Raw genomic sequence first — 40,604 nt, forward strand, 5'->3', positions numbered from 1 at the left:
GCAGATGTTCGCGGTGATGGCTATCCCGATAACCGGACATTCGTTGTCCATGAGGCGGGGAACGACTAAATGCGTGCTTCCTTTCTGTCACCCGCGCTTGCGCTCGTACCGGCCGTCGCTTTGACGCTCACCGCGTGCGCGATTCGCGACATTCGCAACGAGCAGCAAGTTGCGACCGACCAGACTCGCGCGCAGATTGCGCAAGCTCCGACGAGTCGCCCCGTCGTCAAGATGCATAAAGGGGCGTGGCTGATGGGCGAACAGATCGTCGCCGGAAAGCCGCAGCCGGCGATCTACGACAAGCCGGTGTCCTATACGTATCCGGCTGGGTCGCTGACGGAGGTTGCTCAGTGGATCACGCGCATGACGGGCGTGCGCACTGAAATCGATTCGTCCGTCACGAGCTCGACGCCGATGCAGGCGTCGTTCTCGGCACCTGCAGGCGGGGCGATGTCGTCGCCTCTGCCGCCCGGCGTGCCGGGCATCCCGCTCGGCCAGCCGACTATTCCGGCCGCGGCCGGATCGACGAACCTCGATTCGGCGCGCGTACTCACCTACAAGGGCACGTTCAAGGGATTTCTCGATCAGCAACAAGCACGCTTTGGCGTTTGGCATCGCTATCGCGACGGCGTGATCACGTTCTTCAAGCGCGAAACACGTGTGTTCCCGTTGCCGGCGCTCTCTGAAACGTCCGGCATGGAAAGTTCGATCACGACCAGCTCGAACTCGGCGAACGGCGCAAGCGGATCAAGCGGTGGCGGCAGTTCGAGCGGCACATCGGGCGGAAATTCCCAACTCTCGACGCTGAAGGTCACGATCGCGCCGTGGAAGCAATTGCAGACGACCGCCTCGGCGATCGCTGGCAACGGTGCTACGGTCACGGCCGATCCTGACCTCGGGGTGTTGGTTGTGACGGGTACGCCCGCACAATGCGACGCCGTCGATGGCTGGATGAAATCGCTGACCGCGATGTACAGCAAGACGATCGCGGTGGACATCCACCTGTATTCGGTACAGACGGACCACGACGAGAATTATGGCCTGGATCTCGCGCTCGGCTACAAGAGCGCGACCGGCCATACGTCGGTCGGAATCACGGGCGCGCCGGTACCGTCGATCAGCGGAGGTGGTTCCGGCATGAGTTTCGGTGCGAGCATCCTGACCGGGCCGTTTTCGGGTACCAAGGGCGCGGTCAAGGCGCTGTCGAGCCTCGGCAACGTCACCACGCTGCTGTCGAACGCGGGCGTCACGCAAAACGGGAAGAAGGTCACCCTGCAGGATGGCGAACAGATCCCGTATCTGCCGCAGACACAGAGCACGTTGGCAGCTAACGTCGGGTCATCGTCGTCGGCAACTGGACAATTTCAGCCGGTCGGCTTCACCGGCCAGTTCTTGCCCAAGCTCGTCAACGGCACGATCGTGATGGATTTTTCGCTCACGTTAAGTCGCCTGATCGAGATGGTGTCGCTGCCTGCGGGTTGCAACTCGAACAGCACGCAGTCGTGCCTGCAGATGCCGCATCTTAAGAATTACGACCTGCAGCAGATCGTGCCGCTGAAACCCGGCGAATCGCTTGTGCTGGTCGGCATGCAACGGTCGGACAACAGCACGCAGGACAACGGCGTGGGTTCCCCTTTCAATCCCATCCTGGGCGGCGGTGTCGACGCGCGCCAGCAGCGCACGCTGCTCGCGATCGTGATCACTGCACGACTGCTGTGAGGCCGCGCATGAACATCCGACCGCGTTTCTATCCGTCATCCGTTCGCGTTTCTGCGATGACTGGCGCGCTGCTCGCATTCGCACTGCTGTTCGCCGTGCATCCCCGCGCGAACGGCGCACCGACATTGCCGGTGCCTGCTGGTGCCACACCGGCACCGCAAGCCAGTGCGACGATCGCCGCCCCTGCCTCAGCGCCGGCCTTCGCCCTTACCACGTCCGAAAGCGATGAACTCGCCGCGCTCCAGGCACGCATTCCCGTGCTGCGCGCGAAGAAGGAAATCGCCGAGCTCGAGGCCGCGATCGATAAGGCGAAACATCCGGTGTCGGCCGGCATGCCGCCGGCCTTGAGTGGCCCGCTGCCGGGTTTGGGTTCGCCTGTTCCTGGTGCGCTGTCGACCGGCATTCGTATGCCATCGGTCAGCGACATTAGCTTGTCCGGTACGGGTTCGTACGATGGTCGAACGATGGCGACGCTGGTGGTCAGTGGCGTTGAGCGCGACGTGACGATTGGCGACACGCTCGACGACGGCTGGAAGGTCGCTCGTATTGAAGGCAACCGCGTCCAGTTGGCGCGTGGTGGCCGGGTGCGGTGGGTGAGGTTCTGACCATGCTCACGATCGTGACGCTTCCCGATTCGAGCGTGCGCTACGCGCTCGGCCTCACATGGGAGCACGAGCCCGTCAAACCGAAGCCCGCGGCGCTGCGTGAGCGCGCCCGGCGGCTCGGTCGCTTTGGCATCGTGCGTCACACGGCGACAGGCGTCTACCAGGCGGGCTATGGTGAACTGCCGCCTGGCACGAAGGGGGCAGGACGCATCCGCGCGCTCGCGAGCCTCGCGGCCGAGCAGTATCCGTCGCCGTGGATGGGCGTGTTCAAGCTGACCGACGACGCGTATTGGCTGATCGCGGTTCGCGACGGCGAAATCGTACCGGGCGGGGACCATTTTGGTAGCCGCGACGACGTCATTGCTGCCCGAGATGCGTTGCGTGCGCAGGAAAGCTGGCACGAGCACGATGGGACGGTCGCAAACCTCGCGGAAATTGTTGGGCTCGCGGTGCCAGAGCGTGGCTTGCGCGACCTGCAGGCATCGGTCCCGCGGGTCGTATGGGCCGGAGCGATTGTGGTGGGTGTCAGTGTTGGGACCGCTGCTGGTGTCGTGTTGTGGGCGCAGCAGCAGGAGGCGAAGATCCTTGCTGAACAGCAGAGACTCGCGGATGCACGGCGTGCGCAGCGCGAGGCAGAAGCGGCGATTCCGCCGTGGACGAAGCTGCCGGCACCTTCGGCGTTACTGAGTGCTTGCTCGCAGGCTTGGCACGATCAGCGGCTGGCACGAAAGGGGTGGACACTTGCGAGTTGGCGTTGCGAACAGCAAGGCGCGCTGCTCGCGCTGACGATGAACTGGACGCGCCAAGGCGGCACGGCACTCGATGCGCCCGGCGCGCTGAGCGATCCCGATCATTCGCAGGAGTCCCGGACGCAAGACGCGACGTTGCAGCCGTCATCGGCGCCGGCTGCACTCGCCGACATCGCGCGGCGCACGATCCTGACCTTTTCGCAAACGCGCTCGGTGCCGCTCACGCTGGATCCGCCGCCGAAGCCGGATACAAGCGGCAAGACTCGCGATGCCGACGAGCTGCCGTGGCAAGCACGCGGGGCGGCTTTCACGTTCGATGTGCCGCCATGGATGCGGTATAGCGCGGATTTCGATGCGACGCCGGGCTTGCGGCTCGCGTCGATCGCTTACGACGCAGCCAAGGGGGAGTGGACCGCACAGGGCACGTTGTACGCGTGGACGAAACTGCCGGATGCCCCGGCCAACACGCGGCCGTTGCCGGTGCCGGCAGGAGCGAAATCATGAAGTCGCCACGGACACTGATCGCATCGGATGCGATGGCGCTGGTCGCGCCTGACGCGGCTGCGGTGTCGCCAGTGAGCCTGGTGCCGGCGATCGGCACTCGCCCCGATCGGGTTGACGTGCCGGAGCATCTGCAGTCGAGCGTCGTTGTTGCGATGTCGGCTAACGCCGGTGATGCAGACGTCAAGGTGATGATCTACATCGACCATCGCGTCAAAGGCTCGGCGGCCGTGCGGACGTGGCTGAAGCGCCTAGACGAACTGAAGATCGGTTACGCCGTCGACTCGGTCACGGTCGACTCGCTTGAGCGTCTGCGTGGTCAGCATGCGATCGCTCGGCGTGATGATCCGATGCAGGCTACGCAAGCACGGGCGCTATCGCTTCTGTCGCTGGCGGCTGCAGCTGGCGCCAGCGACGTGCATATTTTGGTGCGTCGTAAGCATACGGATGTGCAGGTGCGGATCCACGGCGATCTGCACACATCGGATGCGTTCTCGATGCACGCTGACGAAGGTCGGCGGCTGATCGGCGCGATTTATCAGGGGCTCGCGACGAACAAGCCGCCCGAGCTGAAGCCGCTGGACTTCCAGGACGCTCAGATCGACGGTGAAACGCTCGTGGGGACCGCGCTGTCGACGGTGCGGATTATTCGAGGGCCGTCCGTACCAATTACGCACGGAGGCGGATTCCTTGTGGCCCGGCTGCAACGTCGTCCGGACGCGGTGCCGACCAAGTCGCGTCGGGATGCGATTCGGGAGTTGCGACTCAGGGCCCCGACTCGTCCTGAACAACCGGAGAACGATCCCGCGTGGAAGGGGTTCGCGCCTGCGCAAGTCGAGCGGATGCGGCGGATTGCGCACCGTCCTAACGGACTGGTGGGATTGACGGGGCCTGTGGGTAGCGGCAAGACGCAGGCGATCTTCCATATGGAACGCTATATCGCTCAGCGCTTTCCGGAACGTCGTCAGATCGCAATGGAAGATCCGCCCGAGTTTGAGAAGGACTGGGACGTTCAGTTGGTCGTTGGGGTGCACACCTTTATGGATCTGCTGCGCGAGACATTGCGCATGGATCCGAACATGCTGTTGGTCAGCGAGCTGCGTGCGCCAGAGGAGGCACATACGGCGCTTGAGGCAGCGCTGACCGGTCGCCTTGTGCTGACTACGCTGCACGTTATCGATCCGTACTACTTCTTCGAGCGCCTCGAGGACATGGATCCGGTACGGCTCTCGCGCCGCAATACATGCAACTCGGAAAAAGTAATTGCTGTGATTGGCATGCGACTACTGCCGCGGCTGTGCGAACACTGCCGCGTGCCGCTTGTGGACGCCGCGGCCGATGCGGTGCCAGACGAAGTGCTGCGCGCACTCAACACGTGGGGCGACACGCTGAACGTCCACGTGCGCGGGCCCGGCTGCGAGCACTGTGACGGGCTGGGGACAGTCGGGCGGGTGGTTGCAGCTGAAATCATCGAAACAGATGTCGCGTTGATGTCGGACCTGCGGACGTTGCCGCTCGATGAGGTGAAGCGTCAGCACCGAGCTCGACCGGACGCTGATTACTCGATGCTGGCGTATGCCGTCGCGAACGTGCTGGCCGGGCGTGTAGATCCGAACGCGGCGCAGTCTCAACTGAGCGTAGAGGTCCGGAACGGCGAACGACTGCCGACATTCGAGGAGCTTGCACCGTGAACGGATTCTCTTTCCCGCTGGTCGGCTCGCTGTTTAGCCGTCGTCGACCGCGCGATAGGGCGCTGTCGTGGGGGCTGCGCCTGCGCATCTACGAGGATGCGATCCAGTTGCTTCCGCAGGGTCAATCGCCCACGCACGTGCTGATGCTGCTGCGCCAGAGTCTATTGCGTCGCAAGAAGCGGGCAGCGGCCCAGCAGATCCACCGCGTGTACCTCGCGCTTGAGGATGGCGCGTCATTTGCGCAGGCGCTTGGTCCGGGCTTGCCGGACATGGAGCGCAGCGTGTTGGAGATTGGCGAGCGCTCGAGTGAAGGTGGATTGCCCAAGGCAATGCAGCAAATCATCGACACGCGCGCACGCATTCTCCGGATTCAGTCCGTCGCGTGGTCGAGCATCATCGACCCGATCGTCTACGTGATCTGTATGTACGGATTTTTCTATGTCGTCGGCCAGCAGGTAATGCCGTCGATCGAACTGATGTTGCCGCGTGAAAAATGGACAGGATGGACGGCGCTGCTCGGTTGGTTTGGTGATCTCGGGCAAGGCTATGCACCGGCGATCGCGGCGGTGCTGGCCGCTGCGTTCGTCGCGGCAACCGTGAATGCGTTGCCGCGCTGGATTGCACGGGTGCGGGTTTGGGTCGAGGAAGCGTACTTCGTTTTTACGGTGTACCGCGAGTTCGAGGGTACGCGCTGGTTGCTGAATCTGGTCACGCAGGTCAAGGGTGGCGTGCCGCAGGCCGATGCGATCGCGCAACAGATTCGCCGCGCGTCGCCCTGGCTCGCATCACGGTTGCGACCAGTGTACCGGGCGCTGGTTGAAGGTCATCCGTTGGGCGATTCGCTTCGGCGTTCGGGCCTCGGGTTTCCGTCGCCGGATCTGATTGAACGGATCGCGACGCTGGACGGTGCGGAGGGTGGCGCGGACGCACTCGAGAAGCTTGCACACACGCATGCCGATGATCTGGAAAAGCGTATGCGCCGGATATCAAAGACGGTCGGTGGTATCTGCCTGTTCGTGATTTTTATGGTGATCGGCCTTGTGCAGCTCGCCAGTAACGGTTTGATCGGGAACATGGCCGGCTCGATCGGGATGTAGGCATGGCGGTCATCAATTTTGGGTAATGCAAGCGCAGCGCAGGAGATAGGACATGGGTGACTTACTGGCAACCTGGTACGGCAAGCTGTTGGTGCTGTTGGGCATAGCGGCCGCAGCAGGCGTGATCTATGCCGCGTCGGGCGGCAACAAGGTTTCGTCGCAGGTGAGCGATATCACGATGCTGCAAGGCAGTGCACGGCAGCAGCTGGGCGATACGCCCAACGGTTACATGAACTTCACGACGGGCAACACGGCCAACCTGATTACGGCGGGCATCGTGCCGCCGGGAATGGTCCGCAACGGCAATCTGACCAGCAAATGGGGTAGCGGTATCACGCTCGCGCCCACGAACAATAACGCGCAAGGCGTGATCACGTTGCAGGTGATCAACAATCCGAAAGACTGCTCGCAACTCGTGACGACCTTGCGCGACTACGACACGCTTGTGGTCGGGGGGACGACTTTCACACGAAATGCCTTGCCGGATGGCAATACGGCGGCAGCGGTGTGTGCCGGTAACAACGTGACGCTTCAGATCACGTTCAGCTAATCGAAGTAAGAGGGGCCTTGCACTGCGCGAGCGGTGCGAGGCCAGTCGGATAGACGTCATTGGAGAAGCAACGATGCTGTCGAATCAAGAAGCGTTCGGGAAAACTGAGCAGCACGAGTTCCTTGTCGAGTCGGGAGACGGTTCGCTCGTGGCGCTGAGTTTCTCCGATTTGTACCTCGAGGCCGGCGATACGGCATGGTTCAAGACCTATGCGAACGACCCGATTCGACATGAAGTTGGGTTCGACCAACGCGATGCGATCGCGGTGCTGAAGCAGTATCTCGAGTCGATGGTCACGAAAGACGACTTTCGTTTGAAGTGGGATGGGGTGTCGATGCGCGGCGCTCGCTTCGAGACGATGGCTGGTCCCCTCTATGTTCTGCGTCGTCATGCACCGGCCGCGCTGCCGTTCGATGCTCTTGGCTATGGCGAGCGGATCGAACGCGCGTTGCTGTCACCCGCGATGCGCGGTCGCGTGATCCTGCTAACGGGAGGTACGTCGAGTGGCAAAACGGTCGGTGCGACGTCGCTGACTGTCGAGTGGATGAAGCGCTACGGCGGGGTGGGCTACACGATCGAGAACCCGATCGAGGTCGAGATCGAAGGTGTGTACCGCGGCGAACACGCGACCGGCACGCTGTATCAGAAGGAAGTGGATGAAGACTCGGAGTTCGGTTTGGAAATCCGACGCCGTCAACGCGGTGCTCCGAATTTGATCCTGGTGGGCGAACTGCGCACGGCCGATGCCGTTGTGCAGGCACTGCTTGCGGCAGCGTCTGGTGTGCTGGTGATTGCCACGTACCACGCTGCCGATCAGATTACCGGGCTGCAGCGTCTCGCGAGTATGGTGCGCGACGCGGGCGCCGATTCAGGGTTGTTCGCGCACGGCATTGGCGCGGTGATTCACCAGGAGTTGCAGCTGACCGAGCGTGATGACGATATCCATCGTCAACTGCGCGTCACGCCGTTGATCGTGGCGGGCTCTCGCAACGAGAAGGGTATTCGGTCGCAGCTGCACGGGACAGATTTCCGGCAGATGGTGTCGGATATCGATCGTCAGAAGCGCGTGATGTCCAGCGCGTCGCTGGACGTGGAGTTCTGAATGGGCCGGCTCTTTCCGTTCGTGGTGCTGATGGTGGCATTGGGGCTGATTGCCGGGGCCCAGCGCGAGGTAAGCCGCGTCGCGGGCCCGGACGCGCGAGCCGATAGCGTCGCGCAAGTGCGTGCGCTACAGGCCGAGGTGTTTGCGGCCGCTTGCGTGGAAAGCGCCCAAGCACAGCCGGGGTTGGTCAGCAACGCTTTGGCCGTGACGTGGCCGACCGGGCTGATCGCGCTGGGAGGTTCGATATGCGCGACGAGCCGGGACGGTACGGGACGGCTGGTGTACGCGGGCGTGCCGACGATGCCGGGGGCAGCTGGTGTACTGATGGAGCGGCTCGACAATCCTGCGTTTTGGTATGCGGTGCCGGTAAGCGGTACAGCGAAGGCGCTGGTGAACGGGCAGTCGATCAACGTGCCGACGACGTTCGTGGCCGGCACGCTGCTGTTTCAGGGAAGGGTGACGCCGTGACTAGGAACCGGGAGATCGAGTCGGTTGAGTTGGTGCCGACGCGGCGAGAAAGGATCCTCATGGAGTTCGCCAGGCTGGTGCTTGGCCTGGCCACGATGATCTTTGTCTATCAGTGGGCGTTCGAGCCGGAGATTGCGGAGATTTTGAAGATGCCGCCCGATGCAATTGGGTCGCGCATCGTCTCGGTGCTAGGCATGGCAATGGTGGCGGTATTTTGTGCGATCCAGCTTTTCGATGTGATCGGATGGCTGATCTACGGTGTGTTCGAGTGCTTTGCCGCGCTTCGCGCGCGCGACAGGCGATAGGAGCGAGTGATGGGCGAAATGCTCGGCAGTCTGGCCGGTACGTTGATGTGGCTCGTGATGGCCTCAGGGCTGTTCGTGTGGCTGCAGCATTCGGCCGATGCGATCCAGATCGCCGGCGCTGCGACCCAGGCGCAGGTCATGGGTGCAGCGCTCGGTCGCTACGTGAAGGATCACGGCGCCGAGCTGGCCGCCGTCGCGACCCCGAATCAACCTGCGAACGTGACGGTTTCCGACCTGCAAGCGGGCGGATATCTGCCGTCCGGGATGAGCACTGCGAACGTGTTTCGCCAGCAATGGGCAGCACAGGTGCTGCAGCCGCAACCGGGCAAGCTGCAAACGATGTTGTTCACGACGGGCGGCACGGCTATTCCGCCGAGCAAGCTGGTGCCGCTGGCATCGCAGTCGAGCGGCCGCGGGAACCTCGGTGGCTTCGTGCCGTATCCGAACCAGGCTGGAGACGCGACGTTGCAGCCGTCGGTTGCGGTCGGGGCGGCATTCCGCCAGTCGCTCGCCGGCTACACGAATCCGGGCAGCGGTCATCTGGCGATGATGGTGGGGGTGGGCGACGCACCGAGCGACAACGGATATCTGTATCGGGTTGACATGAAGCCGGGCCGGCCGGATCTGAACGCGATGCAGACGGACCTGAGCATGATGGGTACGGACGGCGCGCAACACAACATCACCGGCGCAGATACGGTTAACGCGAACACGTTCCGACTCGCGAACGGCGCCGGTATGAATGGCGATCAAGGCGGATCGCTGGAACTGGGGGACATGACCGGCACGCATCCTGGACAGGTTCCGTATGTCGATTTTCACTACGGCGGCAAGGGCGTGCAGGACTTCAACATGCGCGTGATGAACGACGGCGACAACCATTTGATGATTAGTGGCGCAAACGGCCGGGGCTCACTTGGGGTGCAAGGCACGCTGCAGGCGGGAAATATCGCGACGGCATCAACAGCGTGCTCGCCGAACGGCACGATGGCGGCAAACAGCGACGGGTCCGGCCAAATTCTGTCATGCCAGTACGGCATCTGGTTGCCGATCGGAGGACACAAGCTTTGGTACGGGTTCGTGAACGTCAGCAATGGAAGCTACGTGCCGAAGCCGACGTGCCCGTCCGGTGGTACGCCACTCGTTATGACGGTACCAAATAGTTTCAATGTCGATTCCACGGCGGTCGTCAATTACCAGTCCTGGGCAAACGGCGCTGGATGGATCGTCGCGATCCAAGACGGCAACAACGCGCCGATCAGTGGAAATGGCGTCGCCGCGACGTACTGTTCTTATCAATGAGGACCACGAGATGAATCGCAGTAATTTTCTGATTCTGGCCTGCGCACTCGGGATGTCATCGGTCGCATTCGCTAGCCCCGTTGTGTGCTCGTCGGGAAACCAAGACTCGACGTGCTTGCCGCCGATCCACGGGGATCCGATTCCCGCGCCTCAATGTTCGCAGGGGCCGGGATGGGTCACAACGGGTAGCGCGGTTTGGCAGGGTTCGCATTGGAGCCAGCCGCAGTGTAGCTATCAGCCGCCGCCGAGCTGTCCGGCAGGCATGTTGCAGACGGCCGGGCCGACCTGGACGGGTTCTCAATGGACGCAACCCAGTTGCCAGTCCGTTCCGCCGCCTGCTGTCGATCCGGTTGCTCAGTGCGCGCAAGCCATCGCACAGCGTCAAAGTGCGTACGGAATCTCGGATGCAAATGCCGCGACGGATGCACCCGTGCTCGAGGCAAACAACACCCTTCGCTGGCATTACTGGACAGCCAATAACTACAGCGACTGGAAGATCACCTGGAACGGCGTGTATGCACCACCAAAGCAAATCGGGAATTTGTTTTCGTTTACGACGAATGGCCATTTCGTCGTCGTTAAAGGAGCGCGGCTCGATTCCGGCGTCGATCCGGGCTCCGGCATGGAAATCCAGAATTTCGTTGCGGCTGTCTGCGAAGCTGACCCGAATACGGGCGCCGTCATTGGTGTTAGTGAAGCGATCGGCTTTGCACGGTGCGGCGGAAAAGCACCGGAAGGTTCGTCCGGACCGTGTGGGCGTTGAGCGGTGGTATTGGCGATGAGGTTGTAGTGATTTGAGCGTGGCAAACCATTTTTAACTTTAAGTAAAACATTTGTCCGAGGGGCTTTCATGAATACCGAAAAGAACGTCATCAAGCTGGCCGTGGTTTCTGTTGCTGCAGCCCTTGCATTGTCCGCATGCGGGGGCGGGGGGGGCGATGGTGGAAGTAATGGCACGCCCGCGGGAGGCACGCAACCAACGACGCCGACATCGCCGTCAAACCCTGGGGGCTCGACGTCCGTGCCGCCGCAAACCAGCGTGCCTGCCCCGACGTATCCGAGCGATTCGCCGAGCTCGGTGATGTTCTCGACGTTGAACGCGTATCGCCAGGCGATGGGTGTCGGGTTGATGAAGCAGGACACTGCTTTGGATAAGGCGGCGACCGCGCACGCGAACTACGGTTTGCAAAATGTTCCGAGTCGTGCGATTTCGGCGCTGGGTCACGATGAAAGCGCGTCGCTGCCTGGCTATACCGGTGCGTCGCCGGTTCAGCGTGCGCAGGCTGCCGGCGCTCCTTCGACAGAATGGGTCGGCGAAGTGGCCTTCGGCGGTTATGGGCCGGTTGTACAAACGACGGGCGCTGACTGCGCGAATACCTGGCTGAACAGTGTCTATCACCTGCAGGGCGTGACTGCCAATTCCGAAAGCATGGGCGTTGGTGTCGCCACGACGGTGACGACACCGCCGGCGGGACAACAGCCCGCAATGTGGGCGTTCTGTGTTGTCGATATGGGGACGATCACGGGTGTGCCGGGTGCCCCCAATCTCGGCTCGCCGACGCAAAGTAATTCGATTCCGTCAAGCGGCGGACAGCAGTTCGCAACAAACCTGGTCGTTCACGCACCGTACAGTGACGAGACTGGTGTGTCGACGTCACTTACGCTTGGCGAAGTGCCGAATCCGGCACCGGATCTGAATGCGCCTGGGCGACCCATCATGGTCCGCGTGAACGCGGCCGCCGGCAATACGTTGACGGTTTCGAATTTTCAGCTTGTCGACAACACGGGTGCGGTTGTGTCGACTCGAATCCTCGTGCCGCAAAGTGCAGTGTCGGGTTCGACCGCGTCCGTAACGGCAGATCCGAACAACGGCCTTTCTCCGGGCGTGGCGTTTCTCCTGCCGCTTGCGCGGCTGAAGGCGAATACCAAGTACACGGTGACGTTCTCCGGTGCCCGCGACGGTTCGCCGATGTCGACGTCCTGGTCGTTCACTACAGGCGCGCAATAAGGAGCGATGTGATGGCACGTCCTTCTCGATCCGTTCAGGTACGAGCTCCGGCTCCCGCCAAAGAAGCATCGGCCGATACACCGATCACGCTGCTGCAGGTCGAAGCAGCAATCAATCGGTTGCGTCGACGTCCGCTGGAGGTCAGCACGGCCGGTCACGCCTTCGATCTGCATGAGCATCAGCGCAAGCTGCTCGAAGGGCTTTATCGGGACATGATCTCGTCTCGTCGTTATGTGGTGCCGCTGTTGACAGTGCCGGCATCGGCGAGAAGCCTGTTCCATGCCTGGCCGAGCGTGTCCGCTTCGGGAGCGAAGACATGGTGACCTCTCGACTGAAGCGCCTGGCCTTGTCCATCGGTATCGCGATCGCGGCGCTGGTTCCTGCCCGTGCTGCGCTCGCCGATGGGTGGGGCTGCGAAGTGTTGCTCTGTTTGTCGGATCCAAGCGGCCCCGAGTCGAAAAGTCAATGTGTGCCGCCGATCGAGAAGCTTTGGGACGCATTGCGTCATGGCAACCCGTTTCCGACCTGCGACCTGCTGGCGTCGCTTGCCAGCCTGCCGGCCGAGCTGCTCAATGAATTTCCGCCAGGCAGCCTGGATAACTATGGCAAGGGGTCGTCGGCGTCAAACACATGGGCGAGCGGTGGCTATTGCCGCAAGGATCTGGTGGGCTGGGGCGGGCACGAGCAAAGCGAGCTCGTGTGCAACGCGTCTGGTGCGATCAACGTAATGGTCAACGGGCAGCTGAATACGCGTGTCTGGTGGGGCGTGAACGGCGGCGGACTGATCGGGAACATTCCGAACGGCCAGCATTCAATCTCGGAAACCTATACGGGCCCATCGCCGTATCCGGCTTATGACCCGACCAAGGCCGGTGCCGAGTTCCTGAAGGAATACCAGCAACGTACGGATCAGGGATTCTTTGGCGGCGGTGGGAGGCACTGACGATGATGCCGATTGATCTTCCCATGTTGGCGACCACGTGCGCGCCTGCTGTTCATCCGGTGACACTCACGGCCGTCGTGCGCAATGAATCCGGCGCGAATCCGTTCGCGATCGGCGTGGTAGGCGGGCGCCTCGTGCGGCAGCCGCGCACGCAGGCCGAAGCCGAATCGACGGTCGCTGCGCTCGAGCGAGCGGGATGGAACTACAGCGTGGGCTTGGCGCAGGTGAACCGCTCGAACTTTGTCCGTTATGGCTTGGCTGGCGGCGGTGCTTTCGATCCGTGCGCGAACCTGCGCGCGGGTAGCGAGATTCTTGCCGATTGCTACCGGCAAGCGTCGATCACCTCGGGTCCAGGACAACGCGCGTTGCGCCAAGCACTGTCCTGCTATTACAGCGGCAACACCAGTCGCGGATTCAAGGTCGAGAAGAGCGGCACGAGCTACGTGCAGCGCGTGGTCGCCCAGGCGCAGCCTGCGACGCAACAGGAGGGTACAGCGAAATTGACGACAGCGCCGGCCGCCGGCAGGTCGGCAGCGCCGGTCGACACGTCGGCCGCCACGGTGCCGCCAATCGAGGTTGTGCGCGACGCGTCTACCGTTCGACGCGTGAAGCGTACGACCACGGGGGAGGCCCCCGCGGTGGCGCCGGCGAAGGGCTCTGGATGGGACGTATTTGGGGATTTCGGGGCGACTAAGGAGAACCGGGAGTGAACGATCTGACCGATTCGAAGGGCTTGTACAGCTTCCACGTTACCAAGAGCGACGAGAACAACACCGGCGAGAAGATCTCCGGCAACACGATGGTGATCGGCGATACCGGGGAAGGTAAGACCACGCTGCTGCAGGAGATGCTGGTGGGCTTTCTGGAACGGTGCAACACGAAGAATCGAGGTGGTGCGTGACGCGTCAGCTGGTCGGTGCGTGAGGTGCGACCACGGTGAGGGGCCTGCGGGGGCGCTGGCAAACGGTTCCGGATGGAACGTGTTTTGGAAATTTTGGAACGACGAAGGAGAACAGGGAATGAAATACGTGACGAAATTGTTTGGACCGCTCGACCGGCGGTGTATGCGTGACACGCTGCTGGCGCTTGTTTTGAGTGGCGTCGCTGTCGCGGCCCAGGCGGGCGGCCTGGATGCAGGAAAGCAGGGGCTGTCGACCCTCCAGATCTGGCTGTATGCGTGCGCGGCGATCATTGCGACGTGCTACTTGATTTATTCGGGGGTGCAGTGTTTTGAGGGGGGAGGCAACTGGGTGAAGGAATTCGGCACATCGTGCGTCAAAGTGTTTTTCTGCGGCGCGGCCGTGGTGCTGGCCGGTTACCTGTTCACGGCCGGCGGCAGCTGATCGACGATGAGCACCGAGAAGACTTTGTACCCGTCCTATGCGGGGCTGAACCGAACCGCGATGCAGTGGGGTATCCCGTTGCTGCCTGGACTGGTCGTGTTCGTCGTGAGCATTTTCACGTCGCTCATCGGTGCGGCATTCATGGGGCCTGGCGGTTTTGTCCTCGGGCTGCCGGGCGTGCCGATCCTCATGTATTTCAAGCGCGTCTGCGCGACCGATGACCAGGCCCTGCGGATCACGTGGTTCGAGCTCATCTGCGTGTTGCGTCGCAAGAACGCATCGTTGTTCGGCAAGACGTACACGCTTGCACCGATGCGTTACGGGCGCTCGTACCGTCAAATCCGCGAGCAGCTCGCGCGACCGCTGTCGTTGGAGTTGCAAGAGCGATTCATTGCGCGCTTCAAGGCCGAGCTTGAGCATGAACGATTGGCGATGGAAGCTGAGACGGGGAGCTATTAATGACGCATGCGATGGGGAAACTCTGCGGTGAGCGAGCGCACATCATGGCCGACCAACTTATGGGAAAAAGCCACGCGTCTCCATTGGCCGATGGTCCGTGCACCCGGGCGATGCTTGATGTGTGGGCGGCCGATTTCGATCGCGCCTGTATCCGCGAGCGTCGCTTCGAAAGGGGCGGCCTCGTGGGGGCCGCATGTGTATTCGGCGCGATCGCCGTGGTTTTGGCGATGTTCGCCGATCCGTTCGGAGGATGGCGTGGGCTCTGGGTCTGCGGTTCCCGAGAGGTATTCATTGTCGACTGCGTGGTCGTGGGGAGGGCGTTCTGGCTTTGGGCGTTGGCAGTCATGTTGATGATCGGTACGTGTCTGATGCTGGCTGTTCCCGATCACGAGTCGCCGCCGCGGAATCCGTATGCGCCGTTGGATGATCAAGACAGCATGCATGCGATGGCGATGCTGGCGGGGCTTCTGCATGAACCGCTGTTGATTGCGTATCTCGACGGCGTGTTGCACCAGGAGCGCGATCTGACGTTGCATGACCTGCGCCTGTTGCGTGACGCGTCGACATCCGCTTTGCACTCGAAATGGCAAACCATGGCGCGTGACCTGAGAGTGCTCGAGGAGGATGTGCTGTGATGAACCGCGCGACGAAATTGGGCAGCTTGGGCGTAAGGCAAGGGGGAAATCGTGCTGACGAGTGAACAGCTGAGAAATCAGCCCGCTATCGAAGATCTGATGCCGAAAATCGGTCGACCGATCTCGGAGATCGTCACGAGCTACGACGACGATCGCGCGGCGATCGTCGTGCGCGTGCCGGGTATGCCGTTCGAATCGGTGCCGACCGCAGAAATCGAATCGCATTTCGAGGCGCTGAATCGGTTTCTTGCGGGGCTCGTGATGGACAAGGGCAACCGGCTGGGAATCTGGTGCACGTTCACGCGCCGGCGCGTGACGTTCGACGACGAATACGCGTTCTCGTCGCGCTTCATGCAGCGGCTGTCCGACAAGTATCTCAAGCGGTTTAAGAACGGGAATTATTTCGAGAACGCGTTCTACATCACGTTTCTCCTGAAGGGCGACGATCTGCACGAGCTGATCCCGGAACTCCACGAGATGGCCGAGACGATCGATAAGGCGCTGGCGATCTACGATCCGACCTTCCTGCGGGTGGTGGAGCGGCACGGTGTGATGTTCAGCGAACCGCTCGCATTTTTTGCCGAGCTGATGAACGGTGTAGACGAGCCGATTCCGGTAACGGCGTCGACTGGGCGAGAAATCATTCCGTCGGCCGTGCATCACTTCCATTACGACGTGCTGGAGATCCGGGCCGCGCACAAGACGCGCTATTGCATGTGCTACGACCTGAAAGATCTGCCGCCGATGGGATGGGGTCATCTGAACCCGATGCTGACGCTGCCGGTCGAGTTCACGTTGACGATCTCTTTCATTGGGATGGGAAACTACGAGGCACTGTCTAAAATCGCCGATCAGGAAAACAAACTCAGTTCGGTAGAGGACAAGGCGGTGCATCAGCGCGAGGAGCTGAAGGAAGCGCAGGCGCTGATAGCGGGGCGTGATCTGGCGTTTGGCGAATACCATGCAGCGCTCGTCGTGTATGGAGATACGGCGAAGAAGGCGATCGACAACGGTGCGTTTGCCTCGAGCAAGTCACTGAATGAGTGTGGTCTGCGGTGGATCAAGGCGACGCTATCGGCGCCGATTACGTTCATGAGCCAACTGCCGGGCGCGAAGCACAAGCCGAGGCCGATGCCGAAATCGACCCGCAACCTCGCGTCGACGTTCAGCCTGCACAACTATTCGACAGGCAAGGCGCGCGGCAACCCGATCGGCGACGGGACGGCCGTGATCCCGCTGCAGACCGAGTCGAAGGGGTTGTACAGCTTTAACTTCCACGTCACGAAGAACGACGAGAACAATACCGGCGAGAAGATCGCTGGCCACACGGTTGCGATCGGGGATACCGGGGAAGGCAAGACCACGCTGCAGGAGATGCTGGTTGGCTTTCTGGAACGGTTCAACACGAAGATGTTCGCGCTCGATATGGATCGCAGTATGCAGATCTTTATCGAGGAGCTCGGGGGTGTCTATTTTCCGCTACGTGCGGGCGAGCGCACGGGCCTGGCACCGTTTGCGTTGCCGAAGACGGCACGCAATCTTGAATTCCTGTACGAGCTGATCGGTTCGTGCGGGCGCGATGAGCACGGACGGCTGAGTGTTGAAGATACGCGCGCGATCAAGCTGGGTGTCGACGCGGTGTATTCGCTCACGAACGTGCGTGACCGGCGTTTCTCTCGTCTGCTCGAAAGCATTCCGGATACGGGTGAGGGTTGTCTGCGCCGGCGTCTCGGCATCTGGTGCGAATCCGAGGGCGGGCGTTTTGCATGGGCGCTCGACAACGCGTCGGATACCGAGATCGATATGACGCAGTTCCACCGAATCGGGTTCGACGTCACGGACTTTTTGAAGAAAGACTATGCCCCGACCGAGCCTGTGCTGGCGTTCCTGCTGTATCTGAAGAGCCTGATGCAAGTGCGCGGTGGCCTGCTCGCGACGATTATCGAAGAATTCTGGCTGCCGCTGGCGTACCCGACGACGCAGAAGATGATCGAGCGCAGCCTGCGCGTCGGCCGGCGCGCGGACGAGTTCGTGATTCTCGTATCGCAGACACCTGACGAAGTACTCAAGAGCCCGATCTGCGGCGCCATCATGCAGCTCACGGCAACCAAGATCTTCCTGCCGAACCCGAGCGCTACGCGCGCGAGCTACGGTGAATTGATGACAGATCGCGAGTTCGTTGAATTCAAGCGTATCTGCACGAAGGGCTCGCATACGTTCCTGATCAAGCAGGGCAACCAGTCGGCATTCGCGACGCTCGATCTGCGCGGCTTTTCGGACGAACTGTCGGTGCTGTCAGCGAACCTCGAGAACGTGGCGATTTGGGAGGAGGTAGGCATCGAGGCCGACGGTGACCCGGAGTTGCGCATGGAACTGTTCCAGGCACGCCGAAAGGGTAAGCGCGATCGTAAGCCAATGTCGGCGGATGTCGGTCGTACTTCGTCGATGGGAGCGCACGCGTGAATCACTATCGCCTTCGCTTTTTTTCGACAGTCGGGTGGGTATTGCCGATCATCGGTGCATGTTGGATAGGTACGTGTCACGCACGTGCGATTGATTCGACGGCACAGGCGTCGACCATTCCAGTAGCTGAACAGCAGGGCAGTGGACGAGCGTCCGTGCGGACGTTGGCGGATATCTATGAGCAGCTGGTGGTCATCGACAGCCATTTGCTTGTACTGATTTCGCTGGAGCAGGGGCGCGTTGGTGCGGATCGCGGGGTGAAATCACCCGCTGCTGGCGTTGCGGCTTTGCCAGCGAGTATTGGGCAGCATCCGTGTGATCAGGTATCTGATCCGTTGCGTAAGCCGGAATGCGAGGCTCAACTTATGCGAATTCAACGACTGCTGCAGGAGATCGATCGACTGGCGATGCCGATTTACTGATCCGATGTGATAGGCCGATACGGGATCGGCGAGGAGAGCGAACATGAAGCGTTTTATGAAGAAAGCGTGTGTAGCCGCGATGGCAGTGGCATTGATTAGCACGGCACCCACTGTCGCGCACGCGCAAACGGGGCCGGGCATTCCGACGTTCGACCTCGCCGCGGTTGCGCAGGCGATCGCCACGGTCAGGCAGTTGAAGGCGCAGTACGACCAGGTCGTCACGCAGATCGACATGATCAAGGGGAACCGTGGGCTTGGCATGATTTTCAACAACCCGGCGTTGCGCAGCTATTTGCCGGATAACTGGAAGTCGGTATACGACCTCGCGAACGCCGGGCGGCTTAACGGCATCTCGGGTGTAGCCGACGAGATCATGCGGCAAGAAGGGATGACGGTTAACGCGTCGATGGCGCCGGGCGTCTCGCGCTACATCACGACGCTCGCGACTAACAAGGCGATCACGCAAAAGGCCTACGACGCAGTGATCCAGCGTCTGCAGAACATCCAGTCGTTGATGCAACAGTCGGATACGACCCAGGATCCGGCCGCGAAAGCCGATCTTGCGAACCGATTTGCAGCCGAGAACGCGCAGATTCAGTCCGAGCAGACGCGCTTGAATCTGGTTCAGCAGCTGCAGGCGGTTGAAGAGAAGCTCGCTTCGCGCCAAGCGAATCAGGCGGTCATGAACAAGATGACTGCGGACGAGTGAGCAACCGCTAACGCATAACAGGTGGCGATCATGGCAATCGACGTTTTTACAACGATGGAGCAGGGATTCGACGATTCGATCCTGCAGACCATCAACAGCGGCTCGTCGCAGATCATTTCGATGATCTCGCCGCTCGTCTCGGCTGGTTTCGGCATCTATGTGCTGCTCGTAATGGTGTCGTATATGCGGGGGCGGGAGGAGTTGCCGATCGTCGATTTTCTATTGAAAGCGTGCGGATGGCTGGTCGTGCTCGTGTGCGGGATGAATATCCAGTACTACAGCCAGTACGTGGTGCCGTTTTTCAATGGTTTTGGCGACGATATTGCCAAAGCGATTACGCACGGAAATTCGGGCATGTCGGCGCTCGACAATCTGTTGAATCTGTATGTGACTGCGATTCAGAACGGGTTCAAGCAGATGAATCCCGGCATTTTCGAGGTTGGGGTGTGGATCGAACTGATCTCGCTTTCGTTTGCCCTGTTGTTCGTCGGAACGATTTTCCTGGGTATCGCGTGTGCCTTCATCATTCTCGCGAAGTTTGCACTGGGCCTACTTCTCGCCCTTGGGCCGATGTTTATCGCCTGCGCGCTGTTCCCACCGACTCGCCGATTCTTTGATGCATGGGTCGGGCAGTGTGTGAACTACGGCATCTTGGTCGCTTTGTTTGCAGCGGCCGGTGCGGTCGAAGTCAACTACGCGACAAGCCATCTGCCGACGAGTTTCACAGCGAGCGACTACATGCTGACCTGGGTAACGATCGCAAAGATCTGGGCGAGCGGAATCGTGTTCATCATCGTGTCGCTGAATCTGCCGTCGCTTGCCTCGCAGCTGGCCGGTGGCGTTGGCATCTCGTCGATGGTGGGGAACATGAGCAGGGCTGCTGGAGGTTTGGCGGCCGCGGCAAAGAGTTTGGCCGGTATGGGTGGCGGAGGCCGCTCGGGTGGCTCGATCGGGGTAAAGGCATGAAACAACGGGAGATTCAGATGAAAAAGCACGTTTTCAGTATTGTCGCGACGCTGGCCGCGGTTGCGTTGGTGGCCGGCTGTCAGCCGCGCAAGGGCGAAGAATTCGTGGGCCGCTGGAAGCAACTGCATCCGGATGAGCGATTCGGCGCAGATCTCGTGATCGAGCGAGGCGATGACGGGTTCATCGTCACCAGCTGCCGGTTCGACGCAAAAAATCAGTGCGACCGGACCGCGGCGTCGAGTCGCGTGCCGGCGACGCTCGTGAGCGGCATGTTGCAAATCAATATGGGAATTGGCGCAATCAGTATCGGCTATGACCCGAAGACGCAGCATGTGCAATTCCGGCGCGACGAGAACGTGCGGGTCGCGGACAAGTGAGACGGAGCTGAACATGCGTCATTGGATAGCCCGTCTGTTGATTGTCGTATCGGCTGGAGTACTGGGCGGCTGTGCGTCGTCGCATGATCTGCCGTCGCCGAAGGGTGCGTGGGAGCCCGTGAACTGCGTGCCGGCCATGCAAGGAGATAGTTAATGTTTGGACTCAAACGACGATCGGCCGGTGCCGGTGCGGCAACCGGTGGCATCGCGCGAATCGTTGGCGGCGGTGCACGAAATAAGTCGCCGGCGAAACAGACGGCCCCGGCTGCCGGCGCGCCGGCGCGTACTGCCGAAGAGGAGGCCAAGCAGGCGAAATCCCGCCTGTCGGCCGAAGCTCATTGGTATCTGGACCGGGCACTGGAATTCGAGCAATCGAAGCAGGAAGAACGCGCGAAGCTCACGCATTTCGCGATTCGTGTGGCGATCGGTGGCGGTGTGCTCGGTCTTGCAGGATTTTTAGGCGGTGCAGCCTTAGTACAACTAAAGAGACCGAATCCACCTGCGTTGATCCGGACGAACGATACGAGCGGAACGACGACTGTGATCGGCGTCGTGCGCGACGGCGAGATGCCGTTCGGGCAAGTCCAGGATCGCGCGGATCTTCGCCGGTACGTAACGATGCGTGAGGGCTACGACTGGGAAACGCTTCAGGACATGTACAACACGGTCAAGCTGATGTCGGCGGACAAGGAAAAGGAGATCTACGTCGCCTTCTACGACCGTCCTGATTCGCCCCAGAAGGTGCTCAAGAACCAGTTTCGGATCGTGGCGAAAGTAGGTGCGATCACCTTCGTCGGGTCGACTGCGCAGGTTTTCTTCTCGAAAACGCTGATACCACTCGCTACCGTGCAGAACCCGGACAACGCGCTGAATAAACCGAAAACGGAGTATTGGGTGGCGACGATCTCATATCGCCACGACAACCTGCCGGAGTCGGGGGAGGAGCTAGAGCGTGACCCGACCGGGTTTCGCGTCACGAGCTATACGGTCGATCGCGATTGGACACGCACGGATTCGGCGCCGTCAATTCCGCCGCTGCCGGGACAGAAGGGAGGTGCCTGATGAACGGACATAGCCATAGCATGAAACATGCCGCCGTTCGGCCCGCCCGCAGGGCGTGGCGGGTCGCGACGGCGCTTGTCGCTGTCGTCGTGAGCTCGTCGGCCTGGTCCGCCGTCACGCCGGGCCCGTGTGCGTCCGACGAACACGTACGATGCGCCGAATACGATTCGACGATCGCATACCGCGTTCCGTATCGGGTTGGCGAGGCCGTCGTTATTCAGTTCGAGCCGGGGGAGGTGGTCGACGGCCCGAAGAGCGGTCTAGGCACCGGCGAAGCGAAAGGTTGGTCCGTTGGCGGTACGGCTAACTGGTTCATGTTCAAGCCGATCGCGAAAAAGCCGAACACGAACGTGCTGATCGTGACCGACAAGCGACGCTACGTGTTCCAGTTCGACGCGGCCGAGCGCAATGAGGCGGCGACCTGGTCGCTGTCGTTCGACTATCCGGACACGCGCGCCAAAGCCGAGCAGGCCGCGAAAGCGAAGGCTGACAAGGCGCAGGCGATCGAGCAGGCGGGCGCGGACACGTCCGAGCGGCGCAACGACGACTACGACATGAAAGGCGATCCGGCGATTGCGCCGACCGCGGTGTGGGACGACGGCCGCTTTACGTATTTCCAGTACGACACTTCGCGCAGGGCGCCGGAGATCTACGAGATTCAGGCAGACGGTACGGAAGCCGCGCCCAAGCGGCACGTCGACGGCGACACGATCGTGATCGAAGGCATGGCGACGGGGTTCGTGCTGCGCCTGGGCAAGACAGTACTGGCCATCCGTAACAACGCGTACTCACCTGACGGTTCGTTCAACCGGACAGGTACGACGGTGCCGGGTTGGGTGCGCATCATGAAGGATGGCAATCATGGTTGATGCGCACGACGAGTCGGGTGTTGATCCGGACGTGAACGCGATGGGCGGGTCGGCACCACCGGAGGCGGCAAGCTCTCGGAATAAGCCGGAGGTGGAGGCCATACCGCCGACCGGGATGGACCCACGCGGCATTCCGGGACTGCAGCGCGGCAAGCGCAATACGAGCGTGCGAGGTGTCGGGATCATCTTCGTCATAGTGGTCATCGTCATCGTGATCGCGGTGAGCGTCGCGGTCTTTGCCAAGCGTTTTGGTGATGCGTACCTCGAGCACAAGCGCGCGAAGCGTGACGCCCCGGTGCAGACGGCTGTTGTTGATCCTGATTTCCAGGGCAACAAGGATCACGTCGAGGCGGTGCAAGCGGCCAGCGCAGCAGAAGCGGCATCGGCCGCGTCGGCCGGATTACCTGAGCCGTCCGGTGCACGTGGGTCACAGCCCGCTGGCAACGGCGTGGCAGCAGCCGGTACGGCAACGACGACTGGTACGTCAGCCGGCGCACCGGTGCCGGCACCCGCACCCGGCGATCCCCGCCTAGCGGGTGACGTGCTCGTGAAGTTCGGCAAATCAGATGATGGTTTGCCGACGCTTGCTCAGGCATCGAACGGTGGTCAGAACCAGCCGACGCGCCAGTATGCGCGCGACGGGTTGGACGACAGCCTTACGCCCTCGCGTCTTGCACCGGTCAAGGCGAGCTTCCTGCCGAACCTGAGCTTGCTGCTCAAGCGTGGCGCAATGCTCCCCTGCGGGCAATTCACGGACATCGTGTCCACGCACCCTGGCATGGCGACCTGCCATCTGTCCGAGGACGTGTATTCGGCCGATGGCAAGACGCTGCTGCTCGAGCGCGGCAGCGAAGCGACTGGCGAGCAGCGCAAAGCGGTGCTGGAAGGGCAGGCAAGCATCTTCGTGGTGTGGACACGCATCGATACCCCGTCTGGTGTAACGGTCGATCTCGATTCGCCGGCGACGAACGCTTTGGGTGCGACCGGCATTGATGCGGACGTCGATACGCATTTCTGGTTGCGGTTCAGAGGCGCGCTGATGCTGTCGGTGATCAGCGACGCCGGCCAGGCACTGGCGAACCTGGCCCAGAGCGGTAACGGCAATCGGATCCAGTTCTCGAACACGACGTCGCAGAGCCAGCAGCTGGCGGCCGACACGTTGAAAAGCACCATCAACATTCCGCCGACCGCGACGTCGCGACACGGCTCCACGGTCAATATTTTTGTCGCACGCGACGTCGATTTTGGGAGCGTCTATGAACTTGTCAAACGCTGAACCGTACGACAGCAGCGTCACGGTTCGCAATCTGATGGAGTCGGCCGGCATTGCGGAGCTGCGCGCGCTGACGGGCAATACCGAGATCGCGATCAACCGGCCAGGTGAAGGCTGGACCGAGACGCGCAATGGTTGGGTGCGGCATGAATTGCCAGGCGCATCGCTTACGGCGCTGACGCAGCTTGCCAATGCGCTCGCGATCTACAACAAGGTGACGCCGCCGCTGTCGGTCGAGGATCCGGAAAAGCCGGTGCGGCTGCCGAATGGCGAGCGCGGGCAGATCGTGATTCCGCCTGCATGCGAGCCCAATACGGTGTCGATGACGATCCGAATTCCGAGTGCCACGCGTTTGTCGGTGGGCGATCTGACGCGCGGCAATTTCCTGAACGACTTTCGAATCGTTGGCACGCAGGATGCCACTGTTTTGTCGGCGAATTCGAGCACGCCATCGTTCGGTGATTTGAGCATGAACAGTTCGGCTGACGTGGTCGACTCGAGACGTCAGCTTGCGGCGCCGGCGGCCGTCACGCTGCAGCAGTTCGAGCTGGACATGCTCGATGCGCTGGCGCAGCGCGACATGGGGCAGTTTTTGACGCTCGCCATGCTGCACCGGATGAACGTTGTGCTGGTCGGCGGCGTTGGCTCGGGCAAGACGACGTTGATGAAAGCGCTGGCCGACGTGGTGCCGGCCACGACGCGGGTCGCGACGATCGAGGACACGCATGAAGTACCGCTTCCCAATCAGCCGAATCACGTGCACTTGTTCTTCAGCGAATCGTTGCCGGCGCGTCGGATCGTGAAGGCGACGCTGCGCATGAAATTCGACCGCGTCTATCTGGCAGAGCTGCGCGGCGACGAAACGTGGGACTACCTCGTGCTGCTCAACACCGGGCACCAGGGCGGCATTACGACGGTGCACGCGAATGATGCGATTTCGGCGCTCGCGCGAATCGCAACACTGGTGAAGCAAAGCCCGGTTGGCCAGACGCTCACGTGGGAATTTATCCTGCGTGAAGTCAAGAGCACGATCGACGTGGTGCTGTTCATGGAGAACAAGTGCTTGAAGGAGGTGTATTTCGATCCGGTCGGCAAGTGGAAATTACTGCGAGGTCTGGCATGAGCGAACCGAAAATCAAGTGGGTAAATCTCCATCCGGTCTTGTGTGCGCCGCCGACGCAGGCAGAGCTCGATGCGCAGAGGCGTCGCGCGATCAGGAGGTGGTTTTGTGCATTGGGTGCAGCCGCGGCGATCGCATTTTGCTTGTTGATTCGTATCGTCTGGGGACTGTCGTTAGGTTTAGCGGGAAATTTGGTCAGTATTTTCGCGGCCTTGTTTGCAGCCGCGCTTTTGATCGACCGCATGCCGTGGTCTGCCAACAGTGACTGGTCGCCGATGACGGGAGAGGATTTGCCTCGTCTGAGGGAGGTATTTGCTCCCGACGTGCTGGATGCCGATGCGGTCGAGCAATACAGGAAGGATGTGGCGGCGCTTCACCGGCCCCTGGTGTGGCGCGACTTGCGGATCATCGCAGAGCATCGGCAGGCGGTGCGCACATGGATCGCGCAGGAAGCGAGTGCTCGGGAACTTGCAATGTTCAACGAAGCGGGCGAACGAAACCGGAATCGGGAGGTATGAGATGCCGATGAGCCCTTCAAGCCTTTCACGTCTGCGGCGGATGGAAGAGGAGGCGTTGGCCGATGTGATCTCGGTGCAGCGTCGTCTGGCGCATCGGGCCCCAGGCGTGGACTTCGATACGTTACGACGCTGCAAGGCGCACCTCGATGCGATTCAGGAGGATCTGCTGTTCGAGGGCGAATTGCCAGGATTGTTTCTGCGACGGTACTTCTACCTGATCGATCGAGCAACGGTCGAGCGATCGCCGGCCGGGGTATGCGTTGTGTTCCCGGTCATTCCGGCGGTCGCGGATTTTCGGGATGGACCGCTCGATGATCGGTTCTTGTTCGACGTCGAGCGCTCGCTCGATGCTGTATGTGCAATAAGCGGTGGCGAGCGGATGAAGACCATGCAGGTGATGGAACCGGCGGAGGATCGTTCATGAAGCGCGCGATATGGGCCAGTGCGGCCGCCTTGCTATTGCTGAACGGGACGTCGGCGTCTGCGCGCATTTTCAGCCCCGATTCAGTGGGCTGGTGGGGTGCGCTGTCGCATTCGATCTCGAATATGTTCCAGTCGGCCACCGCGAGCAGCTCGGTACCAGCGGGTAGCTGTTCGCCGGAGGTTGGATTCTCCCCGGAGGGAACCGGTGTCGCGCTGGTGCTGAAAACGATCGCGAGCGCGAAGCGAACGATTCGCGTGTCGGCTTACGCGTTCACGTCGCGTGAGATTGCGCGGGCGCTTGCGGAAGCGAAGGTGCGCAGCGTGGATGTAGAGGTTGCGGTCGACGCACATCAGAACCTGTTTGGTTCGGGGCGCGGCGCGAGTGCCGCAGCGTTAAATATTCTGCTGCGCGCCGGCATTCCCGTGCGCACGATCGAAGCTTACGCGATTCACCACGACAAGACGGTCACGGTCGACTCCGAAACGGTTCAGACCGGGAGTTTCAATTTTTCGGCCGCCGCCGCTCGAAGAAACAGCGAGGACGTGCTGGTCCTGTGGAATTGCCCAGCGGTCGCACAAGCCTATACCGCGCACTGGCAGAACCGGTGGGCGCAGGGTACGCCGTATCGGATGCGAGGGGACGCGTCATGACCGGATTGCTGAATAGGCACGAGGCTCGGCAGTGGGCCGATCGTTTGCGCAGCGCGATGGCCGATGGCCCTCTGTCGGATCAGCTGGTCGATCTGCTCGCATTTCTCGATGGTATTGAAAACGACCATCCCGTAGCTCGAAAGGGCGTTCAGTTGCGGATCGCTGGTTGTGTCGGTGCGCGTCGCCAGAGCTTGGCTGGGAGTTTTGTATGAAGACCCTTGCCACCTGGTTGCTGGTTGTGTTCCTCGGACTCGTCGCCTTCATTGGCCTTATCGGCGCCGGACAATACGCGGGTGCGAAGCTGTTCACGCAGTTGCAGGATTTGCCGGCGTCGGTGGTCGGCGTGTGGACGCTCTTCGACTACTGGCAGGCCTACGGGAACGTCGGGAAGGTACGGTTTGCGCTCGTACCTGCGTCGTTTGTGGCGGCGCTTGTGCCATTGCTGCCGCTCGTCGTCACCGTACTGGCGTTCGCGGTCAAACGGCCCAAGCGTGAACTGCACGGTAGTGCGCGCTTTGCCAAGCGCCACGAGATCCGCAAGACCGGGCTGCTGGACGAAGCCGAGGGGCGGGTTAAGAAGGGGCGGCGGCATTACCCGTCGATCATCGTCGGCCGTTTGCCTGGCGGCAAGCCGGGCAGCCCAAACTACAGCCCCCGCTATCTGACGTTCATTGGCCAACAGTTTGTGATGCTGGCCGCCCCGACGCGTAGTGGCAAGGGGGTCGCCGTCGTGATCCCGAATTTACTCACCTATCCGGACTCAGTCGTAGTGCTCGACATCAAGGGCGAGAACTTCGACATCACGTCGCAGTATCGGAAGAACTGTGGGCAGGCAGTGTATCGCTGGGCGCCGTTCGATGAAGGCGGGTTCACTCACGCGTGGAACCCGCTTATCAAGATCGGGAAGCTTCCGCCGCACATTCGGATCGGCCGCCTGCAGATGATTGCTGCGCGCCTGTATCACTCGCCGGACGCACGCAACAAATTCTTCTATGACAGTGCGGCGGACCTGTTTCTCGGTGTCGCACTGTACCTGATGGAAACCCGTAAGGAAGATGCCTGGACGTTCGGAGAGATCCTGCGCGCCGGAGTGCCCATCCGCCCGGACGTGACGCTGCGTGCTCACGTGATGGACATGATGGAACGCGATCGTGAAGGCGAGCCGCTGTCGGGTGACTGTCTAGGCGCGCTCGCACGTCTGTTGTCGGCGCCCGACGAGACGATGGGCAACATCTCCAAGACCTTCATGGCCGGCCTGACGCTGTTCGCGAATCCGATCGTGGATGCGGCGACCAGTCGATGCGATTTTGACGTCGCCAAGGTGCGCCGCGAACCGATTTCGATCTATCTGGTGCTGCCGGCCGGAAAGCTGTCTATCGCAGGGCTACTCGCCAACCTATTTTTCACGCAGTGGATCGAGGACAACCTTGACGAACTGCCGGAAGCAAACCCGGATCTCCAGTATCAGTGCCTCGGCTTTCTTGATGAAGCGACCGCGGTTGGCAAGATCGAGATCCTGGACAAAGCAAGCGCCTTCATCGCGGGCTACAACATCCGGTTGTTGACGATCCTCCAGTCGAAGTCTCAAGGCGAAGACCCGAACGCGTACGGTGTCCACGGGATGCGCACGCTGGTGACCAACCATGCACTGAAGGTCGTCTATCCACCGCGCGACACGCACGATTCCAAGGAAATGTCCGAGACGCTCGGCTACTTCACCGAAAAAGCCAAGTCGACGAGCCGCACGCGCGGGCGTAGCTCGTCGTCCGGTGAGAACACCTCTGACCAGAAGCGCAACCTGATGTATGCGCAGGAGCTTGAAATCATGCCGCAGTCCGAGGAAATCATTCTCGGCATGGGGCTGCCGATCCACTGCGAGAAGGCGTTCTATTACGAGGATCGCATGTTCATCGATCGGCTGCGATCGGTCTGTTCGTTGCTGGGTGAAGTGGGCGACAAGCGGCTGCCGACCGAGGTCGAGTTGACCGAGGCTCGAGTATCCGGACAGCTGCGCTACCAAGGCATCGAAATCATCAAGATCGCCGAGATCCACGCAGAGCGCTCGGCGCGGATCGCAGCTGCCGTTCGGGCGTCGCGCCAGGCGGGCGCAAAACCCATCTCCGCGAAAGAGCGGCTCGCTCTCGAGCAAGCGATTCCATCGGGCTTTTCATTGCAGAAGGTGCGCGAACAAATGCTGGAAAGCTTGTTCGCGATCGGCGAGCCGATCGATGACGATCTGCGGCGGATGTTCGCAGATGCGATCGCGGGGAACGCCGGCATCGCACTTGGCGCGGGGTTGATCGATCCGGATCCGGTAGCGAATGAAGCGCATGCGGGTCAAGCAACTGATTCGGGACAGCAGGGCAACGTAACGGAACACGCGCCGGCGGGCGCGCCGATGACGACGGAGGCATACCACCATGAGTAACGAACAGCAGGGCAACAAGCGCGATGCGGCCGTGCGCGAATTCGAAGCGGCCGCGCGCGAGCACGGTCTAATTCTGAATGGTCCGCCCGAGGCGGACGGCGAATTCCACCGTGTGCCTGTCAAGGGAGACAAGCCCGGCAAGGAAAGTGGCTCGTACCGGCTTTCGCTTGACGGCGCACCGCGAGGATTTATCCAGAATTACCGTGAAGGGGGCGGGCTGAACTGGCGGCCGAGCGACGTGGCGAATTTCACGTTGACGTCCGAAGAGCGTTCGGCCGACGCACAACGCCAGCGCGATCGCGCGGCGGAACGGGCGGCGAAGCACGACGAACGTGCTGCATGGGTGTCGGAAGAGTGGCGCAGGTTGCCGGTCGCGTCCGACGACCATGCGTATCTGGCTCGCAAGGGCGTCGTCAATCACGGGCTGAAGCTCGACCGGCACGGCAATCTGGTCATGCCGCTGGTCGACATCGACGGCAAGCTCTGGAGCGTGCAGCGCATCAGTGCCGAGGGCAACAAGCTTTTTACCAAGGATGGCCGCACGCTCGCGTGCTTTAGTCCCGTGGGCGTGGACGATCCGCAAAAGCCGATCGTGATCGCGGAAGGGTACGCAACGTCGGCGAGTCTGTACGAAATTACTGGTCTGCCGGTGGTCTGTGCGCTGAACGCTGGAAACTTGCGACCGGTGGCCGAGGCGTTTCGGCAGAAATACCCGGAGCGTCCGATCCTAATCGCGGGCGACAACGACCATGTGAAAGAAGCGTCGGGCAAGCCGAACGTCGGCAAAGACGCGTCGTTTGCGACGGCCGAGGCGGTTGGCGGCCACGTGCTGCTGCCGGCGTTCGAGCCGGACGACGGCGGTACCGACTGGAACGATCTGGCGGCCTCGCGTGGAAGTGAAGCCGTGCGCGAACAGGTCGAGACGCTGCTGACGACGATTTCGATCGCGAACCTGCTTGCTGCGCCGGATCTGTCCGCGCGGCCCGCGCCATTCGAGCCGTCCGGCGCTGCGGCATCGCGCGTGGCGGATGGTCGCACGTACCTGGTCGTCCCGTACAAGGAACGTGAGGATGCGAATGCATTGGGGGCCAAGTGGGATCGGGAACGCAAGCAGTGGTATGTGCCACGCGATGTTGACCTTGCTGCGTTCGATCGGTGGCCGCGCGCCGATGCAGCCGAACCTAGTGGTGCTGCGAGCCCGGCACCCGTAACGCCGGGCGCCGCGGTGCCGGCGACGCCAGCCGTCGAGGCGACACCGCCAGCGCCGGCACAACGTGCACAGCCGAATCAGCCGCTGCCGCCGCGCGACGAACAGCTGGGCCGGGCGTTCCGGAGTGTGCTGCAGTCGATCGCTGCGTCGACGACCGTGCGCGGCGACGAAGTCACGCGCACGATTGCGCTGGATGCGAAGGTCGAAGCGGTGTACCACGATGCGTGGCGGCGCACGGGTGCGGCCGGTGCGGGCGATCGCGCGGTGGGCGAGATGATTCGCAGGGAGCAGGGCTTTGCGGCAGAGTCGATGCCGGCGCAGGCGGCCGCCGCGCTCGAAAAGATCCGCGCGGAGTTCGGGTTGACGTCGGCGCCGACGAACGCGGTTACGGACGAACCTATAGTCGGTGCCGACCCGGTACCGGCCACGTCGACAAATGCCGAAACGCTGGCGAAGATCCGGGCGCAATCAGGGCTGACTGCTGAGCCGGCTACGACGGAGCTGGACGCGCAGGGCGCAGTCAGTGCGGTCCAACCGCCGCTGACCACGGACATTACCGAGGGCAACCTGCAGGGTGAATCCGCGGCAGCGGATCGTCGCGGTGTGGTTGAACGCGCCGATGCGGAATTTGCGCGCGATGTACAGGCGGCTCTCGAAAGTGAGCTGGAGGATCATGGACGGACGGACTGGATGGACAGTCAAATGCAGTTCTGGCGCCAGGTCGCGGACCGAAGGGGCCTGACCGAGCGAATTGAGGCGGAGTTCGCGACTGGCAAGACGGTGGCCCAAGTGGACGCCGCTCTGGGGCGGGATCTGGATTTCCTGGAGCCTGGTGATCGCTCGACTTTCCTGCCGCTGGTGCGTGCGTCGCTCGGCATCCCGTCGCGCATGACGGCCGACGGGCAGGAGGAATTTACCGAGTGGAAACAGGCATACGACGCCCGACAAGCTGAACGCCTGGGTGCCGCGGACAATGGCAATCCGGATGGCGCTCCATCGGCCGGTGACGTCCCGGAACGAGACGCGACGATGTGGGATGTCGCCGACGATACTGCTGCTGACGGAAGGTTGAGCGGCGATGTGCGCTCGGCCCCCGAACTGCAAGCCGAGCCGGGTGTGCTTGCTGGGCCGGCGATCGGTCAGTCGATCGGGCAAACGCGGCTGGATCACGTGCGGCGCGAACAGGCGGCCGCCGAGAATGATCTGCCGCTGTCGACGGACGAGCCATCGGCGTCTATTCGTAGCGATGTGCCGGTGGGCACCACCGAACTGTTCGAACGGCTCGGCATTCGACACGATCCGCGTGCGCCGCTCGCGATGGCGATGGCGGACGCCCAGTGGCGAATCCGTAGTGCGCTGACAGGGCGCGATGCGCCGCTCGACGCCGAAACGCACGCGCAGGCGGTCAGCTGGGTCAAGTGGCTGGCCGAGAATCGCGATCCGCGTGTGCGCGATAGTGCGTTGAGTGTAGCGCTCGCGCTCGGCCGCCATGACGACGTCTTTGGCGAAACGGGGCTGCCCAATCCGTTTGAACGCACGGCGCTCGCGAGCGCGTACCACCTCGGGCGTGAGCGGGAAGTGCTCGGTGCGGACCGAGCGACACCTGATCGTGCCGAGAATCGCCAGCGCTTCGAGCCGATGTTCGAAGCGCTGAGCGTGAACGGCGAGCCGGGCCGCCCGATGATCGACGTGCTCGATCAGCTACAGCGACGGGTGGAAGTCGGCGCAGAGCGTTGGCCGCTTGACGAGGCCGCCCGGGAGCAACTTGCCGCCTGGCTCACGTGGGTGAACCGCTCGGCCGAGGATCCCGCGGTGCGCGAGGCGACGCTGTCGGTTGCCCGTACGATGGGACAGTACGACAACGCGAAGTTCGTGAACGACGTGCCGTTTCGCGACGCGGCGCTGCTGGACGAGTATCGGGAAGGCTGGAACAGCGTGAAATGGTCGGCGTCCGGATGGACGACGAATCCGGAGCGAGGCGGCGATCAACGGCCGATGCCTGGCCTGCGCGAGCGGCCGGAGCCGCGCGAGAGCCGGTCGATCGGAACCGTCGCCCCGTCCGCACGCGTGGTGCCGGCGGCCGCGGAAGCGAATCGCGCACCGGTTCAGACTGTTGGCGACACGCCGGTCGCCGGCGACACGGTGTCGCCGAAGCCACCGGCGAACGAACCGAGTGCAAAGAATCCGGCCAATGAGTCGATCAAACCGGTCGGCGAGCGCGTTGCACCCGCTGATCTCGAGCGCGTGCGCCAGGTACGTAGCGCCGACGGGGACGCTGTGCGCGCGACACTGGACGACGCACGTGCGCAACAGCAGTCGGTTGCGGATGAGGCTGCCCGCAAGACGGAGGATCTGACGAGCCGACTGAAAGCAAAACCGTTCGGCACACCGTCACGATCGGCTGATACCCCGCAATCCCGACCGGCGCGGAACCGCGAACCGAACGAAATCGAGATTGGTGAAACGGTTGATCGTAAGCCGATTCTGACGCCGACCGGCTACGACTTGCCGCCCTCGATCGCGGAACGTTACGTCGTAAAAGACGGCAAGTTCTGGAAACCGAACCTGAAGGATCCTGGGGAACCGGGCAACGACGTACCGCACTTCGAGGACAAGGGGGTCCGGCTTACCTCGCACGCCAACGATCGCGGCACGCTGGCCGACATGATCGCGGTCGTGCAGGCGAAGAATTTTACGGAGATCACGCTGAAGGGTGACCCCGAGTTTCGCCGTAATGGCTGGCTCGAGGCGAAGCTGGCTGGCATGGAAGCGCATGGCTACAAGCCTACCGATAGCGATCACGCGTTGCTCGAGGCCGCTCGACGTGAACAGGCACGGCAGCGTGACGCGCTGACGATCCGCAAGGGCGAGCCCCCTGCGCCGGCAGGCACGAAGCCGGCACCGAGCGATTCCACTGTGGCCACCGGCGTACCCGCCCCGGCAAGTCACAAGCCGGATTCGGTCACCACCGCGGCAAACGCGGCACCGACGCCCCAGGCCAAGCCGGTCGACACGATGTCGGGCGAGTTGCTTGAGCATGGGAGCGCGCGGTATCAGCACAAGCCGGATGCGTCGCATTCGTACTTCGTGCGGTATCGGGACGACGCGGGCGACGAGCGGACCGTCTGGGGTGTCGATCTCAGACGAGCGATCGACGCATCTGGTGCCAAAGTCGGCGACACCGTGTCGCTGAAAAACCTGGGCGAGACGCCTGTTTCGGTCCAGGAGCCTGTGCGTGACGCGGATGGCAAGGTGATTCGGCTGGAATGGAAAGAGGCGATCCGCAACGCGTGGGAAGTCACGCGTTCGGATGGCGCTGAACCCGAACGTGCCCCAGCGGCCGCGCATGCTCCCACGCCACAGACGGTTGGGCAGTTGCGTGAGCAGTTCGAGAAGTCGCTGGCCGGATATCCGTCGCGCACCCGCGAGGAGATGCTGAATCGTTTCGACGCGAGCGTGAAGGTGGCGCTGGATGTTGAGCGCAAGGTGGCGAACGGCGAGCTGAAGGCGGGCGAAGCAGGGGGGGCGATAGAGGCGGGCTTTACGAGCTTGAAAAAGCAATGGAGCGCGCCGGCGCCGAAACAAGCGCCCGAAAAATCCCCTGGCATCAAGCAAGCGCCGAAGGTGGGGATTTGAGCACAATGCGCCGCCGTCATTTTCCCCACTTGCCGCATAACGCGGCGTTCTTCGCACGTGCGCGTGTGACCGTGCCGGGTTGGTTGCGCCAACACACGTCGCGTCGCGCGCGCTGGGTCGACGTGTGCCAGTTGGCCGACGCGATGACCGATCCGTTTGTGGCGGCGCTTGCGTCGCGGCTACCTCACCTCGCAACGGACATCGAGGCACGTGTGTCGATTTCGCTCGGCGCGACGTTCACGAGGTTTCGTGGCGAGGCGCATGCGCTCGATACGAGTCTGCGGGTGCTCGATCAACCAGTCTGGCGACTGTCGACGACGGGTGCGTTTGTGTGCGAGGCCGCCAAGGGCGAACCGGTACTGCTGGTATATACGCCGCCCATTCGGCGCGGTGACCTGGACGAGAGAGGGTAAACATGGGAATCAGTATTGCTTTGGTGAACTGCTCCGGCAATGTCGGCAAGACGATGATCACGCGCGAAGTGTTCGCACCGCGTCTGCCGGACCTGCGCGTGATGCAGGTGGAGTCGATCAACGCGGACGAAGCTGCGGTTGGCGCCGGTGGCCGGGATGCAGTGCGCCCGGAGACGCTGATCGCGGCGCAGTTCGACATGCTGCACGAGGCGCTGATGCTGGGGCAGGCACTGATCGTGGACATCGGCGCATCCAACGTCGAGGAATACCTGAATCGACTGGACGAGGCCGCCGGCGCGCACGAGGACTACGGGTTCTTTGTGGTGCCGGTCGTACCGGCGCGCAAGCAGCTGCAGGACACGATAAAGACCATCGAGTTGCTGGCTGATTTGGGCGTCGAACCCGATCGGATCCGTGTCGTGTTCAACCAGGTCGAGGCGCTGCGCAACGAAACCGACGAGGTGGCGATCGGCCGGGCGTTCGGGCCGTTGATCGAGTTCTTTCGTCGGGTGGGCGGCTTCCGGTTGGACATGGCCGCGTCGATCCCGAAGAGCGATGCGTTTCCGGCCGCGGCCGCGTTGGGCACAACCGTGTATGCGATTAACGCGGACGAAACGGACTACAAGGCCGGCCTCGCCGAGATATCCGATCGGAACGAAGCGGTCTTGCGCACGAAGCTGATCGGGCTCAAGCGCCGTGCTACGTCCCTCAACCCGAAGCTCGACGCCGCGTTCGCTGCGGTGATGCGGGAGAAAACCGTATGAATGCACCCATTCCAGGCGGCCTGGCTGCCGTCAAGGCGGCCGCGCAGACGAGCTCAGGTAAAGGGGAGTCTGGCGATCGGGACGGCGTGGTGTCGATCGACGGTGTGAAGCAAGCGTTGCTGTCGCTGTCGTCGAGCCCGGAGTTGCGCGAAGCCGTGGTGGCCGAGTTGGTGACGGACCTTGCCAAAGCTGCTGAGGCCGTCCACGACATCGAGAGGCTGCTGCGGGTGACCGACGAGCAGTTGACGGGCCGCCTGGAGGAAATGCGCCAGGCCTCCGAAGAGTTCGTAGCGGTGGCCGTTCGCCATGAGGCAGCGTTTAAGGGTGAACTCGCGGTGCGTGCCGCTCAATTGGCGCGTCGCGAGGCACTCGACGCGCTGTCGTCCGAGCTCGTCAAGCTCCAGCAGCTGATCTCTCTACAGAATCGCCCGCGCACGTCGTGGCGCACGATCGGCATGACGGTCGTGCTGACGGCCGCCGTCACGATCATGCTGGTCGGCACCGCGATCACCAGTTTTCGTCACGTGATAGGAGGTGCTTGATGCACGCCTACCGTTTCGGTACCGCACTCATTTCGGCCGACGCCGATGATCTGCAGCGTCATCTCGCGGCCGCATACAAAGGCAAGCAGCGGCCGCTCTGCGCGTGCCTGCCAGACGGCGTGCCGATGTACATCGCCAAGCTGGACGCCCACTATGTCATCAAGCGCATGCCGGACAGCGGCGCAAAGCACGCGCCGGAGTGCCCGTCCTACGAACCGCCGGCGGAACTGTCGGGGCGCGCGGCGGTGCTCGGCCAAGCCGTCCAGGACGATGGCGAGGCGACGAACCTGCGTCTGGATTTCAGCCTGACGAAATCGAGCGGCAAAAGCGCGCCGGAGTCGTCGGGGCGCGAGAGCGACTCGGTGCGTACGGATGGGGCGAAGCTGACGCTGCGCGGCCTGCTGCATTACCTGTGGGATGAGGCGGGATTGAATCGCTGGTCGCCGGCGATGGAAAACAAGCGTAGCTGGGCCCTCGTGCGGCGCGAGCTGCTGTCGGCGGTGCTCGGCAAGACCGCGAAGAAGGCGCCGCTCGGCGAGCAGCTGTTCATTCCGGAGACGTGGTCGCTCGATCGCGATGCGGAGTTGACCGCACGACGCATCACGGCGATGGCGCCGCTCGCGAAGGTCGGCAAGACGCGGCCGATGATGATCGCGATCGGCGAGGTGAAAGAAATCTTGCCGACGCGCTCCGGAGCGAAGCTGGTTGCGAAGCACCTGGCGAATTTCCCGTTCATGCTCGACGAGGATCTGCACCGGCGCTTCATGAAACGGTTCGCGAATGCGATCGCGCTGTGGGACGGCGTCGAAGGTGCTCACCTGATCTTCATTGCGACGTTCGGGCTTGAATCGACGGGCCTCGCGACGGTATCCACGTTGTCGGCGATGGTCGTGACGGATCGCTGGATCCCGTTCGAGGACATGTACGACAAAGTGCTGATCGACGCGATGACGAGCGACCGCCGGCGTTTTGTGAAGGGCCTGCGCTACAACCTGGCCGAGAACCAGACGCTCGCATGCGCGGTGCTAACCGACACCGATGTCCCCACGGCGCTGTATGTGCTCACGCCTGGCTCGCCCCCAGAAGCTGGCGAGGCGCTCGAGGCGGTGATAGCTGAGAGCGCGGTGCCCGCGTGGGTATGGGACGCGGACGAACCGATGCAGCTGCTTCCGTCAGCGAAGGGGGCGATCCGGTCGCTGCCGGCACCGGGGCCCGAGAGCATCGCGAACAGCACGGGGGCGACCGCATGAAGCCGACGTTTGATTCATCAATGCCGCCTGCGGTGACGCCCCCGTGGTTCGATGCGTCGCCGGTCTGGACGGTAAACCTGCCGCTCATCGTGAACTGCGCGATCGCCGAGGTTGTTCTGTTGCTGCTGGTTGCTGGTGCGGCCGCAGTGACGAATCTGTGGTGGTTGCTGGCGGTTGTGTTGTTTGTGCCGATCGGAACCGTGCTGCAGGCGGTTGCGCAAACACGCGCGACACGCTTTGTGATCGACGAGGCACGGGTGACCGTGACGCGGGGGATCGTGATGAGAGAAACGATCAGCGTCGAGCTCGCGCGCGTGCAGAACATTCAGGCACTCGCGCTGTGGTGGCAGGAGCGCATGGGCTTCGGCAGCCTGCGTTTCGAGACGAGTGACGTGTATCACCCGGTGTGGGAGCTGCACGGCATACCGGATGCAATCGTATGGCGCGACTACCTGACGCGTTACACGGTGGCGCTACGCGAAGCGCGCGGGATACGCGACGTGAACATCGGGCGACTTTAAGCGGGCGGAAAGCCGCTCATGCTGCGAGACATTGCGAAATCAAACAACGCTGCCCTGCATCCGGGTCAGCTTTTCTGAGGGCCTACCATGACTACCGATAAGAACCGCGATGTTGTACTTACCGACCTTGATCCGAGCAAGACGAGCGCCGAGCAGGGTTTGTATCGCAAGTTCGACGTGCGCCGCATCGACGGGAGCGACCAGCCCGGCGGCAAGCACCAGGACAGCGAGTATTTCGTACTCGACCTCACGCATGACCTGCACGCGCGCGGGGTGCTCCGTGCCTATGCGATCGCGTGCGCCAAAACGCACCCCCATCTTTCCGCCGACCTGATCGCGCGCTACGGGCTCGACTTTTTCGAGCAGGATCCGGCAGCGCCGGCCGACACTTTCAACGCCGATACGAACAGCCTGATCCGTTCGATCTTGTGGCTGCTTCAAATGGACGCTGCCGGTTTTCTTGTGCCCACCGTATTCGTCGAACACGGCCGCAAACTGCTGGATGCATCGGTTGGCAGACTTGCCGCCCTGCCAGCTCACAATCCGGGGCCGCAGCAGCCGAGGCAATTCGTTGCGCAGTCGGCCGCGCGAGCGGACGAGCCGCGCGCCCCGCTGACGGCGCAAGACGCACTCGCGGCGATCGAAACTTTCGAGATCGTCGGCGACAACAATCTGTCGCGCGAACCGAACAGCGAAGATCGCTTCCTCTTGTCCGAGTTCATCGCTCACCTGTTCGACGGCTACGCTGTCCAGCAGCCGGCGAGCGACGACAGTCGCCGCACGCCGTCTGACGGTCGTGACCGGATTGCACCGAACTGATTACGACGGACAGCGATGAGCAACGACGATCTGAAGGCGGTGACGGAGGCGCGACCGAAACGAGGTCGGCGCCCCGCAAAGGATGCGTTGGGTTCGCCAATCAGTACGCGCCTCACTGACGCGGAGCGGCAGCTGTTCGTCGAGAAGGTGATCGCGTCTGGCCTCAGCCAATCCGAATTTCTGCGCGAGTGCGTGCTGACGAATCGCACGCAGATCGTGTCGCGGCCTCCCGCGAGCGTTGATCGGAAGCGGATCGTGTTTGTGGTCAACAAGACGGGTAACAACCTGAATCAGCTTGCGCACGTCGTCAATCATGCGCGGCTCGCCGGGACGCTGCGTGACGATCTATTCGTCGCGTTGATGGACGAGCTGCAGCTGATCACGCAGCTGTTGAAGGCTCACCTGCAGCGGGTGGACTGACGATGCTGATCCGTATTTCGGGCCATCACGACGGCGTCAAACAATACCTCGAGGACGGGCGCAAGGTTGGCCGCGAGTTCAGTCGAGACGAAATGGATGAGCGCGTCGTGCTGGATGGCGACCTGGACCTCACCGAGTCGATCTATCGGATGATCGACGCGGCGCCGAACGTCGATCGCTATCTGACGATCACGCTGAGTTTCAAAGAAGACCATATCGATCGCGAGACGCTGGACGCGATCACGCGGGAATTCAAAGCGTTCGTTTTTGCGGCGTACCGGCCGGACGAGCTGAACTTCTATGCGGAGGCGCACCTGCCACGCGTGAAAAGCTACGTCGACGAGAAGACCGGCACGCTCGTCGAGCGCAAGCCGCATATTCACGTCGTGATTCCGAAATTCAACCTGATCTCGGGGCATAGCGCGCGCCCATTCGGTTTTGACAAGCTGAATCTCGACTACATCGATGCGATACAGGAGCACCTGAACGCGAAGTACGGCCTGGCCAGCCCGAAGGACAATCGCCGCACGGAATTCAGCGATGCGTCCGAGATGCTGAGTCGGTACCGGGGTGACCTGTTCCGTGCGGATAGCCGGCAGCTGAAGGAACGGATCCTCGATGCGATGCTCGACCGGCGTGTCGAGCGCGTCGACGACTTCATGGCGCTGCTCGCCGAGTACGGGGCCGTGCGCGTGCGCAACGCCGGGCGCGAGGATGCGTATCCCAACGTGAAGCCCGCGGACGCGGCAAAGGGCGTGAACCTGAAGGATTACGTGTTCTCGCGCGAATTCATCGAACTGTCGACCGACGAGAAGCTGCTGCAGCTTGCGGCCGATGCGGCTGAACATTACATCGAGCGCCAACCGGCACGCGCGACATCCGAAGACATTCAGGCGCGCCTGGACGAATGGATGACCGAGCGTGCACGGGAAGTCAAATATCTCAATAGTGGCAACACGCTTCAATGGCAGCGCTATCAGCAGTCGTCGTCGGGCGATCGCCGCTTGATGCTCGACACGCTCGAGCGCGGTTTCTATGCACAGCACCTGAAGGAGTTTCATGATGACACCAGCGGATTCGGGCGACTCGAGCCCGACGACTTCGAGCGACCATTCGACACCCCATTCAACGGCGATGACGAGTGGGGCAATGCCGACTTCGGCCCGACCCTCGATGGGCCAGGCGGACCCGGATTCGATCCCGGACCGTCCGGTGCCGATCGAACCGCCGCCCTTGATCCCGACGAGTTTGGCATTGGGCCAGGTGAACCGGAATTTGTGGCCGAACCCTTCGACACTGTGCGAGCGCTGTCCGGCGGCGATCTGGTCGGCGTCGCCGAAGGACGTCCAGTGCTTCTGCCAGATTCTGCGCACGAACACGTGGACGACGCTGGCGCCGTATCCGCGTATCGCTTGCGACGGGTTCGCGATGGCGATCGAGAAATTGCGCCAGAAAGAAGCAGCACAGGCCGGGTAGCAGACAGCGCGATCGCGCAGGCGTCACGCGACGCGCGTGAGACGAGGCGGCAGCAGGCGGGTAAGGGCGAGTTCGCCGAGATCCGGCAGCAGCTGAACGCGGAGCGGCTGCTGGCCGAGCTGTCGCATTCGCACGGCGTGTTGCCGCAGAAATACGTGGTCACGGTCGGGCGCGATGGCGGCACCCGGATCCGGGCCGGCCGCCGCAATCTGAACGTGTCCGACTTTCTCACGAAAGAGTTGAACCTGTCGTGGGGAGAGGCCGCGCCGCTGCTGCGCGAAAGCTACGCCCGTCAGCTGTCGGGTGAGCCGATTCCGCGTGCGCGCGAGCTGCCGCGTACGGTGCTTTGGCGCGAGTTCGCGGCGGAGCGCGACGCGCATGGCCGGGCACGGCGTGCCGCGTGGGAGACGCAGAAGGATCACGAGCACGCACGACGTGCGGCGATCGCCGGCGATCTCGCTGCGCGCCGCACGCAGATTCGCCACGAGCCGCAGATGCGGCAACCGGAGCGACGCCAGGCACTCGCGGCCGCGCGGCTGAATCGCGCCGCGGCCGATACGACGCTCGGCGCGCAGATCCGCCTCGAGCGGGCTGAGTTGAAGGCGCGGTACGGCGATACGGCGGGCCTGACGTTCTCTGGCTGGTTGCAGCAGCGCGCGCAGGGCGGCGACGAGCGTGCGCTCGCCGAGCTGCGCCGCACGGGCAATCCGAGCCGTGCGGACGAAAAGCCGGTCAATACGATTCGGCCGGGCATGCCAGGCGTGCACGAGGACAACGCGATCCTGTTTCATGGGC

General features: G+C 62.4%; 43 protein-coding genes (1 of these 43 only partly in view). All 43 read left to right on the top strand.

Annotated features, from left to right (window positions below):
* Window positions 1-69, top strand: the final stretch of a protein-coding gene (locus CFB45_RS39245) for a TcpQ domain-containing protein (RefSeq protein ID WP_179255160.1). 534 nt of this gene lie to the left of the window's left edge; 69 of the gene's 603 nt are visible here — the last part of the coding sequence; its start codon lies off the left edge, out of view; the stop codon is at window positions 67-69.
* A gap of 345 nt (window positions 70-414) precedes the next feature.
* The gene (locus tag CFB45_RS37785; RefSeq protein ID WP_179255161.1) at window positions 415-1,719 is read left to right on the top strand and encodes a type II secretion system protein GspD; all 1,305 of its coding nucleotides are present in this window, start codon (window positions 415-417) and stop codon (window positions 1,717-1,719) included.
* Between the two features lie 8 nt (window positions 1,720-1,727).
* Window positions 1,728-2,324 (top strand): type IV pilus biogenesis protein PilP, encoded by a 597-nt coding sequence (pilP, locus tag CFB45_RS37790; RefSeq protein ID WP_089430235.1) that lies wholly within the window; start codon window positions 1,728-1,730, stop codon window positions 2,322-2,324.
* 2 nt (window positions 2,325-2,326) lie between these two features.
* Complete coding sequence (gene pilO2 / locus CFB45_RS37795) at window positions 2,327-3,577, top strand: type 4b pilus protein PilO2 (RefSeq protein ID WP_089430236.1); 1,251 nt, start codon at window positions 2,327-2,329, stop codon at window positions 3,575-3,577.
* Window positions 3,574-5,265 (top strand): ATPase, T2SS/T4P/T4SS family, encoded by a 1,692-nt coding sequence (locus tag CFB45_RS37800; protein ID WP_089430237.1) that lies wholly within the window; start codon window positions 3,574-3,576, stop codon window positions 5,263-5,265. The genes pilO2 and CFB45_RS37800 overlap by 4 nt, the downstream gene beginning before the upstream one ends.
* Complete coding sequence (locus tag CFB45_RS37805) at window positions 5,262-6,362, top strand: type II secretion system F family protein (protein ID WP_089430238.1); 1,101 nt, start codon at window positions 5,262-5,264, stop codon at window positions 6,360-6,362. Before CFB45_RS37800 ends, CFB45_RS37805 begins: the two co-directional genes overlap by 4 nt.
* Window positions 6,363-6,414: 52 nt before the next feature.
* Entirely contained in the window at window positions 6,415-6,912 is a 498-nt protein-coding gene (locus CFB45_RS37810; protein WP_089430239.1) for a type 4 pilus major pilin, read from the top strand.
* A 73-nt stretch (window positions 6,913-6,985) separates the two neighbouring features.
* Complete coding sequence (locus tag CFB45_RS37815; protein ID WP_089430240.1) at window positions 6,986-8,014, top strand: ATPase, T2SS/T4P/T4SS family; 1,029 nt, start codon at window positions 6,986-6,988, stop codon at window positions 8,012-8,014.
* On the top strand, window positions 8,015-8,482 hold the full coding sequence (locus CFB45_RS37820) for a hypothetical protein (RefSeq protein WP_089430241.1): 468 nt from the start codon (window positions 8,015-8,017) through the stop codon (window positions 8,480-8,482).
* A gap of 59 nt (window positions 8,483-8,541) precedes the next feature.
* The gene (locus tag CFB45_RS37825) at window positions 8,542-8,787 is read left to right on the top strand and encodes a hypothetical protein (RefSeq protein WP_144025292.1); all 246 of its coding nucleotides are present in this window, start codon (window positions 8,542-8,544) and stop codon (window positions 8,785-8,787) included.
* 9 nt (window positions 8,788-8,796) lie between these two features.
* A complete protein-coding gene (gene pilV, locus CFB45_RS37830; protein ID WP_089430243.1) occupies window positions 8,797-10,089 on the top strand; it encodes a shufflon system plasmid conjugative transfer pilus tip adhesin PilV in 1,293 nt (430 codons plus the stop codon).
* 262 nt (window positions 10,090-10,351) lie between these two features.
* Window positions 10,352-10,852, top strand: a complete 501-nt coding sequence (locus CFB45_RS38870) for a hypothetical protein (RefSeq protein WP_144025293.1) — start codon at window positions 10,352-10,354, stop codon at window positions 10,850-10,852.
* 87 nt (window positions 10,853-10,939) lie between these two features.
* The gene (locus CFB45_RS37835; protein WP_089430244.1) at window positions 10,940-12,097 is read left to right on the top strand and encodes a CAP domain-containing protein; all 1,158 of its coding nucleotides are present in this window, start codon (window positions 10,940-10,942) and stop codon (window positions 12,095-12,097) included.
* 11 nt (window positions 12,098-12,108) lie between these two features.
* On the top strand, window positions 12,109-12,420 hold the full coding sequence (locus CFB45_RS38875; RefSeq protein WP_144025294.1) for a DUF3717 domain-containing protein: 312 nt from the start codon (window positions 12,109-12,111) through the stop codon (window positions 12,418-12,420).
* Complete coding sequence (locus CFB45_RS37840; protein ID WP_089430245.1) at window positions 12,414-13,040, top strand: hypothetical protein; 627 nt, start codon at window positions 12,414-12,416, stop codon at window positions 13,038-13,040. The genes CFB45_RS38875 and CFB45_RS37840 overlap by 7 nt, the downstream gene beginning before the upstream one ends.
* Before the next feature lie 2 nt (window positions 13,041-13,042).
* On the top strand, window positions 13,043-13,750 hold the full coding sequence (locus tag CFB45_RS37845; RefSeq protein ID WP_089430246.1) for a lytic transglycosylase domain-containing protein: 708 nt from the start codon (window positions 13,043-13,045) through the stop codon (window positions 13,748-13,750).
* Window positions 13,747-13,941 carry a hypothetical protein gene (locus CFB45_RS37850; protein WP_089430247.1) on the top strand — a complete coding sequence of 65 codons (195 nt, stop codon included), beginning with the start codon at window positions 13,747-13,749 and terminating at the stop codon, window positions 13,939-13,941. The genes CFB45_RS37845 and CFB45_RS37850 overlap by 4 nt, the downstream gene beginning before the upstream one ends.
* A gap of 118 nt (window positions 13,942-14,059) precedes the next feature.
* Window positions 14,060-14,383 carry a hypothetical protein gene (locus CFB45_RS37855; RefSeq protein WP_144025295.1) on the top strand — a complete coding sequence of 108 codons (324 nt, stop codon included), beginning with the start codon at window positions 14,060-14,062 and terminating at the stop codon, window positions 14,381-14,383.
* 6 nt (window positions 14,384-14,389) lie between these two features.
* Window positions 14,390-14,842: a VirB3 family type IV secretion system protein gene (locus CFB45_RS37860; RefSeq protein WP_089430249.1), complete on the top strand. Its 453-nt coding sequence runs from the start codon at window positions 14,390-14,392 to the stop codon at window positions 14,840-14,842.
* A 44-nt stretch (window positions 14,843-14,886) separates the two neighbouring features.
* Entirely contained in the window at window positions 14,887-15,477 is a 591-nt protein-coding gene (locus CFB45_RS37865) for a hypothetical protein (protein WP_144025296.1), read from the top strand.
* A gap of 51 nt (window positions 15,478-15,528) precedes the next feature.
* Complete coding sequence (locus CFB45_RS37870; RefSeq protein WP_256978550.1) at window positions 15,529-17,940, top strand: transporter; 2,412 nt, start codon at window positions 15,529-15,531, stop codon at window positions 17,938-17,940.
* Window positions 17,937-18,362, top strand: a complete 426-nt coding sequence (locus CFB45_RS38880) for a hypothetical protein (RefSeq protein ID WP_144025297.1) — start codon at window positions 17,937-17,939, stop codon at window positions 18,360-18,362. The genes CFB45_RS37870 and CFB45_RS38880 overlap by 4 nt, the downstream gene beginning before the upstream one ends.
* A 43-nt stretch (window positions 18,363-18,405) precedes the next feature.
* A complete protein-coding gene (gene virB5 / locus CFB45_RS37875) occupies window positions 18,406-19,071 on the top strand; it encodes a P-type DNA transfer protein VirB5 (RefSeq protein ID WP_256978551.1) in 666 nt (221 codons plus the stop codon).
* A 30-nt stretch (window positions 19,072-19,101) separates the two neighbouring features.
* On the top strand, window positions 19,102-20,037 hold the full coding sequence (locus CFB45_RS37880; RefSeq protein ID WP_089430271.1) for a type IV secretion system protein: 936 nt from the start codon (window positions 19,102-19,104) through the stop codon (window positions 20,035-20,037).
* A 17-nt stretch (window positions 20,038-20,054) separates the two neighbouring features.
* Entirely contained in the window at window positions 20,055-20,414 is a 360-nt protein-coding gene (locus tag CFB45_RS37885) for a hypothetical protein (protein WP_089430253.1), read from the top strand.
* 153 nt (window positions 20,415-20,567) lie between these two features.
* Window positions 20,568-21,476 carry a virB8 family protein gene (locus CFB45_RS37890; RefSeq protein WP_089430254.1) on the top strand — a complete coding sequence of 303 codons (909 nt, stop codon included), beginning with the start codon at window positions 20,568-20,570 and terminating at the stop codon, window positions 21,474-21,476.
* Window positions 21,413-22,345, top strand: coding sequence for a TrbG/VirB9 family P-type conjugative transfer protein (locus CFB45_RS37895; protein ID WP_256978552.1), 933 nt, complete (start codon window positions 21,413-21,415; stop codon window positions 22,343-22,345). The genes CFB45_RS37890 and CFB45_RS37895 overlap by 64 nt, the downstream gene beginning before the upstream one ends.
* A complete protein-coding gene (gene virB10 / locus CFB45_RS37900; RefSeq protein ID WP_256978553.1) occupies window positions 22,338-23,621 on the top strand; it encodes a type IV secretion system protein VirB10 in 1,284 nt (427 codons plus the stop codon). The genes CFB45_RS37895 and virB10 overlap by 8 nt, the downstream gene beginning before the upstream one ends.
* Before the next feature lie 34 nt (window positions 23,622-23,655).
* The gene (locus tag CFB45_RS37905; protein ID WP_256978554.1) at window positions 23,656-24,741 is read left to right on the top strand and encodes an ATPase, T2SS/T4P/T4SS family; all 1,086 of its coding nucleotides are present in this window, start codon (window positions 23,656-23,658) and stop codon (window positions 24,739-24,741) included.
* Window positions 24,738-25,256 carry a hypothetical protein gene (locus CFB45_RS38885; protein ID WP_144025298.1) on the top strand — a complete coding sequence of 173 codons (519 nt, stop codon included), beginning with the start codon at window positions 24,738-24,740 and terminating at the stop codon, window positions 25,254-25,256. Before CFB45_RS37905 ends, CFB45_RS38885 begins: the two co-directional genes overlap by 4 nt.
* Window positions 25,257-25,263: 7 nt before the next feature.
* On the top strand, window positions 25,264-25,680 hold the full coding sequence (locus CFB45_RS37915) for a hypothetical protein (protein WP_144025299.1): 417 nt from the start codon (window positions 25,264-25,266) through the stop codon (window positions 25,678-25,680).
* Window positions 25,677-26,330, top strand: a complete 654-nt coding sequence (locus CFB45_RS37920; protein WP_089430259.1) for a phospholipase D family nuclease — start codon at window positions 25,677-25,679, stop codon at window positions 26,328-26,330. The genes CFB45_RS37915 and CFB45_RS37920 overlap by 4 nt, the downstream gene beginning before the upstream one ends.
* Complete coding sequence (locus tag CFB45_RS38890; protein ID WP_144025300.1) at window positions 26,327-26,542, top strand: hypothetical protein; 216 nt, start codon at window positions 26,327-26,329, stop codon at window positions 26,540-26,542. The genes CFB45_RS37920 and CFB45_RS38890 overlap by 4 nt, the downstream gene beginning before the upstream one ends.
* Entirely contained in the window at window positions 26,539-28,758 is a 2,220-nt protein-coding gene (locus CFB45_RS37925; RefSeq protein ID WP_089430260.1) for a type IV secretory system conjugative DNA transfer family protein, read from the top strand. Before CFB45_RS38890 ends, CFB45_RS37925 begins: the two co-directional genes overlap by 4 nt.
* Window positions 28,751-33,604 (top strand): DUF5710 domain-containing protein, encoded by a 4,854-nt coding sequence (locus CFB45_RS37930; protein ID WP_089430261.1) that lies wholly within the window; start codon window positions 28,751-28,753, stop codon window positions 33,602-33,604. The genes CFB45_RS37925 and CFB45_RS37930 overlap by 8 nt, the downstream gene beginning before the upstream one ends.
* 5 nt (window positions 33,605-33,609) lie before the next feature.
* A complete protein-coding gene (locus CFB45_RS37935) occupies window positions 33,610-34,017 on the top strand; it encodes a hypothetical protein (protein ID WP_144025301.1) in 408 nt (135 codons plus the stop codon).
* Between the two features lie 2 nt (window positions 34,018-34,019).
* Window positions 34,020-34,781, top strand: a complete 762-nt coding sequence (gene stbB, locus CFB45_RS37940) for a StbB family protein (protein WP_256978555.1) — start codon at window positions 34,020-34,022, stop codon at window positions 34,779-34,781.
* Entirely contained in the window at window positions 34,778-35,323 is a 546-nt protein-coding gene (locus CFB45_RS37945; RefSeq protein WP_089430263.1) for a hypothetical protein, read from the top strand. The genes stbB and CFB45_RS37945 overlap by 4 nt, the downstream gene beginning before the upstream one ends.
* A complete protein-coding gene (locus CFB45_RS37950) occupies window positions 35,323-36,573 on the top strand; it encodes a DUF1173 domain-containing protein (RefSeq protein WP_089430264.1) in 1,251 nt (416 codons plus the stop codon). Before CFB45_RS37945 ends, CFB45_RS37950 begins: the two co-directional genes overlap by 1 nt.
* Window positions 36,570-37,094, top strand: coding sequence for a PH domain-containing protein (locus CFB45_RS37955; RefSeq protein WP_179255162.1), 525 nt, complete (start codon window positions 36,570-36,572; stop codon window positions 37,092-37,094). Before CFB45_RS37950 ends, CFB45_RS37955 begins: the two co-directional genes overlap by 4 nt.
* 87 nt (window positions 37,095-37,181) lie before the next feature.
* On the top strand, window positions 37,182-37,913 hold the full coding sequence (locus CFB45_RS37960; RefSeq protein WP_144025302.1) for a hypothetical protein: 732 nt from the start codon (window positions 37,182-37,184) through the stop codon (window positions 37,911-37,913).
* A gap of 15 nt (window positions 37,914-37,928) precedes the next feature.
* Entirely contained in the window at window positions 37,929-38,333 is a 405-nt protein-coding gene (locus CFB45_RS37965) for a plasmid mobilization protein (RefSeq protein ID WP_089430267.1), read from the top strand.
* Window positions 38,334-38,335: 2 nt separating this feature from the next.
* On the top strand, window positions 38,336-40,604 hold a 2,269-nt coding region (locus tag CFB45_RS37970), incomplete at its 3' end, for a hypothetical protein (RefSeq protein ID WP_218828896.1).

Origin of the sequence: Burkholderia sp. HI2500 (genome assembly GCF_002223055.1) — a bacterium.
GTDB lineage: Bacteria > Pseudomonadota > Gammaproteobacteria > Burkholderiales > Burkholderiaceae > Burkholderia.

Coding starts and splice junctions, on each gene's coding strand:
- CFB45_RS37785 (WP_179255161.1), top strand. CDS start 415: ATGCAGGCGTCGTTCTCGGCACCTGCAGGCGGGGCGATGTCGTCGCCT.
- pilP (WP_089430235.1), top strand. CDS start 1,728: ATGAACATCCGACCGCGTTTCTATCCGTCATCCGTTCGCGTTTCTGCG.
- pilO2 (WP_089430236.1), top strand. CDS start 2,327: ATGCTCACGATCGTGACGCTTCCCGATTCGAGCGTGCGCTACGCGCTC.
- CFB45_RS37800 (WP_089430237.1), top strand. CDS start 3,574: ATGAAGTCGCCACGGACACTGATCGCATCGGATGCGATGGCGCTGGTC.
- CFB45_RS37810 (WP_089430239.1), top strand. CDS start 6,415: ATGGGTGACTTACTGGCAACCTGGTACGGCAAGCTGTTGGTGCTGTTG.
- CFB45_RS37815 (WP_089430240.1), top strand. CDS start 6,986: ATGCTGTCGAATCAAGAAGCGTTCGGGAAAACTGAGCAGCACGAGTTC.
- CFB45_RS37820 (WP_089430241.1), top strand. CDS start 8,015: ATGGGCCGGCTCTTTCCGTTCGTGGTGCTGATGGTGGCATTGGGGCTG.
- CFB45_RS37825 (WP_144025292.1), top strand. CDS start 8,542: ATGGAGTTCGCCAGGCTGGTGCTTGGCCTGGCCACGATGATCTTTGTC.
- pilV (WP_089430243.1), top strand. CDS start 8,797: ATGGGCGAAATGCTCGGCAGTCTGGCCGGTACGTTGATGTGGCTCGTG.
- CFB45_RS38870 (WP_144025293.1), top strand. CDS start 10,352: ATGTTGCAGACGGCCGGGCCGACCTGGACGGGTTCTCAATGGACGCAA.
- CFB45_RS37835 (WP_089430244.1), top strand. CDS start 10,940: ATGAATACCGAAAAGAACGTCATCAAGCTGGCCGTGGTTTCTGTTGCT.
- CFB45_RS38875 (WP_144025294.1), top strand. CDS start 12,109: ATGGCACGTCCTTCTCGATCCGTTCAGGTACGAGCTCCGGCTCCCGCC.
- CFB45_RS37840 (WP_089430245.1), top strand. CDS start 12,414: ATGGTGACCTCTCGACTGAAGCGCCTGGCCTTGTCCATCGGTATCGCG.
- CFB45_RS37845 (WP_089430246.1), top strand. CDS start 13,043: ATGATGCCGATTGATCTTCCCATGTTGGCGACCACGTGCGCGCCTGCT.
- CFB45_RS37855 (WP_144025295.1), top strand. CDS start 14,060: ATGAAATACGTGACGAAATTGTTTGGACCGCTCGACCGGCGGTGTATG.
- CFB45_RS37860 (WP_089430249.1), top strand. CDS start 14,390: ATGAGCACCGAGAAGACTTTGTACCCGTCCTATGCGGGGCTGAACCGA.
- CFB45_RS37865 (WP_144025296.1), top strand. CDS start 14,887: ATGGCCGACCAACTTATGGGAAAAAGCCACGCGTCTCCATTGGCCGAT.
- virB5 (WP_256978551.1), top strand. CDS start 18,406: ATGAAGCGTTTTATGAAGAAAGCGTGTGTAGCCGCGATGGCAGTGGCA.
- CFB45_RS37880 (WP_089430271.1), top strand. CDS start 19,102: ATGGCAATCGACGTTTTTACAACGATGGAGCAGGGATTCGACGATTCG.
- CFB45_RS37885 (WP_089430253.1), top strand. CDS start 20,055: ATGAAAAAGCACGTTTTCAGTATTGTCGCGACGCTGGCCGCGGTTGCG.
- CFB45_RS37890 (WP_089430254.1), top strand. CDS start 20,568: ATGTTTGGACTCAAACGACGATCGGCCGGTGCCGGTGCGGCAACCGGT.
- virB10 (WP_256978553.1), top strand. CDS start 22,338: ATGGTTGATGCGCACGACGAGTCGGGTGTTGATCCGGACGTGAACGCG.
- CFB45_RS37905 (WP_256978554.1), top strand. CDS start 23,656: ATGGAGTCGGCCGGCATTGCGGAGCTGCGCGCGCTGACGGGCAATACC.
- CFB45_RS38885 (WP_144025298.1), top strand. CDS start 24,738: ATGAGCGAACCGAAAATCAAGTGGGTAAATCTCCATCCGGTCTTGTGT.
- CFB45_RS37915 (WP_144025299.1), top strand. CDS start 25,264: ATGAGCCCTTCAAGCCTTTCACGTCTGCGGCGGATGGAAGAGGAGGCG.
- CFB45_RS37920 (WP_089430259.1), top strand. CDS start 25,677: ATGAAGCGCGCGATATGGGCCAGTGCGGCCGCCTTGCTATTGCTGAAC.
- CFB45_RS38890 (WP_144025300.1), top strand. CDS start 26,327: ATGACCGGATTGCTGAATAGGCACGAGGCTCGGCAGTGGGCCGATCGT.
- CFB45_RS37925 (WP_089430260.1), top strand. CDS start 26,539: ATGAAGACCCTTGCCACCTGGTTGCTGGTTGTGTTCCTCGGACTCGTC.
- CFB45_RS37930 (WP_089430261.1), top strand. CDS start 28,751: ATGAGTAACGAACAGCAGGGCAACAAGCGCGATGCGGCCGTGCGCGAA.
- CFB45_RS37935 (WP_144025301.1), top strand. CDS start 33,610: ATGCGCCGCCGTCATTTTCCCCACTTGCCGCATAACGCGGCGTTCTTC.
- stbB (WP_256978555.1), top strand. CDS start 34,020: ATGGGAATCAGTATTGCTTTGGTGAACTGCTCCGGCAATGTCGGCAAG.
- CFB45_RS37945 (WP_089430263.1), top strand. CDS start 34,778: ATGAATGCACCCATTCCAGGCGGCCTGGCTGCCGTCAAGGCGGCCGCG.
- CFB45_RS37950 (WP_089430264.1), top strand. CDS start 35,323: ATGCACGCCTACCGTTTCGGTACCGCACTCATTTCGGCCGACGCCGAT.
- CFB45_RS37955 (WP_179255162.1), top strand. CDS start 36,570: ATGAAGCCGACGTTTGATTCATCAATGCCGCCTGCGGTGACGCCCCCG.
- CFB45_RS37960 (WP_144025302.1), top strand. CDS start 37,182: ATGACTACCGATAAGAACCGCGATGTTGTACTTACCGACCTTGATCCG.
- CFB45_RS37965 (WP_089430267.1), top strand. CDS start 37,929: ATGAGCAACGACGATCTGAAGGCGGTGACGGAGGCGCGACCGAAACGA.